Source organism: Fictibacillus phosphorivorans, from assembly GCF_023715845.1.
In the GTDB taxonomy this organism is placed as follows: Bacteria; Bacillota; Bacilli; order Bacillales; family Fictibacillaceae; genus Fictibacillus; species Fictibacillus phosphorivorans_D.
The window spans coordinates 1-57493 of sequence record NZ_JAMBOR010000024.1 but is presented as its reverse complement, the minus strand read 5'-3'; the positions used below and the strand labels follow the sequence as shown (position 1 = coordinate 57493).

General features: G+C 38.5%; 53 protein-coding genes, 2 tRNA genes, 1 rRNA gene and 2 riboswitches. Of the genes, 8 read left to right on the top strand and 48 right to left on the bottom strand.

Annotated features, from left to right (window positions below; translation table 11 throughout):
• From M3206_RS16160 to M3206_RS16000, 33 genes are all read right to left on the bottom strand, one after another.
• Positions 1–85: ribosomal RNA gene (locus tag M3206_RS16160) — 16S ribosomal RNA — on the bottom strand; the annotation flags it as partial.
• Between the two features lie 305 nt (positions 86–390).
• The gene (locus tag M3206_RS16155; RefSeq protein ID WP_251313547.1) at positions 391–1824 is read right to left on the bottom strand and encodes a nicotinate phosphoribosyltransferase; all 1434 of its coding nucleotides are present in this window, start codon (positions 1822–1824) and stop codon (positions 391–393) included.
• A gap of 95 nt (positions 1825–1919) precedes the next feature.
• Positions 1920–2912 (bottom strand): hypothetical protein, encoded by a 993-nt coding sequence (locus M3206_RS16150; RefSeq protein WP_251313546.1) that lies wholly within the window; start codon positions 2910–2912, stop codon positions 1920–1922.
• Positions 2913–2927: 15 nt separating this feature from the next.
• Entirely contained in the window at positions 2928–4265 is a 1338-nt protein-coding gene (locus tag M3206_RS16145) for a VWA domain-containing protein (RefSeq protein ID WP_251313545.1), read from the bottom strand.
• 63 nt (positions 4266–4328) lie between these two features.
• The gene (locus M3206_RS16140) at positions 4329–5147 is read right to left on the bottom strand and encodes a hypothetical protein (RefSeq protein ID WP_251313544.1); all 819 of its coding nucleotides are present in this window, start codon (positions 5145–5147) and stop codon (positions 4329–4331) included.
• Between the two features lie 952 nt (positions 5148–6099).
• On the bottom strand, positions 6100–6249 hold the full coding sequence (locus tag M3206_RS16135; RefSeq protein ID WP_251313543.1) for a hypothetical protein: 150 nt from the start codon (positions 6247–6249) through the stop codon (positions 6100–6102).
• Positions 6231–7769, bottom strand: a complete 1539-nt coding sequence (locus M3206_RS16130) for a transglutaminase-like domain-containing protein (protein WP_251313542.1) — start codon at positions 7767–7769, stop codon at positions 6231–6233. The genes M3206_RS16135 and M3206_RS16130 overlap by 19 nt, the downstream gene beginning before the upstream one ends.
• Positions 7770–7991: 222 nt before the next feature.
• Positions 7992–8195, bottom strand: a complete 204-nt coding sequence (locus tag M3206_RS16125; protein ID WP_251313541.1) for a hypothetical protein — start codon at positions 8193–8195, stop codon at positions 7992–7994.
• 48 nt (positions 8196–8243) lie between these two features.
• On the bottom strand, positions 8244–8447 hold the full coding sequence (locus M3206_RS16120; protein WP_251313540.1) for a hypothetical protein: 204 nt from the start codon (positions 8445–8447) through the stop codon (positions 8244–8246).
• Between the two features lie 14 nt (positions 8448–8461).
• A complete protein-coding gene (locus M3206_RS16115; RefSeq protein ID WP_251313539.1) occupies positions 8462–9199 on the bottom strand; it encodes a hypothetical protein in 738 nt (245 codons plus the stop codon).
• Positions 9200–9207: 8 nt separating this feature from the next.
• Entirely contained in the window at positions 9208–10014 is an 807-nt protein-coding gene (locus M3206_RS16110) for a hypothetical protein (RefSeq protein WP_251313538.1), read from the bottom strand.
• 8 nt (positions 10015–10022) lie between these two features.
• Complete coding sequence (locus M3206_RS16105; protein ID WP_251313537.1) at positions 10023–11249, bottom strand: hypothetical protein; 1227 nt, start codon at positions 11247–11249, stop codon at positions 10023–10025.
• A 25-nt stretch (positions 11250–11274) separates the two neighbouring features.
• Complete coding sequence (locus tag M3206_RS16100) at positions 11275–11943, bottom strand: Tad domain-containing protein (RefSeq protein ID WP_251313536.1); 669 nt, start codon at positions 11941–11943, stop codon at positions 11275–11277.
• Entirely contained in the window at positions 11936–12355 is a 420-nt protein-coding gene (locus tag M3206_RS16095; RefSeq protein WP_251313535.1) for a pilus assembly protein, read from the bottom strand. The genes M3206_RS16100 and M3206_RS16095 overlap by 8 nt, the downstream gene beginning before the upstream one ends.
• A gap of 25 nt (positions 12356–12380) precedes the next feature.
• The gene (locus tag M3206_RS16090; protein ID WP_251313534.1) at positions 12381–13766 is read right to left on the bottom strand and encodes a VWA domain-containing protein; all 1386 of its coding nucleotides are present in this window, start codon (positions 13764–13766) and stop codon (positions 12381–12383) included.
• Positions 13767–13843: 77 nt separating this feature from the next.
• Complete coding sequence (locus M3206_RS16085; RefSeq protein ID WP_251313533.1) at positions 13844–14056, bottom strand: hypothetical protein; 213 nt, start codon at positions 14054–14056, stop codon at positions 13844–13846.
• A 65-nt stretch (positions 14057–14121) separates the two neighbouring features.
• The gene (locus M3206_RS16080; RefSeq protein ID WP_251313532.1) at positions 14122–15060 is read right to left on the bottom strand and encodes a type II secretion system F family protein; all 939 of its coding nucleotides are present in this window, start codon (positions 15058–15060) and stop codon (positions 14122–14124) included.
• Between the two features lie 2 nt (positions 15061–15062).
• Positions 15063–15986: a type II secretion system F family protein gene (locus M3206_RS16075; protein WP_251313531.1), complete on the bottom strand. Its 924-nt coding sequence runs from the start codon at positions 15984–15986 to the stop codon at positions 15063–15065.
• Positions 15964–17328 (bottom strand): CpaF family protein, encoded by a 1365-nt coding sequence (locus M3206_RS16070; protein WP_251313530.1) that lies wholly within the window; start codon positions 17326–17328, stop codon positions 15964–15966. The genes M3206_RS16075 and M3206_RS16070 overlap by 23 nt, the downstream gene beginning before the upstream one ends.
• Positions 17329–17360: 32 nt before the next feature.
• On the bottom strand, positions 17361–18509 hold the full coding sequence (locus M3206_RS16065; RefSeq protein ID WP_251313529.1) for an AAA family ATPase: 1149 nt from the start codon (positions 18507–18509) through the stop codon (positions 17361–17363).
• 36 nt (positions 18510–18545) lie between these two features.
• The gene (gene cpaB / locus M3206_RS16060) at positions 18546–19295 is read right to left on the bottom strand and encodes a Flp pilus assembly protein CpaB (RefSeq protein WP_251313528.1); all 750 of its coding nucleotides are present in this window, start codon (positions 19293–19295) and stop codon (positions 18546–18548) included.
• A 407-nt stretch (positions 19296–19702) separates the two neighbouring features.
• Entirely contained in the window at positions 19703–20221 is a 519-nt protein-coding gene (locus M3206_RS16055) for a hypothetical protein (RefSeq protein WP_251313527.1), read from the bottom strand.
• An 89-nt stretch (positions 20222–20310) separates the two neighbouring features.
• On the bottom strand, positions 20311–21057 hold the full coding sequence (locus tag M3206_RS16050) for a prepilin peptidase (protein ID WP_251313526.1): 747 nt from the start codon (positions 21055–21057) through the stop codon (positions 20311–20313).
• A 162-nt stretch (positions 21058–21219) separates the two neighbouring features.
• Positions 21220–22518 carry an NCS2 family permease gene (locus M3206_RS16045; RefSeq protein ID WP_251313525.1) on the bottom strand — a complete coding sequence of 433 codons (1299 nt, stop codon included), beginning with the start codon at positions 22516–22518 and terminating at the stop codon, positions 21220–21222.
• A gap of 123 nt (positions 22519–22641) precedes the next feature.
• Positions 22642–22743, bottom strand: a riboswitch (purine riboswitch).
• Positions 22744–22844: 101 nt separating this feature from the next.
• Positions 22845–24374 (bottom strand): glutamine-hydrolyzing GMP synthase, encoded by a 1530-nt coding sequence (gene guaA, locus M3206_RS16040; RefSeq protein ID WP_251313549.1) that lies wholly within the window; start codon positions 24372–24374, stop codon positions 22845–22847.
• A gap of 162 nt (positions 24375–24536) precedes the next feature.
• Positions 24537–24638: riboswitch (purine riboswitch) on the bottom strand.
• Positions 24639–24678: 40 nt separating this feature from the next.
• A complete protein-coding gene (locus M3206_RS16035) occupies positions 24679–26871 on the bottom strand; it encodes a DUF4129 domain-containing transglutaminase family protein (protein ID WP_251313524.1) in 2193 nt (730 codons plus the stop codon).
• A complete protein-coding gene (locus M3206_RS16030; protein ID WP_251313548.1) occupies positions 26858–28129 on the bottom strand; it encodes a DUF58 domain-containing protein in 1272 nt (423 codons plus the stop codon). Before M3206_RS16030 ends, M3206_RS16035 begins: the two co-directional genes overlap by 14 nt.
• Complete coding sequence (locus tag M3206_RS16025) at positions 28129–29103, bottom strand: AAA family ATPase (RefSeq protein ID WP_251313523.1); 975 nt, start codon at positions 29101–29103, stop codon at positions 28129–28131. Before M3206_RS16025 ends, M3206_RS16030 begins: the two co-directional genes overlap by 1 nt.
• A 139-nt stretch (positions 29104–29242) precedes the next feature.
• Positions 29243–30097, bottom strand: a complete 855-nt coding sequence (locus M3206_RS16020; RefSeq protein WP_251313522.1) for a manganese catalase family protein — start codon at positions 30095–30097, stop codon at positions 29243–29245.
• A 395-nt stretch (positions 30098–30492) separates the two neighbouring features.
• Entirely contained in the window at positions 30493–31203 is a 711-nt protein-coding gene (locus M3206_RS16015; RefSeq protein ID WP_251313521.1) for a hypothetical protein, read from the bottom strand.
• 246 nt (positions 31204–31449) lie between these two features.
• On the bottom strand, positions 31450–32676 hold the full coding sequence (locus M3206_RS16010) for a Zn-dependent hydrolase (RefSeq protein ID WP_251313520.1): 1227 nt from the start codon (positions 32674–32676) through the stop codon (positions 31450–31452).
• A 20-nt stretch (positions 32677–32696) separates the two neighbouring features.
• Positions 32697–34181 (bottom strand): sodium:solute symporter family protein, encoded by a 1485-nt coding sequence (locus M3206_RS16005; protein WP_251313519.1) that lies wholly within the window; start codon positions 34179–34181, stop codon positions 32697–32699.
• Positions 34178–34381 carry a DUF3311 domain-containing protein gene (locus M3206_RS16000; protein ID WP_251313518.1) on the bottom strand — a complete coding sequence of 68 codons (204 nt, stop codon included), beginning with the start codon at positions 34379–34381 and terminating at the stop codon, positions 34178–34180. The genes M3206_RS16005 and M3206_RS16000 overlap by 4 nt, the downstream gene beginning before the upstream one ends.
• A 297-nt stretch (positions 34382–34678) precedes the next feature.
• On the opposite strand from M3206_RS16000, the gene M3206_RS15995 reads away from it, so the two are divergent.
• The 5 genes from M3206_RS15995 (at position 34679) to M3206_RS15975 (ending at position 41878) form a co-directional block, all read left to right on the top strand.
• Complete coding sequence (locus tag M3206_RS15995; RefSeq protein ID WP_251313517.1) at positions 34679–36274, top strand: PucR family transcriptional regulator; 1596 nt, start codon at positions 34679–34681, stop codon at positions 36272–36274.
• A gap of 168 nt (positions 36275–36442) precedes the next feature.
• On the top strand, positions 36443–37804 hold the full coding sequence (locus tag M3206_RS15990; protein ID WP_251313516.1) for an aspartate aminotransferase family protein: 1362 nt from the start codon (positions 36443–36445) through the stop codon (positions 37802–37804).
• A gap of 42 nt (positions 37805–37846) precedes the next feature.
• Entirely contained in the window at positions 37847–39358 is a 1512-nt protein-coding gene (locus M3206_RS15985; RefSeq protein ID WP_251313515.1) for a CoA-acylating methylmalonate-semialdehyde dehydrogenase, read from the top strand.
• Positions 39359–39509: 151 nt separating this feature from the next.
• Entirely contained in the window at positions 39510–40031 is a 522-nt protein-coding gene (locus M3206_RS15980) for an ECF transporter S component (protein WP_251313514.1), read from the top strand.
• Positions 40032–40696: 665 nt separating this feature from the next.
• Positions 40697–41878: a DUF4317 domain-containing protein gene (locus tag M3206_RS15975; RefSeq protein WP_251313513.1), complete on the top strand. Its 1182-nt coding sequence runs from the start codon at positions 40697–40699 to the stop codon at positions 41876–41878.
• Positions 41879–42074: 196 nt separating this feature from the next.
• Here the strand turns inward: M3206_RS15975 and groL are convergent, their stop codons facing one another.
• On the bottom strand, positions 42075–43715 hold the full coding sequence (groL, locus tag M3206_RS15970) for a chaperonin GroEL (RefSeq protein WP_251313512.1): 1641 nt from the start codon (positions 43713–43715) through the stop codon (positions 42075–42077).
• Between the two features lie 92 nt (positions 43716–43807).
• Positions 43808–44092, bottom strand: a complete 285-nt coding sequence (gene groES, locus M3206_RS15965; protein WP_251313511.1) for a co-chaperone GroES — start codon at positions 44090–44092, stop codon at positions 43808–43810.
• Positions 44093–44332: 240 nt separating this feature from the next.
• On the opposite strand from groES, the gene M3206_RS15960 reads away from it, so the two are divergent.
• Together M3206_RS15960 and M3206_RS15955 are read left to right on the top strand one after the other, a co-directional pair.
• On the top strand, positions 44333–45046 hold the full coding sequence (locus M3206_RS15960) for a CPBP family intramembrane glutamic endopeptidase (RefSeq protein WP_251313510.1): 714 nt from the start codon (positions 44333–44335) through the stop codon (positions 45044–45046).
• Positions 45043–45246 carry a DUF4305 domain-containing protein gene (locus M3206_RS15955; protein ID WP_251313509.1) on the top strand — a complete coding sequence of 68 codons (204 nt, stop codon included), beginning with the start codon at positions 45043–45045 and terminating at the stop codon, positions 45244–45246. Before M3206_RS15960 ends, M3206_RS15955 begins: the two co-directional genes overlap by 4 nt.
• Positions 45247–45341: 95 nt before the next feature.
• Here the strand turns inward: M3206_RS15955 and tatC are convergent, their stop codons facing one another.
• The 4 genes from tatC to moaC are packed head-to-tail and all read right to left on the bottom strand — an operon-like array spanning position 45342 to position 47517.
• Positions 45342–46124 (bottom strand): twin-arginine translocase subunit TatC, encoded by a 783-nt coding sequence (gene tatC, locus M3206_RS15950; protein ID WP_251313508.1) that lies wholly within the window; start codon positions 46122–46124, stop codon positions 45342–45344.
• A gap of 12 nt (positions 46125–46136) precedes the next feature.
• Complete coding sequence (locus M3206_RS15945; RefSeq protein WP_251313507.1) at positions 46137–46319, bottom strand: twin-arginine translocase TatA/TatE family subunit; 183 nt, start codon at positions 46317–46319, stop codon at positions 46137–46139.
• Between the two features lie 13 nt (positions 46320–46332).
• Entirely contained in the window at positions 46333–46968 is a 636-nt protein-coding gene (locus M3206_RS15940) for a redox-sensing transcriptional repressor Rex (protein WP_251313506.1), read from the bottom strand.
• A gap of 45 nt (positions 46969–47013) precedes the next feature.
• A complete protein-coding gene (gene moaC / locus M3206_RS15935; protein WP_251313505.1) occupies positions 47014–47517 on the bottom strand; it encodes a cyclic pyranopterin monophosphate synthase MoaC in 504 nt (167 codons plus the stop codon).
• Between the two features lie 433 nt (positions 47518–47950).
• On the opposite strand from moaC, the gene M3206_RS15930 reads away from it, so the two are divergent.
• Positions 47951–49891 carry an ABC-F family ATP-binding cassette domain-containing protein gene (locus tag M3206_RS15930; protein WP_251313504.1) on the top strand — a complete coding sequence of 647 codons (1941 nt, stop codon included), beginning with the start codon at positions 47951–47953 and terminating at the stop codon, positions 49889–49891.
• 355 nt (positions 49892–50246) lie between these two features.
• On the opposite strand, the gene tsaD is transcribed toward M3206_RS15930, so the two are convergent.
• The 9 genes from tsaD to M3206_RS15885 all read right to left on the bottom strand — a co-directional run bounded on the left by tsaD (position 50247) and on the right by M3206_RS15885 (position 57086).
• The gene (tsaD, locus tag M3206_RS15925; protein ID WP_251313503.1) at positions 50247–51263 is read right to left on the bottom strand and encodes a tRNA (adenosine(37)-N6)-threonylcarbamoyltransferase complex transferase subunit TsaD; all 1017 of its coding nucleotides are present in this window, start codon (positions 51261–51263) and stop codon (positions 50247–50249) included.
• Entirely contained in the window at positions 51260–51709 is a 450-nt protein-coding gene (gene rimI / locus M3206_RS15920) for a ribosomal protein S18-alanine N-acetyltransferase (RefSeq protein WP_251313502.1), read from the bottom strand. Before rimI ends, tsaD begins: the two co-directional genes overlap by 4 nt.
• Before the next feature lie 9 nt (positions 51710–51718).
• The gene (gene tsaB / locus M3206_RS15915) at positions 51719–52414 is read right to left on the bottom strand and encodes a tRNA (adenosine(37)-N6)-threonylcarbamoyltransferase complex dimerization subunit type 1 TsaB (RefSeq protein WP_251313501.1); all 696 of its coding nucleotides are present in this window, start codon (positions 52412–52414) and stop codon (positions 51719–51721) included.
• Positions 52411–52866 (bottom strand): tRNA (adenosine(37)-N6)-threonylcarbamoyltransferase complex ATPase subunit type 1 TsaE, encoded by a 456-nt coding sequence (gene tsaE / locus M3206_RS15910; protein ID WP_251313500.1) that lies wholly within the window; start codon positions 52864–52866, stop codon positions 52411–52413. Before tsaE ends, tsaB begins: the two co-directional genes overlap by 4 nt.
• A gap of 8 nt (positions 52867–52874) precedes the next feature.
• Positions 52875–53876, bottom strand: a complete 1002-nt coding sequence (gene thiL / locus M3206_RS15905) for a thiamine-phosphate kinase (protein ID WP_251313499.1) — start codon at positions 53874–53876, stop codon at positions 52875–52877.
• A gap of 141 nt (positions 53877–54017) precedes the next feature.
• A tRNA-Asp gene (locus M3206_RS15900) sits at positions 54018–54093 on the bottom strand.
• Positions 54094–54127: 34 nt separating this feature from the next.
• Positions 54128–54204, bottom strand: a tRNA-Met gene (locus M3206_RS15895).
• A 259-nt stretch (positions 54205–54463) separates the two neighbouring features.
• The gene (locus M3206_RS15890; RefSeq protein WP_251313498.1) at positions 54464–55843 is read right to left on the bottom strand and encodes an amino acid permease; all 1380 of its coding nucleotides are present in this window, start codon (positions 55841–55843) and stop codon (positions 54464–54466) included.
• 94 nt (positions 55844–55937) lie between these two features.
• Positions 55938–57086 carry a trans-sulfuration enzyme family protein gene (locus M3206_RS15885; RefSeq protein ID WP_251313497.1) on the bottom strand — a complete coding sequence of 383 codons (1149 nt, stop codon included), beginning with the start codon at positions 57084–57086 and terminating at the stop codon, positions 55938–55940.
• Positions 57087–57493: the final 407 nt, after the last annotated feature.

The following is a 57493-nucleotide window of genomic DNA, read 5'->3' as shown; positions in this document are numbered from 1 at the left end:
GCAAGCTCCTCGTCATTCGCTCGACTTGCATGTATTAGGCACGCCGCCAGCGTTCATCCTGAGCCAGGATCAAACTCTCCATAAAAGTGTTTGACTTGCTCTAATTTCTTACTGACGGAATTCATTCATAATTCCTTACCTTTGCTTTTGTTCAGTTTTCAAAGAACTTGTTTGCGCTGCTTTCTCAAATCAGCGACAAAAACTATCTTACCACATATTGAATGTGTGATGCAAGCACTTTTTTAAAAAAGTTTTGTATGTTTTTGTCGAGAAATATGTAAGAAAAGCAACAACGTTTATTACTATATCAGCGTTCTGCTGGGCCGTCAACGGTTTTTTTGAGTTTTTATTAAAAAACCTCTTTTCCCATCAGAAAAGAGGTCCTCTCGCCTATAACGTATACTTCTCTAAGAGGTCGTTTTTTGTTTTCCATACCTTCTTGGAAAGGTCTACAAAGTATTCTTGTGGATTTAATCTTCTTAAGTGCTGTGGCCAGAATAACTGAAGCTGTGCTTGGTGGTAGCTGCGGATCTCCTCTAAGTGAGGCAGCTCATAAACAAGCTTTCCTTCTATATAAATAGGTTGAAGCAGTTCCTCTGCAGTAAATGAAGAGACTATCTTATTTTTATAAGTGTGGACAGGATCAAATAACTTGATGTCTTTATCCGGAATTACTTCATCCACCATCGCAATATAATCTGCTTCAGCTTTCCCCTTATTGTTTATAATACGAAAGACCTTCTTATAGCCCGGTGTTGTTATCTTTTCTACATTAGATGAAATCTTGATCGTTGGGACATACCCACCGTTTTCATATTTCGCTACTACTTTATATACACCGCCAAGCGCTGGTTGATCTGATGCAGTAATTAATTGTGTACCAACACCCCAAGAGGTAATTTTCGCCCCTTGAGATTTTAGATCATTAATTACATCATCATCTAGGTCATTACTTGCCACAATCACTGTATCATGGAGTCCTGCCTCATCCAGCATTTTACGGGCTTGGATCGAGAAATACGCTAAATCGCCGCTGTCCAGTCGAATTCCTTTTAGTGATTTTCCTTCTTCCTTCATCTTAAGTCCCACTTTTATGGCATTAGGAATTCCGCTTTTTAATGTATTGTACGTGTCCACTAGAAGAATACTTTGATCAGGGAGCGCTTTTGCAAAGCGTTCAAAAGCCTCTTCTTCCGAATCATGATCTTGTACCCATGCATGTGCATGCGTTCCTTTTGTAGGAATACCAAAGAGTTTCCCTGCGCGCATGTTTGACGTAGCATCAAACCCAGCGATGTATGCGGCGCGCGCACCCCAGATTGCGGCATCCGCTTCTTGAGCCCTGCGTGTACCAAATTCCATGAGCTGATCATCTCCTGCAACATGACGGATGCGCGCCGCCTTAGTGGCAATGAGCGTCTGATAGTTCATAAAGTTAAGAAGAGCTGTCTCCAGCAAATGGGCCTCAAATACACGGCATTTAACTCGAATTAATGGTTCATTAGGAAAAACAACCGTACCTTCCTTTACGGAAAATAGCTCTCCCGTAAATTGAAAGTTCTTTAGCTCGTTTAAGAAAGCCTCATCATATTGCTCTTCTTGTGTCCTTAAATATTCAAGATCATCATCATTAAAGCGTAAGTTGTTTACAAAATGAACGATTCGCTCTAACCCCGCGAATACAGCATAGCCGCTTTGAAAAGGATTCTTTCGGAAAAAGGCTTCAAACACTCTAATGTTATTATGTGTTCCGTTTTTCCAGTGGGCGTACATCATATTAATTTGATATTTATCTGTATGTAGTGCTAAATCTTCATAGCTCATCTCGGAATCCCGCCTTTCTCTTGTACATTTTTCTCCTATTGTCTCATTGTTAAACATTTTAGAAAGCCCAGCAACAAATATGCTGGGCAAGATGGTTATTCTACAATTGAAATTTTCTTTTCTGCTGATTTTAAATAACCATCATCTGCTACAAATTCACCTTGAAGCTTTTCTCCATTTTCACCGTAAGCTTCCTTAATTGATGGCCAGGAACTGTCTATAGTACTCATGCTGATAATCAGCTCATAATCTTTTACATCTTTTAACTTCTTATTCGTCTGAGGTTTTTCAATAATCATTCTGTAGGAACCATCAGGATGAACAACTACTATATCTTGAAAGCCAGAAGTAATATAATCAGGGATACTTAATTTACCTCTTAATTGAGTTCCTTCTAATAAATTTGTTTTTCCTTCAATATATAAGTATCTTTCACCTTTCTGGATATCTGGATTATCTATTCGAACAGTAGTGGATCCATAGTCTTCAGGCTTATCCCACTCTGGTTCTTCAATAGCTATAGTCGAATTAGAATCTTCTTGCTTAACTTCTAATGCTACAAAAGCTATATTTTGTTTTGTTCCTGTATTCTCATCCATTCTAATAAAAGATCCTTCGAGCTTTTCTCCAATCTCTCCATAGTGATCCTTAATCGGCTGGTTATCTGTACTTGGTTCAAATTTTAACGCTATTTCAATTAATCCGTCATATTCATTAGGGATTTCGAGATCGGTGTTAAAGGTCCCATCTTCATTTACCTGTACGGAATCACTCCCACCAATAATAGTACCCTCAACGCTGTCCATTTCGACAATAAGGCGAGATTCAGGTAAAAGATTCGTCTTTCCTTTTACAACAATAGTTTTACCTTTTCGTTCCACGTCACCTTCGAACCAGACTTTATAATCCCCTTGATCTTTTGGTGCGTCTGCTTTTGTATCTACTGTTTTTACTTCTTCTTTTTTGTCTGTTTTCTTTTCCTCTTTTGATACTTCATTATTTTTTGAATTTACTTTTTCGGAATCACTGCACCCTGTTAAAAGAACTAACGCAGCTGCAACCATCAACCAGCTTTTCATCTTGACCACTTTATATACCTTCCTTTACTGTTGCGTTCTAGCTTCATCAGCCGCCTTTTGAATAACATCAATCACACGATCTCTTTCAGCTTTAAGGGAATCACTTTTAGCCTGATGCTTCTCTTTAGCATAGTCTACTAAAGTTTGATACCGTTCTTGTATAGATTCATCAAGCTTTGTCAGCTCTTCGTCAGAAAGCTTTTTCTGGTCTCTCAGATTCATTACTACATCACTTAAAAGAGAGCGTTCGTCAACTAGACTTTCAATAACGGTGCCCGTGTAGACTTTACCCATTTCCATGCTTTTGTTCGAACTGCTCCAGTTAATATCCGTAATATCCATGGCAGAAGCCCAGTTGACTCGTGTATCATGCATTGCCTTTGACCAATTGGATTCTACTTGGTCAAATAATTCTTTTTGAGAGGAAACGGATTGGAACTCACCGCCACCCGCTTCTGCTACTGCTTTAAGTTGTTGTTGGCCTTTATTATCAACATCAAATCCGATGATATTTACTTCTGCTTTAATGTTTGATTCGTGTAGCTTTTTAGCGGCCTCTATCGGATTTCCGTCACATGTCTCGATCCCATCACTCACGACATAAACAACGTTATTTCCTTCTTTGCCTTGAAGATCTTTTTCAGATGCAGCAATAGATGCAGCGAGTGGTGTCCAGCCAGTTGGCTTAAATTTAGAAAGTGATTCTTGGAAAGCACCTTTATCATATGCACCTAATGGGTACATCACTTCAGTACTTTCGCATGATACATTTTTATCCTTATTCGCGTTGCTTCCCTTATGACCATAAACACGTAGCATCACGTTTGCATCCTCTGGCAAGCCTTCAGCAAATTTCTTTAAAGCTTCCTTAGCCGCTGACATTTTATCAGTACCGGAAACTTTTGCTGCCATACTCCCGCTAGCATCCAAAAGAATTGCGACATTAAGAGGACCTTCTTTTTTCTCCTTGCCGCGTTCTTCCTGATATTTTTCATAAGCTTCTACTTCTTCGAACGTGATATCAAAGTCTTCTAGCTCTTGAAAGGCTGGTTGGTGATCAGCCGCAAATGCAGCAATAATACGGTTATAGGCTTCTTCACTCTTTAATTTTTTGGGGAATTCTTTTGTGATACTTTTAATTTCCTCATCCAGTGCATCTCCTTCAAGATCCTTCACTTTTTCATAATGCTCTCCTGCCCCTTTCGCCACCATCTCTTCAGGTTCAGTCGGTGCTTTTTCAACTGCTTCTTTCTTAGGCTCTTTTTTCTTTGGTTCAGTGTCAGATGCTGTTTCAGATGAGCAGGCTGATATGATTACAACTAAAAAAACTACCATTATTAAACGAAAATAGCTGTTATTCATCCTTCTAATCTCCTTGTACCTATTAATATAATTTCAAAAACAATACATGTACGCGTAAAAAAATTAGTTTCTCAACATCGGTAAAACATCTTGTTGAAACTCTTTTTTATTTCTTTCACTACTATTTTCAGCAAGCTTTTGTTTCCAGTTATTCTGCTTAAAAAATGGAACCTGTTTACCCTGAATATCTTTTTCATATTGTGCCAAGCTTTTATATATTCCAGATAGGTATTCTTCACCAGTAAGATATTCAAACACTTCTATTGCTTTCTTCATATTTCTTTTAACTTCAGCAGGTACAATATTTACAGCTTCTATTAATTCTTTAACAACTTTCCGAAGATGGTCCTTATTATTGATTTGTAAATATAAATGTTTATATTGAAGAGAAGTAAATTCCTCCATTAATTTAGAAATTTCTTCCACTTCATCTTCAATTAATATTCCTTTAGTTATTACAGATTCATAAACGCGAAGTGCCTCTGAATGTATATCTTTTATTCGCTTGTATCCCTGGTCAAGCTCGTTTATATTTGTAACGATTTTCTCTTCTAGTCGATTTTTAATATAGGGTTTAACTGAATTTAATAGATTTATAGTGTTTTGAAAGATAGCCGTTGGTTTGTCCATCTCCGCTTGACCTTGCTCATCAAGACCAAACATAAAAGAATTAAATGTGCTAAATAACAGATACGGATCTATCGCTTCTTCTCTTGAACAAACTTTACCATTAGATACAACCACTAGATATCCTTTTGTACTCCTAAATTTGTTATAAGCTGCTACTCTATACTTTTTAGAATTAGTTAGAATCTCATATTTAACAATATCAATCGTTTCTAAAAATGCTTTATATTTTTTAAAACTTGCTTCTATAGACATCTTTCATCTCCTTATCAAACTATTAATAGAGTACGAATAAGGCTTTTAAATTATTTATTCTGGGTTTCTCACAGTTTTTAACACGTTTAATGCCTCAATATCTTCTTCTATATTTACATCTTTAGCTGATCTAACCATACTTTCATTGAATTCCCGCATTTGCTTATATCTGCCAATGTAACGAGCTCGCGATCATTCGTTTCAATGGCCAGAGCTAACCCTTTTTCAATAGATTGGTTTATATTTTCTTGCTCAGTAATTATTATTCTTAAAGCATCTTTAAACTTTGATAGACATTCTAGTGAGCAGGAGCTTTATTTCTTATTTTAGCTTCTAAACTATCAAGAAGAAGTAGATTTAGCTTTTTGTATCGTTTAATCGTCCCAATCTTCACCCATACCCCACCAATATCCGAAAATATTTTCAATTGAAGAATTGTACCCTAAAGCATATAGGAATGGCTTTTTTATTTTTTTAACAGAATCCTTTATCTTCCCTAAGAATAATTTGATTTCTTGAAGATTCATACATAAGTAAAATAATATTTTTCATCTTCAATCAAAAACATTAAAGCAAACATATGGAATCGTATGTCGTTACGTTGGTGACTTTTTGCAGATTCTTTAATATGGTGAGGTAGGTTTTTTACAGTTAACATATTTCCTCCAACACGTGGTGTACTCATGCCAATTTTTTTATTAATTCTTAAACATGTTTAATGCACTTCAAACTTTTATTTCTTCTTTTTCTCTTATATTCTGGATCTGTTTATGTTTCATAGCGCCGGAAGCTCTAGAAACTGGAATAATAAAGAACGGAAATGATTCTTCACCTGCGAAAAACAAATTGAAACTTAAGGGAGCAACAATTCCATAGTTTAATAGATTAAGGAAGAGATAAACTCCTCTCCAACACTTTTCTTCTTTCTTAGACATATTTGCAACTTATAACCTTAGAATTCTATTTCTTTCTTTGTATGTGTCTTCTGAAACTCTGCTGGTTTTGGATCGAAGTATTTCATCGTGAATTTTGGCACGAACTTATTATTCTGAAGGTATCCTGAACCCCATGTTGGATCCATTGCTAGCCACCGACCATCCACTTTCGTTTCCACCCAGGCATGGTTTTGACCGCGTATCCAGTTACCATCTGAGTTTCTAATCCACTTGCCCGCAGTAATGCAATCGCTAAATAGGCGAAGTCCTGACATACACCTTTCTTCTCATCCAGCGTTTTTAACGCGCTGTCATCAAATTCAAAAGTACGATTGTTCAATTTATCTACGTCATAGCTCACATTTTTTGCGACATACTCATATACCGCAAGAGCCTTTTCTTTTTCCGTTTTCTTATTCTTTGTTAGCTGAGCAGCCAACTTTTTAATTTCTGGGGCGTCCGATTGAATTCCTCTTGATGGTAGGGTGAATCGCTGATCTTGTGCATTGGTGTTCTCTACAGTGAAACCTGCAACTCCAACAAAATGCTGTACATAGCCATTCGTTAGTGTGGAATCTGGAGCCATTAACGAAACTTCGTATTTTCCCGGACCAAATCGCAGGAAGAACTCACCTTCAAATTCATTGTCCTTTACAGGTATTGCATACATAGCCTTCTGGTTATCTTTTTCGGTTTGTACAAAAACAACATCTGTTTTACTTGCATCTTTTCCGCTAGGGTCTATACTTCCTTTGATTTTATAAGTGAGATCTGTCTTTTCGCCGCCTAATTCAGGCGACTCAAGACTGAATCCTCTCTCCTTGTATGCAGAAGAATACTTAACAGGTTCGTAGGTATCACTTGATAGATTTTTCACATACAGATTTGCAGCCTCTGAATAATAATCCGTCACCCCCTCTTTCGGTGTCATGATCTGCACTTCATGAACGCCTTCTCCATAATAAAGGGGAATCTTCTTACTGAACTTTCCTTTTTCCACAGGAATCATTATTTTAGTAGATTCATTCTCTTTTTTGAGTTCCACCATAAGCTGATCAACACGAGAATCTTCTACTTCTCCTGTTAATTCAAAGGAGCCATCTAATTCCATATACCCATTTATGGAATTTTTTAACACCAAACCATGTTCAAGAGCATTTTTTGTGAATGCAACGTCTCGCTTCAGTTCTGGGTTCACATTCTCTACATCAAACTCTGCGATATCGTAAAAATAATCTTCCGCACTATCGCTAGGTACGCTGACTTTTACAGAATAGTTTCCCTTTCCGTTAAAGAGCTGCACTTTTTGCTCAAACTTTCCCGCTTTAATAGGAGCATAATAGCTGAATTCACGGCCACCCGGACCATCTTCTTCGCTACTCACCTTGATCCATACGTAATCTGATTTAAATCCGCTATACTTTTTAGCTTCCCCTTTGACTAACATGGTAGAGTTCACTGTAAACTCTTTATATTTCGGGCTTGATAAAGAAGCTTCAACTTCTTCTGCATAAGGAAGCAGCTCAAGCTTCTCTAACTTTTCGTCTTCGTTCGCATCTTCAGCGAGAGAGGTGTATTTGTCTTTTTTCTGTTTTTTAGCTGGTTCGTTTGAAGAATTATGATCTGTACATGCAGACATAACAATAACAACAAATAACAGAAGAATACTTATAGATTTGTTTTTCATTCTACTAATCTCCTTTGAAAATAATTACATTAAGGGGGATGAATATAAGCTAAAAAAATAAGCAAAAGTAATATGAATTGGCATTGTACTCACAGTATTCAAGGGGGGTTCCTTTTTCCATTAAACATTATAAAAAAGAAAAAGATGGGGTTCCCATCTTTTAAGCAAAACAATATGTAAATAGAAATATTATGTGCTTTGATTTTCCATTTAATAGTTTTATTAAATATTTTGTTCCTTTTCATGAATGCTATTTATATGATTTTTCTTAATCAAAGGCAAACCTATAGCAATCCCTATCATACCAAAAGGAAATCCTTCTTCACTACCCAACCACATGAAGAGATTGTAAGGAACATAAATACCATAAATGAAGATGTACATCATACCATAGAAACGGCGCCATTTCTTTTCACTTTTTGTCATTCAGGTTTCTCCTAGTTATTTTTTTCCTAGTATGATGTATATAAACAGTTAAGTAATTTCTTCCTTGCGTTCTATAGAACGAAGGTGATTAAATCGAATAGAAGGCAGACCTACAGCAAAAGGAACAAATGCGTAAAAAAAGTTTTCGAATCCTTTAGTATAGAGAAATACAGCTACTGGCCCCAAGATTAAATAAAATCCCATAAACAGATATTGGTATATTTTTCTCCATTTTGCTACTTTGCTTGCCATAGATTTCACCTCTTCTAGTAAATAGGTTTTCTACTAAAATCACCAATTTTTTTATATTCCATATCTTCCGCATTCGAATATTCACTAATCCAATTTTTATATAAAGTAGAAAGCATAAAAATGAAATATGGGAGAATAATTGCATTCCCTACTATTATAAATGAGTTTAGTACAATAAAGAGGTTACTTGTAAGAGCAGTTAAAAAGTATGCAATAAAACTTACAACTAAGTCCATTACGGTGAATAATAGTATTACACCTAATAATTTCCAAAAATTTTGTTTAGCAAATTTCATAGAGCGCTTTACTGAATTCCACCAAAGTTTATTTTCAAGAACAATTGCTTGGGGAATGGCAATTAAAAGTATCATAAGGAGTACACCAGGTAAAATAAAAAACAAAAGACCTGCTATAATCAACACGGCACTTAATAGGCTTAATATATAAACCATGTAACCACGTTGCAATGTTTTTATATATATATCTTTTAATTTATATTCCTCATCTTTAAAATCTAATTCAAATAGATTCGTGAATGGTAATTGAATCAAAAAGAACGTAATCACAGTAAAAAATACTTGAACCATTGTTTCCCATAGACTAAAACCAAAAATAGCAAAAGGAAGAGCCACAAGATTCGTTGCAAATGTAAAAAGCAGTTGAATAGGTAAAATTATACTAATCCCTAAAATTAAAATTTTTTTAAAATTGTCTTTATAAACTTTAAACGAATTTAAAAGGATACCAGTCAAATGATCACCTACCTTCTTGGGTTTTTATATTGATCTAATACTTCTTGAGCATTAGGATGCTCTTCTAAAGGAACATCTTCATCCATTACATAACCCATCTCTAAAATTTCTTGACCCATATTCGTTTCACTTCTAAGCATATACTTCTTAAATGGCATTAATTGAATATTATATAACCCAAGCTTAATATTAGAAAAGAAAGATTTACTATTTAAATATTCGTATACTCTATGTCTATCATCTTCTGTTTCAATTTGAACCTTATTTTGTCTATAAGCAGCTCTAACCATCTTAAGATTAATCGCTCTCAGTTCATCAAAATCATCTTTAGTGACGATTCCAATGGAATTTGTAGATTGTACTTTTTTAATTCCGTCTTTTACAGCCTTTTCGATTACGTTTTGAAGTTCAACGATTTCATTTGCAGAGTGAATAAAACGGCCAAGAGAGTTAACTAACTCTAAGTTTTTTGGGGATTTAGGTAATTCCTTTTGTATTTTTAATAAAGTTTTTTTTAGACGTATATAATTACTTTTTGTTGAGGCTTTCACCCATTTTTGACCATTAAGTATACTTCTTATGGCAGTATAATAACCATTTGCTATTAGAGCAGGATATGTTACTTCAGATATTGGTTTTATAGAGCCATCCTGATTAATAATTAGCTTTTCAGCAGATGGGTTAAATGTAAAATAATAAAATTTTTCATCATTAATAAGGAAAGCAGAAGGAAAAACATCTGGTTTTTCCTTCCCTTTATTGAAATCATTTAAAGTTCGCTCAATATTTGATGGAAGTGTTTTAATGGATAACATATTATCTCCTAACTAAACCAACCAGCTATTTTTCCTGTCATTTTTGAAACCCCTTCTACAATTCCCTTGCCGGCCTTAACAGCTGTTCCAACAGGGTCCTTTATAGCTTTGACAATCGTTTTACGATGTTCATATATTTTTGCACCAGCCCATAAAGCACCACCTACTACAGCCAGACCAGTAGCAACAGGAGCTCCTAATCCGGTAGCTGAAGCAATAACAGCACCTGACATTAAAGTTTCACCTAAGCTAGCAATACCTTTGTTTACCTCACCATTACTAAAGTTAGTAACAGTTTCATATGAAGAAATCCCGGCATTTACAGCCGCAAAAGGTAAGGCAATCTTACCAAGAAAAGTAGTTTTGTTAATCTCCATAGGTTTTGAAATATCACTGAGGAAACTACCAAAATTTCTAACTTTATTAAGTGAGGAAACTTCATTAAAAGATAGATTGTTTACAGCCTTTAATAGTTGGTAACTTGATTTTATTTCTGATGGCGTTTTCAAGAAATTTGAAACAGCTTTATAATTATCATATCCAGACATAGAATCTAGGGCAAACTTAGCAGCAAGTGCCCCCTCACTATCTCCGTCAATAACCTCACCAAGTGCCGCTCTTATAGCTTTATCTCCAAACTGTGAGAAATTCGCTTTTTTCCAATCAATTTGACTAAAGGTGGCAACGCCATCATCAGCATCAGCACCAATCTCAATTCCATTCATTATCAGATCTTTCAAAACCCATTTACTTGCTTTATATATTGGATTATCTAGAATAGGTTCATTACCAGGGTCCGTAGTTGATGTTTTTGAATTTCTACCATCAACCCCGGTTTTACTTGGGCTTTTTCCTTCTTGAACTGATGGAGTCTCATTATCTGAAGGATTAGTTTTTCCATCTGTATTTTCTCCCTTGTCTGGTTGTGCCCACGGGCTATTCGGATCAATTCCATCACCATTTCCTGGTTTTACTGGCTTTCCTGGATTAATTGGTGTGCCAGGTTGAATTGGTGTTCCAGGAGAGATGGGATTACCCGGTTTCAATGAATTTCCTGGAGTAATAGCATTTCCTGGGGTTATAGCTTTCCCTGGATTAATAGGTGAGCCTGGATTAATAGGTTTACCGGGTGTAATCGCTTCACCTGCTAGTGCCATAAGAGGAAATGTATGTAGAAAAAGTATTGTAAAAGCAACAATAGCCGCAAACCTTGAAACCCGTTTTTTCATTCTCATAATTTTTACACCCCCTGCAAATTATTTAATCAAGAAGTATCACTTGATTACTCCAATCATCTAAGTATTTTACAAAAGGAATTCTAGGACCTTGTCCGTTTTTTCTTAAAGTATCCACACTTTTTTTAAAGAAGTTTTGGAAACTAGTCAGCTTTGGATTTACTTTAGCATTAATTTCAATCCTTTCATCATTATTAAAATAAATAATGGAATTTCCTTCACTTATTGCTTTATTGTTTGATATATTCTGTTCTACTGCAAACTTTAGAGCAGCAATTGTATTAGGACTTTCAAGGTGACTTTTCACTTTGTCATTCAAAGCATCAATTTGGGGGATTTCATCACTTAATATCTCATTCATTGCAATAATCTGCGCTCTTGAATCCGTTAAGCTAGGCTTTGTGGAACGTAATTCAATTTTCCTTTCCTCAATTACATCTTGCAATGACTTCAGTCCATGGCTGGTAAAAAAAAGAGGACCATGAATAGGATGACTATCAAACTCCATAACTGCATTATTTATAGCATCATACACCACATCAGTTGCAGCTAAACTTGCTTGCTCTGCTGCATTTGTAGCAGTTTCACTGGCAAAAAAGATTTTTGAAATGTTAATAACAAAGAAAAATAGCAGAGCTGTTAAACCCAAAAGCCAGATTAAATAAAACGAAGCATTACCTCTTTCGTTATTCATAACTAATCACTCTGCTATTAGTAGACAATTCAAAAGGAATCCAAAAGAAACCTTTGCTTCTCCATTGGTCCGGAATAAAAACCAATCCCATTTCAACATTAATAGTAGTTGTAAAATCTCCATCTGTATCTATAGGTGAAAAATTAACAGATTGAAAGTTTATTAAATCTCCCCCGCCAATAATTTCACTTGCTTGATTGATAGCATCCTCTTGGGTTCCACCTGTTGAAACAACTTTAGCTGCTTCGTTCATTGCTGACTGAGTAGTTATAACTGAATACCCAAAAGCAACCGCCTGCCATAAAAGCAATAATAAAAAGAAGTAAAAAGGCAATATCCCTAGAAACTCTAATGAAATTGCACCTTTTTCATTATTTATTTTTCTCTTAATTGAAAAGAAATACTTTTTCATTTCGTGCAACCCCTAGACCTTCATCCTAATTAGGCTTATTCTCTTCCGCCATTTTTTTCAATTCTTTTTGAGCATCTTCTAAGTTGCCTTCATTTATTGAGTCCAATTGTTTTTCGATTTCCTGCCTATAATCTTTCATTCTATCAAAACGCTCTTTGCGCTTATCATCCAGGTATCTCCAGCTTTCTTTACTGATTTTACCTTCATCCCTTAAATGTCTAATGGTATACCTATAGTTATTATTTTCTCTTATATATGCTTCAGCAAAATCATTAGAGAAAAAAAGAATATCGAATTTTTGATCAATAAATTGACTTTTAGCATCCCTTTTTGCGTTATCTTTCCAATCTTCCCAAAGTTCAGCTATTTGTTTTGCTTTATCTAATTCCTGGTTTAACTGATCAGCATTGTTTACTGATGCATATGTTCCTTTTGATGCTTTTGCTATTTCCATTAGTTGCTTTTGACCTTTATTATCAATATCAAAACCTAAAATATTTACGATTGGTTCAATATTAGAATCAGCTATTGTTTTAGCTGCTTTAATAGGATCCTCATCACATGTTGCAATTCCATCACTGACCAAATAGATAATGTTTGTATTTCGTTCACTATCAAAAGATTTTAAATCTTTTTGAGCTTCATTTAAAGCTAATGCAATTGGTGTCCAGCCGGCAGGGTCAAACTTGTTTAAGGAATCATCAAATACTTTTTCATTGTATTTTTGTAAGGAATAAACCAACTCAGAGCTACCACAAGATAATGCTTTGTCTGCATTGCTACCGCTTCCTTTATGCCCATATACTCTTAAAGCAACATTTGCATTACTAGGCAATTTTGAAGCAAACCCCTTGATTGAATCTTTTGCAAGCTCCATTTTGGTTTTATTTCCTATTTTCGCTCCCATACTTCCGCTGGCATCTAGTATGATTTCAACATTAAGATTTTCTTTAAAATGATATCTTTTGTCTTCTAGTTCTGGATTTCCAAAGGATTGCAATTTAATTCCTTCCAAGACTTCGTCAGGACTAGGATAATCTTCATGATAGTAAGAAACCATTGTAGCCCAATATTTATCCAACACCTCATCACTTGTGTTACTATTCAGTTTAGGAAAATCTTCAAAGGTCTCTAGTATTCGTTCTTTGTCTTCATCGTTCCCTCTAAAATCCAATCCAGCAAATTGACCTTTCGGATATTCTAAAATCTCTTCTAGGTTCTCAGAAGGCTTTGGAGCTTCGTTGATTATAGCAAGCTCTTTCTCACCGAGGTTATCCTCTTTGTTAGTTTCCTCTTGAGTCCTAGAAGATTTTTTCGGCTGATCCTTATTTTCATCATTCGTACAAGCAACTAGTAATATTGTAAATATAAAAAGTAAAATAAGTACTATGAATATTTTGTTTCTCTTCATAGGTGTGTGAGAGCTCCTCCCCATTTAATGAACAAGCAAGTGAGGAAAAGATTTCACCACTTGCCTGTTTCAATTAATTATTTTCCTACTTGATCTTCAATAGAGCTAATAATGTTTTCTAATACCCCTTCAATACGACCCTTACCTGATCCACCAAGGAAAGTCGATACGATTCCTACAACCATAATTAATAACGCTGCTATCCCAAGCCATTCTAGAGATTGTGCACCTTTCTGATTTTGCAAAGCATCCTTGACTTTAAGATAAAGCGAAATACTTAATTTTTGCATTTGAAATTCCTCCTAATTGTTTTTTATATAATCTCTTAAGTAAAAACTTAAAAGTTGTACCTAATTTACTTCTGAAAAACTCCAAATAAATTATTATCACCCATGAACATGTTCATAACCATTAATCCACCTATTAAAAATATGGCGGTTGGCATAACTATAAAGGTAGTGATCAATGTGATTTTAGGAGAGGCCTTGGCTGCCTTTTCCTTTATTTGTTCTTGTCGGATTATCCTCATGTCCTCAGCTTGGATCTTAAATGTTGTAGCCACTGGTACCCCAAGTGTCATACCTTGAATAAGAGATTTTATTAATGTTTGGAATTCAGGGTTATCGTTTCTAGCTAATAGGTTTCGATAAGCTTTCTCGCGCTCAACCCCTAAATCTATCTCTTGGTTAAACCTACTAAATTCTTCTCGTAAAGGTCCTGAAAAGAATTTGACTACTTCTCTTAAAGCTTGGTCCAACCCTATACCAGCTTGCAAACTAACACTTACAGTATCCAGAAAATCTGGCAGGTCATATCTAAGTTGATCTTGTCTTTGTTTCGCTTTTTGCTTTAACCAAATTATAGGGAAGAAATAACCTCCAACTGGTAATAGAACAACACCAAAATTCGACAGCGGCAAACCTAATAATAAGAAGGTTATACCTAACCCAAAACCAATGAGGGCCAATACAATCTTAAGACCTTGGAACCTCTCTACTGTTAAATCTAATGGAAAACTAGATTTTTTTAACCAATCCTCTACTTCATGTGACTCACTAAACAAATCAATCCTTTGACCAATAGCGGAAAAATCATCAGCTTGTTTGGTTATCCGTTTTACAAGTTTCACAAAATACGAATCTTTCTTCCTTAAGTGCTGTTCTTCATAAAATATAGATTCTTTTATGTGTTTTTGTAATAATGCTTGCTTACTTTGATATTGATACCAGCTATATAACCCAATAAATAGAAATACCCAGAAAAATAAAATAGCAACTAAAATGATAGTATCCATAATTACACCTTAATGTTCGTTACTTTTTTAACAAGAATAAAAGTAACGCCTGTCCCCAGTATAAAAATTGTTCCTAAAATAATGCCGGGTATGGTAGATAACGGTTCAAGAAATCCATCAACAATTTGATTCATAATAAGCAGTAGTAATATTGGTAATGCTGGGACAAAGTATGAAATATATCTTTGTTCAGCAGTCATTGTTTTAATCGTTTGATTAAGAACTTTTCTTTCCTCTAAAGTGTTAGCCATTTCATCCAATACAGAGAATAAATTCCCTCCAGATTTTTTTTGAATAAGCAACGTAGCTATAAATAACTGGAATTCCCTAGATGGAATTCTATTCTGCAAGTCACGCATTGCCTTTTCAAAGTCAACCCCTAATCTAAGTTCGCTGGCAATCCTTGAAAACTCTTCTCTTGCAGGTGATGAGGCTTCTCTTGCAACCATTTCAATTCCCTGATTTATGGTCATTCCTGCTCTTGCAGAATTCCCTAGTAATCTACATACCTCTGAAAGTTGACTATTTAAGCGATCGTTATAACGATTTTGTCTAATTAAAAACAATAACCAATAGGATAGAGCTGCTGTAAACAATCCCAATAGAAAACTTATACGCAAAGGGACATCAAACAAATTTGTCAATAATACAGTTACTCCTAAACACCCAACGATCAACGCTCCTAATAATTCCGAAGCAGTTAATGGAACACTCGCTTTCTGCAACTTATCATTTATAGGTTTAGCAAGTTCAGTTTGATCGAAACGGCTTCCCCAAACAACAATTATACTTTTTCTTTTTTTAACCGGAAAAAACTTAGAAATTTTTTGCTTCAATTCTTTTTTTTGAGATCTGAACCCTAAATATTGATAAAAACCGATAATAAAAAGCAATACGGATAGACTAAACAGAATAGACGGTATCATTCGGTTTAACCTCCTTTGGCCAGAACATAGATTCATCAATCTTTATTCCGAAAACCCTCAGTCTTTCCAAGCATTTTGGAACAGTTCCTGTAGGTGTAAAATATCCTAGTACCTTACCATTCTCACCCATGCCGGTCCGTTTGAACTTAAAAATCTCTTTCATTTGAACCTTATTTTGTTCATCTTTAAATACTTCAGCAATGGAAACAATTTTACGATTCCCGTCGGATAGCCGCTCTCCCTGTACAATAAAATCCAGTGCTCCTACGATATATTCTCGTATAACCTCTGTAGGCAAGTCCATTCCTGACATGATTACCATTCCTTCAACACGGCTAAGGGCATCATAAGGTGAATTAGCATGGACTGTAGTCATGGAACCTTCATGCCCTGTATTCATAGCTTGCAGCATATCGAAGGCCTCTGATCCACGTACTTCACCAACAATAATACGGTCTGGACGCATTCGCAAAGCATTTTTAACCAATTGTCGAATTGTAATTTCCCCAGATCCTTCAACGTTTGGAGGTCTAGATTCCATTCCTACTACACTTGCTCTATCAAGCTTTAATTCAGCCGAATCTTCTATTGTTATAACACGTTCAGAAGGTGGAATCGCTCTAGCAAGTGCATTAAGTAATGTGGTTTTTCCACTTCCAGTCCCCCCTGAAATAAGTACATTCATTTTTGCTTTTATAACCGCTTGCAAAAAGTGAGACATAGACTCATCCATAGATTGAAAGTTGATCAAGTCTTCCATCTTAAAAGGATCTTCTCTAAACTTACGGATTGAAACAAGTGTTCCATTTAAACTAACAGGTGGAATAACAGCATTTACGCGACTTCCGTCATGAAGTCTAGCATCTACCATAGGAGAACTTTCATCAATTCTTCGTCCAAGGGGTGCCACAACTCTATCAACAATGTGTCTCACATGATTTTCATCTTTAAATTGAATATTTGTTTTTCTTAATTGTCCGTTTTTCTCTATAAAAACTTCTTTATGGCCATTAATCAGTATCTCCGTAATCTCTGAATCATTTAAAAGAGGTTCAAGAGGCCCAAAACCTACCGATTCATCTATTAGCCTTATAAGCAGAGCTTCTTTTTCATGTCGAGGAATAATCACTTTTTCTTCAGACATAAATGAACTGACAAGTTTTTCGATAGATAGCTTCATTTCACCTCGACTCAAACTTGTAAGTTGTTCTAAATTAGTTTCATGTAAAAGACGTCCTTTATAGTGTTCAACAAGTTTATCAATATACGGATTAGAGTATGTGTTATTTAGATTTGTTTTTTTAAGAGAAGGTAATTCTTTTTCACGTTTGAAAATAGACATATTTTACCTCCTTTCATTATTTTCGAAATAACTTAGCTTAACTTCGACAACACCCATTTTCTAATGTCCTTAGCTGGATGTGGAAGTTTTTTTTCATTAGGTTTTTTTTGCAATGGCAAACCTTGATTTATCATTGGTTGAACTGTTTTTTTATCATATCTAATATCAGTCACAACAGGTACCGTAACAATATCTTTAATATCCTTTAAAGTGACCTCATTTTCTTTTCCTGTTTTGTTTACGATAATTTGTAACCTTTCATTTACATCAATTCCTAGTCTTTGGAATAAAACTTCTGCATCTTTAAAAGCTCTCAATGAAGGTGTGTCAAGATTTAAAATGTAGTTAATCACATCAGATTCTTCTAAAGCTATATAAGTTTTGTCGTCCACATAAGAAGGAAGATCTAAAATTATAAAATCATAACTACGTCTGCATGCCCTAATTAACTTTGAAACGAAACCTTGCGTAACGCTTTCTGCTATTTCAGCATCTTTTGGACTTAATAGTATTTCTAATTTTGAATGGCTTTCTTTTTCACTAACATTTTGTATATGGGATTCATTTAACTCCTCTATTACAGGATTTAAATCAATTAAGGAACGTGTGCTCTCAATACTGAGATAAGTTTCAATACCGCCAAATTGCAGGTTAAGGTCAATCAATAGTACTTGGGCAGTAGATTCTAACTTAAGTGTCTGGGCAAAAGAAGTAGCTACAAATGTCTTTCCGCTCCCACCCTTTGCACTATAAAAAGAGATTACTTGCCCTCTACCTCTTTTAAATGAAGCATTATAACCTTCTTTAACATCTGTTTCATTGGTTTCTAGCCTTTTGATAATAGCTTGAAGCCTTTTTTCGAATAAAGAAATCTCATCTGGTATAACAAAATAATCAATTGCTCCAGCACGTATTACATCACGCAATAAAATAAAATCCTGGGATTCTGTTAGTAACAATATTGGACTTGAATTTTCAGCATGAATACTTTGAACTAATTCTACAGTTGAATCATCGGTTTTTATGATGATAATAATATCAGGAGCTAATCTATCCAATTCCTTTAAAACTTCATGAGAATTTACAGTTTCTACTTTTATAAATTGTTCGGAGATAAAATGAATTTGGTCTGATAACTCCGAATTATCACTGACGATTAATAATTTTCGCTCTTGAAGCATTTTTAGTCCTCCATTATCCTTACAATAATTTCTATCTTACTGACCTGTAGGCTTTGCAGGTTGTTGTTTAGGGGGCTGCTTGGAATCTTTAGGTGGAGATTTTTGCTCTTTTTTTGCCGGCGGATCTTTAGGTTTCTCTTCTTTGGTCTTATCATTATTTGGTTTGATTTCTGCTTGACCAACATTTGCTTTTAAGACTCGTACACTATCGGCATAATTTTGAATATGAACTAATTTAGATGCATCTTTAACGGGTACTTCCAACGCAACTCCATAAAATTGTTTTTTTTCAGTTTTATATGAACGGCTTACTTTTACATCAGACATGAAGATTTCTGTCTTTGGCTTACCTTCAAATTGATGAGACACTATTATATCTACTCGATCTAACGCTTCTACTTCTTCATCAAAGCGTACCTTATCAGATCCATAGAGCATAACGAGTCTATTATCTTCATTTAACACACTTGAAGTTTCTTTAAGGATATTTTTTGTAATTATGTCCCCTTTGCTTAATGGTACCGTAGCAACCTTGTCCACTAACTCTTTTCTTTCTGTAATATGAGAAGCAGTAATATATCGATTCGGTATTTCTTCAGTAGTTACATCTTCTGGGGTTAGTAATTCGCGTGAAGGTACATTTTCTTTGGCTACATAAATAGCAGTCATTCCGCCTAATTCAGAATTAAGTTGACGTACTTTCTGTAGAACTAGAAAACCTGCGATTAGAGCTAAAAGAATAGCTAAAGTAATAAAAATAAATGCTCTGCGTTTTGACTCAATCATTTTTATGTATACCTACTTCCTAAATATGTAATAAAAGAATAATTTTCATATAATTTGTCAAAGTTTCAGATTTTTACTATGCCAAAACTATCATAGGTATTCTTTAAGAGTCAACCCTCTAAATCCTTTGTATATAAAGCTTTAGAGGACTTTTCCACAACCTTCTTACTATCCTCCTTATAATACGACTAATTTCGACATTCACATAAAATAAATATACTAGGATTTTTTTCATATTAAAAATACAATTTTAACCATTTAACAAAAAGAATAATTCCACATGCTCCTCATTTCAAAACCTTCCAAGCCTAAAATTTACATTTTTTTGAATAAACTAAAACTTCATTATAGGAAAAAAGAATCAAAAAACATAAAAACCAGCTATTTGATAATAGCTGGTTTTTGTTTTATTCCAGTTCTCCTATCCACTTCCAGGAATATTCATCATAAAATTGGGTTCCAGTGAAAGTATCCACTTTGAATTTTGCTCCTGGTTCAATCGTTATCTTTTCAGAAGTAAAATCTCCAACTCTTTCTCCATTTTCCAACAATTTAACAGATATCTTCCCATGAAAGGATTTTTTATTATTAAAATTCGCAACATATACTGAATGGTAGGTAGTTTTCTTTATTCCATGAGTTCTAATTGTTATTTTCAAGTTGTTAAAGCTTTCCTGATCTTGGTCTCCTTCACTTTTATATCTTTGTTCCATTTCATTGAAAGCACTCTTTTCTCTCCGGTCATTTCCCATATCTGTATAAACAACTACACCATTGAAAAAAAGCATAATTCCTAAAAAGACACCAATCCCCCAAATTTCTCCTCTTTTTCCTTCAGCCTTTTTCCTTTTATAAATACCAACTCCAAAAATTATAGCTAGAATTAAAGCCACTAAATTTCCAATAATAATCAACCATAAACTCATATAATGCCTCCTATTTTATAATTAAACGTATTTTTTTTGTAAAGGATTAATATAAATACGTGTTAATATAAAATCAAGTTTCCCAATAACTAAAAAATCCTCTCCAACAACTCCACACTATAATAAAACGTCACTAATGCACCTACCGCTAAATAAGGCCCAAACGGAATAGCCGTTTTCCAATTATATTTCTTCGCGAGCAGGCCTACAATGGCGATTAATACACCGATAACAGAGGCAATCATCAATGTCAGATATGCCCCCTGAAACCCTAATAAAAGTCCCAAAACACCCATCAGCTTAATGTCTCCACCGCCAATTCCGCCTTTTGATAAAATGGCGAGCAGCAGCAGAAAACAAAATCCGAGCAATCCTCCTGCAATTGCATCCAGCCAGCTTCTATATTCAAACAAGACCTGCAGCATCAAAAACCACACAAAAAAGACGATTAATACTTTATCTGAAATAATGAAATACAATAAATCCGATACAAAAATGATCGCACACAGCAAAATGAGGGAGCATGCCAATAACAGATCCACTGAGAAACCATATTTCAAATAGGAAAACGCGTATAAGCCTCCCGTTGCTAGTTCTACGAATGTATAGATGACAGGGATGCGCTTCTTACACGTCCTGCATTTGCCGCCTGTGACTAAATAAGAAATGATTGGGAACCGTTCATACCAAGACAGCTTTCTTTCGCAATGGTCGCATTGTGAGCGTTCTACGCCCATTACCTTCATTTTCTTTGGCAGGCGATAGCCGACTACACTGCCAAACGAAGCTAGTACCGTTCCTAAAATAAAAAACCACACACTCCACCACATTTCCATTGCCCTATCTTCTCCTTAACGCTCAATCTGCACACTATTATAATGAAGAAATGAATGTTTTGCATCCTTCTTCCTTAACGTTATCGGCTTATTTTTTCGTTTATCCTCCTGAAACACAAAAAAGGAATGCCCGTTTCCGGACATTCCTGCTATTGATTCTCTCTATTCCACTAAGAATACAAAATAACTGATAAAGACTACGAACAGAACCCACATGATTGGGTGAATTTCTTTTACACGGCCTTTTACAGTCATCGTTAATGGGTACATAACGAATCCAAGTGCGATACCTGTTGCGATGCTGTATGTGAGCGGCATTGCGATCAATGTTAAGAACGCAGGTACTGCAATTTCTAAACGGTCCCATTTGATTTTGCTCAACACAGAAACCATTAACACACCGACGATGATCAATGCTGGTGCGGTTACAGACGGTGTAACGACAACTAATAGCGGTGAGAAGAATAAGGCCAATAAGAATAGTGCACCTGTTACAACAGATGTGAAGCCAGTTCGTCCTCCTGCTGCTACACCTGATGCTGACTCGATGTAAGCTGTAGTTGAAGATGTTCCAAGAACGGCTCCTACTGCGATTGCTGATGAATCGGCAAGCAACGCTTTACCTGCACGAGGCAGTTTGTTGTCTTTCATGATACCTGCTTGATTAGCAACAGCCATAAGTGTTCCCGCTGTATCAAAGAAATCAACGATAAAGAATGTTAGAACGACGATCATCATTTCGACAGTGAAAATTTCATGAAAGTGACTGAATGCTTGTCCGAATGTTGGTGCAAGACTTGGGATAGCGCCAACGATTTTATCAGGTTTATCGATCAGACCAGCGAAAATTCCTACAACTGCTGTGATGACCATTCCGTAGAAGATTCCTCCACGTATGTTTCGAATCATCATAAGGATGGTTACGATGAAGCCAAAGATCGCAAGCAAAGTTGCACCTTGTGTTAAATCACCAAGAGATACGAGTGTTGCCTTATTTTGCGTGATGATTCCTGCGTTTTTTAAACCAATAAAAGCGATAAATAGTCCAATACCTGATGCTGCTGCAAATTTTAAATCTTGAGGGATTGCATTGATGATTGTTTCGCGAATCTTAAATAATGTTATAAAAATAAAGATAATACCAGACATCAATACCCCTGCAAGTGCAGTCTGCCAAGGAATACCCATGACTAAAACAACAGAGTATGCAAAGAATGCATTAAGCCCCATACCCGGTGCTAGTGCGATCGGATATTTTGCAACGATTCCCATGAACAATGTTCCGATTGCTGCAGCAAGTGCCGTTGCTGTAAATACGGCTCCTTTATCCATGCCAGCGTCGCCAAGAACCATCGGGTTAACGAACAGAATATATGCCATGGCAAGAAATGTCGTTAAACCGGCTGTCGCCTCTTTTTTATAGGTTGTATTAAATTCTTTAAAGCCAAAATACCGTTCCATCATTCTTTTCCCCCTATACACGCCTACGATAAAAAAACAAAAGACCCAAGGGACTAGCCCTTGGGTCTGAATACGAAAAGGTTAAAGAAAACCGTACATATGCAAATGAAATCCACACATGTAACTATTTCAATAATCCTCCGTAGTCAGACCATTTACGGCAGTCTGGTAGAAACTTTCGGGCCATATCCCCGATATTATACGTAGGAATTTCATTTATTATTATTTTACATTTTGAGTATAGGTCGAATCTTGTCGTTCGTCAAGCACTTTTCCGAATAATTATTTGTTATTTTACTATAATCGTTCGGTTTTCAACTATTAGCCTATTCCCACTCGATGGTTGCAGGCGGTTTAGAAGTAATATCATAGACTACACGGTTGATATGATCTACTTCGTTTACGATACGAGTAGAGATTTTCTCTAATACATCAAACGGGATACGTGCCCAGTCAGATGTCATTCCGTCGATTGATGTTACTGCACGGATACCGATCGTGTAATCGTACGTACGAGCATCACCCATAACTCCAACACTTCGGATATCAGGCAACACGGTGAAATACTGCCATACATCGCGGTCTAACCCTGCATTCAAAATTTCTTCACGAAGGATCGCATCAGATTCTCGAACGATTTCGAGTTTCTCGTCTGTAATCGCTCCAAGCACACGGATTCCAAGACCTGGCCCTGGGAAAGGCTGGCGCCAAACGATATGCTCAGGAATACCAAGCTCGGTTCCTACTTTACGCACTTCGTCTTTGAAAAGTGTGTTAAGAGGTTCGATCAGTTTGAACTGCATATCTTCAGGAAGTCCGCCAACGTTATGGTGGGACTTGATCGTTTGAGCTGTTGCAGTTCCGCTCTCTACGATATCTGTATAAAGTGTACCTTGTGCAAGGAACTCGATGCCTTGAAGCTTTGATGCTTCTTCATCAAATACGTAGATGAATTCATTACCGATAATCTTACGCTTTTTCTCAGGATCAGAAACTCCTTCAAGTTTGCTTAAGAAACGTTCTTTTGCATCTACTTTGATGATGTTAATGTTGAAACCTTCGCTGAATGTCTTCATAACTTGTTCTGCTTCATCTTTACGAAGGAGTCCATGATCAACGAAAATACAAGTAAGTTGATCACCGATTGCTTTATGAACTAGCACGGCTACTACGGAAGAATCGACTCCGCCTGACATCGCGCATAGTACTTTTTTGTCTCCTACTACTTCACGGATCTTTTGAACTTCGTCTTCGATCCAGTTTTCCATCGTCCAGTTGCCTTCACAGCCGCAAACAGATTTCACGAAGTTATCTAAAAACTCGATTCCGTATTCGGAATGGCGTACTTCTGGATGGAACTGAACGCCATATAGCTGGCGTGAAACATCGCTCATTGCTGCAACAGGGCAAGACACGCTTGTTGCATCTGTAACAAAACCTTCAGGTGGTGCAACAACAAGGTCACTATGGCTCATCCATACAACTTGCTGCTCTGGAAGGTTTTCATAAAGTTTGTTTGTATTTGTGATGTTAATTGAAGCTTTACCGTATTCTCGGTGGCTTGCACGCTCAACTTTACCGCCAAAATGATGGCTCATCAGCTGCATACCGTAGCAGATACCAAGCACAGGGATGCCTAGATCAAAAATGGCTTCATCACAAGCTGGTGATCCTTCTGCATAAACAGAGTTTGGCCCTCCAGAGAAAATGATTCCCTTTGGATTCATCTTTTTTATATCTTCCGCAGTGGTTGTATGCGGATGAAGTTCGCTGTATACTCCTAAGTCACGGATACGTCGTGCAATCAACTGATTGTACTGTCCACCGAAATCCAATACAACGATCAATTCACTCATTACGTGCAAGTCATTCGTTTCGTGCATGTACTCACCCCATCTATTAATATCAGCTATAGTATCCGTCAGCTTGCCCTACTTTACACACTATTAAAAGTAAAACAAAAAGAATTCCACCATTGTTTTCTACATAAAAAACAAAGGCAGAATTCCTTAAATAGCTATAAAGAACCCTGCCTTCATAGTCAGGTTGTTAATGGCAACCCGGTAGAGACTCTCGAACCTTATTATCGAGGATATACGAAGGAGAATATGATCTGACGCTATAATCTTAAAGACATAATAACAATGCCTTCTATAGCGGTCAAGGGCGGATCCTTTTAATTAAATTTTCCCACAATTCTTGATGCAAATCGCTCCACAGATTGGTCTGCTTTTTCGGGCTGAATTGAACCCCTTCATATGCTTTCGCTAAAATTCTCATATCTTTTGTATCGAGGGCTCGATCGACGTAAAGAGCGTATTCCCTTAGCGTGAAAGCAGGCTGTCTTTTAATACCGTAAATTTTCAGCAGCCAAAGTAGTTTTTCAAATGCTTCCTCAAACGTTTCTGATCCTGATTTACGTTTATACTTCCAAATCATATATTGACGAAGCCATTTTTTGCGGAACAAATAGGCGAGTCCTGCAAGGATTAGCATGAAAACAATCAATCCCGCTGCTGTATAGCCTGCAGTTTTTAAAAAGGAGCCTGAACTTGTATTTTTCGCTGAAGCAGATTTTTCTTTGCTTAGATCTTTCTCAGGTTTGTCCGGCTGATTAGGTGCTGCTGCAGCTGGTTTGGATTCTTGTGTATCCTTTTCTGGCTTAAACGGATTGTCAAAGCCTCGTGTAGGCTCAAACGGCACCCATCCGATTCCTGAGAAGTACACTTCTACCCATGAATGGGCATTCGCGTTGGTTACCGTGTATTCACGAACACCGTCCTCATTCGTACCCTCAAAAGTTCCAGGTGTAAAACCTTTCACCCACCGTGAAGGAATTCCGATTGACCTCAGCATCACGACCATGGAAGTTGAGAAGTTGTCGCAGTATCCTTTTCTCGTTTCAAAAAGAAATTGATCTACATAATCTTCGTCATCTTTAGGTACGGCCACCTCAATGGTGTTATACCCATATGCTTCTTTGGCAAAATAACCTTCAACCGTTTTAACCTTGTCATAGATCGTCGGCTGGTTGGCTGTGATAGTGGCAGCTAGATCTTTGACTCGTTTCGGCAATGTTTTTGGCAGCTGCAAATAGGGTTCGTTAATGTATGGCGGGTATGAATTGGTTGATTCTTTTAGCTGAGCTTCTTTTAAAACAGGAAGCTGATAGTTCATCACATAAGAAGATAGCTTAACTTCATCGCCATTTTGGAACGTTGAGATTTTCCCTTTTACCCCATCTAACTGATAGACGGTTTCAGGGTCAGCATCAATTTTCGTAAGCTTACCTGGAATCATAAGGAACGGATACGCTTTCCCTTTTTCCGCCTCAATTCTAGCTGTATTGTCTTTCATCTCAAGTCCTTCTTCCCAGATTTTTGTATGATCTGTCTGTGCGGAAGGCTGATTTGCATCCACCGGTATAGCGGTCGTCGGGATTTTATTTTCCCATCCTTTTCCTGTGTAAAACTCCTTCGTTTCAATTCTCCAATAGTGCCTCGCGTTATCGTACGATTTAAATATAGGGGTATAATCAAATTCAAACGGACCGCCTAGTTGGCTGTCATTTTCACCGTACCCGATTTTCGCGATTCCTTTCCCTTTTCCGCCTTCTCCCACATCTTCTTTTCCAGACATGTTCTGAATGAACGGAACCGGATCAGGCCATATAGGAGAAGCTTTCGGCGCTATGAACCCCAATGCCGATGACAATGCGATAACCCCTGAAAGTGGTGCGACCCAAAGAACAGGGAATTTTCCTTTTAACAGTGAAAACCCTTCTGTTTCAATCAGTTTCATCATTCTTAAAATTCCAATTAACAGAAGTCCGATGAATACTGTTCGGATGATCGCAAATTTTGCATCATAAGCCGTAAACGTATCTAGAATGGAAATGTAGATTACGGTGATTAAAAAGAATAAGAAGATCCGTCTCGTCTGGATCAGCCAATAATGCATCAGGTAGCTCACAAGCCATAAAAGAATAAAGAAGAGCAAAGACCGGCTGAGCGAAGTCATTTCATTCCAGTTCTGATTTGAAAGTAACGTTAAGTTATAGCTCATGTCCTCGATTAGATAGGGAACCCACTTGAATGATAGAAATACGTCAACGAAATAAAGGGAATGTAACGCATACAATAGGGCACCAAGCTTTACCGGAAAGGAAATCCAAAACGGAAGCTGAAAGTACGTGACGATGAATAAGAACATGGTGTACATCACAAAAATGTTTACATCGTTCGTGGTCGTGATATCTTTTAATGGTCGGAGCCATTCCCAAAGCAAAAGGAACCCAAGACCATAAAGGACAAGTATATGCAGGGTGGAAGGCTGTTGTTTAGATTGTTGCATACATGCCACCTGCCTTCAGTGATTCATTAAAGTCCGAACCTATAATCGGTGTTACTGGAACACCGCATTGTCTGATTCTGTTTATATACGTAAGTTCCTGGCCATGCAGCTTACCGTCTAATGCCAGGTAAAAGAAAATTACATTCGTTTGCTGCCTGGAAGCGATAAGTTCTAACGTTTTCATCGTGTATTCAGTTAAGTTAGGAGAGATGATCAGTGCTGTCTTCCCTTCCATATGGCCGATCATATATTCCTGCTTTAAGCGTTCTTCAAAAGATTCTTTGATCTCTGCTTTCACTTTAGCCAGTTCATGAAAAATGCGCCATTCCTGCTCAATTCCCATGTTCATCGGAATCTCCTTTCCTTTAAAAGGATGATACCCGATCGAACCACCTTTAGAGATTGAAAAGTGAACAAGTGAGGCTGCGAGCGATACGCCCCGTTCGAATAACCAGTCGTTTACGCCATAGCTTTTTTCGCAATGATCCAGAACAATCACAAAATCATCGTTCCTCTGCTGCTCGAACACTTTTGTAAGCAGTTTATTGGACCTGGCACTCGCCTTCCAGTGCAGCCAGTTCATCCTGTCTCCAGCTACATAGTCACGAACACTTACCGTAGACGTATAATCTGAAAACGAGCGTTTTCCCACTTTTTTCATACCGGTTTGTAGCATCTTTCCACTTTCCCAGCGTTCAATCTTTTGATATTGCGGATAAACAAAAATTTGATCCTTTGCCGATACTCTCGTCGTTTTTAATACAAAACCGAAGATGTCGCCCGTTTTCACCATGATTTGGTCAAATTTAAACAACCCGCGCGGTGCAGGGGAAATGGTATACGAGTATTCAAGGGTTTTTCGGAACAAAGGAAACATCAAGATTCGGGATTGTATTTGATGCGTGTTTCCTTCATAGCGGGTTTCCCGTAGCAATGCTTCCGGCAGCACGTCCTCTAATACGACGTAAAATAGAGGAAAGCTGCTGCGGCGCGTCACCCTTATCGTAATCTGAACTTCTTCCCCGGCCATCAATTTTTCTTTTGATATGATACGCTCGATATTTAGCCGTTGAAGGGGATAGAACGCCATCGCAATAGAATATAGAACGAGCGGCAGAACGCTGTAGAACAAAAACCAGCTAACAAATCCGCCTTGAAACATCGCAAAAGAAAACGTTACGAACAGTAAAAAGATAATCCCTGAAAAACCTAACGCCGTATTATAACGCTCCCATTTTTTTTTGAGAAATGCTATCATCACGCATGCTGTTCCTTATGAATAGGTGCAGGAACACGGCTTAAGAGTTCTTTGATCACCTCTTGGGCAGTTACACCTTCAAATCGGGCTTCAGGCTTTAACAGCACACGGTGCACAAGTACAAACGGTGCCAGATATTTTACATCATCAGGAATTACGAAATCACGGTTCATTAAGAGGGCATAGGCTTGTACAGCTTTTAAAAGAGAAAGTGACCCACGAGGACTTACTCCTAATTGAACGGATTTGTGGTTACGTGTACGGTTAACCAGATCAACGATATAGCGTTTCACCGAGTCAGATACATAAATGTTCTTAACGGCCGTTTTCAGTTCAGTAATCTCTTCTGCTGATATCGCTGACTTCAATGAGTGAATGGGGTGTTCATTTCCGATGACATTCAGGACATTAAACTCTTCCTCTGGGGTTGGATAACCCATCGTGAGTTTCATTAAGAATCGATCCATCTGTGCTTCTGGAAGTGGGTACGTTCCCTCATATTCGATAGGGTTTTGTGTCGCCATCACTAAAAAAGGATCAGGCAGGATGTGAGTTTGTCCATCCACCGTCATACTCATCTCTTCCATGGACTCAAGTAAAGCGGACTGAGTTTTAGGTGAGGTCCGGTTGATCTCATCTGCTAAAATTACGTTTCCGACCAATGGACCTGGTCTGAATTCGAAGCTCATGTCTTTCTGGTTATATATAGAAACTCCCGTCATGTCAGACGGCAATAAATCAGGTGTAAACTGAATACGGTTGAACGTTAATCCTAGGGATTTGGCGATAGATCGAACCATCATGGTCTTACCTACACCAGGTACATCTTCTAGCAGGACGTGTCCCCCAGCTAACAAGGATACAAGCGTTAATTCTGTAACTTGCTTTTTACCCACCATAACTTTTTCAACATTTTTTATGACGTCTCGAAGCTGTGGATGATACTCAAATGAACTTTCGTTTCTACCGTTCATGTAAGACTCCCCTCTAACATTTCTGTCTCTCTATTTCTTTAATTGTATTTCTTCCTATTTAAATTCGCATCGTAGAATGTATATTCCTTGTTTATTTACAAAAAAAGATGCACTGCTTATGCAGTGCACCTCCAATCTTTTATTCCTCATCATTTGAGTTTTTGAATTTCTTTCCATCCAAGTCATGATGCAAAGTTGGAGCCGGAATTTCCGGATTAGGTATATTCCCTAACGGTACTGGGTCAGCTTCATAAACGTAATCTCCAGTTCCGTCTGGTGCGCTTCCGGTTGCCCATAACCCTTCTGCGGATTCCTGACCTTCTGAGAGGTTCCAAAACTTATAAGCTTCAGGTTGAGATTCCAATTCTGCTTCTGGCGGGAAAGATGCAGGGACCACTACACCATTCTTTTGTTCTAATTCTTCAATAGCTGCCATCCATTGATACTGGTGATAACGATCTCGCGCTAACATCTTTCTGAATGCAGCTCGTACACCTTCATCTCGAGTCATGTGATACAAACGAGCTACTTGCAGTCGCCCTTGACTCTCAGCGTGTAGGTTTGACCTCATGTCTGCAAGTAAGTTTCCGCTTGCTACAATATAAGATCCATTCCATGGTACACCATTTGAGTTAGTCGGCAATCCACCAAGGCCGCTGACTAGTAAGTGCTGCGGGTTGACTCCACCCATGATCGCAGCTGTTACAGGATCTTTCGCTGCTTTTGCTTGATCATCTGGTGAAGCACCGTCTAACAGTTGGCTGATCATGGCACACAGCATTTCTACATGCCCGATCTCTTCTGTTCCAATATCCATCAGCATATCTTTGTACTTCTCTTCTCCACGACAGTTAAAGCCTTGGAACAAGTATTGCATCATAACCGTCATTTCTCCAAACTGGCCACCTAAAACTTCTTGAATCTGTTTAGCAAGCTGTGGGTCTGGACGATCTACCTTAATATCAAACTGCAATTCTTTTTGATGTCGAAACATATGGAACCTCCCAGTAATAGATTTTTGCGTCACTTATCTTTTCCCAACATCCATTATTTGAAACAAAAATATGGATGAAATAGGTATCAAGACCTAGTACTCATAGAAATACAAGGCTTTGGAGGCAAAAAAAAAGGAGACTCCTATGAGTTTTTACTCTTAGAAACCTCTACAGCGAAAAGGAAAGTATATAAAAAGCTAACCACATGAAAGCCTCTGATTTTGTCGAATGGTCCTCAAAAATTGTTGATATTTCTCGGGAAATGGTGAGACATATGTTTTAAATAACGCCGTTTTCTATGTATCGGGTACCGATATCTACGTAAATTATGTTTAACCCAGTTGTATTGTAACTTATATCGCCCAGCGATACGCCTTTACTCAGGCTACGTTTTTTATTTTCTAAAGAATGAAAAGAATCCACCTGTTTTATTTTTTGATTTTTGTTGTATCGCTTCTTCTAAACGTTTATTAAAATCATTTTGCAAACGCCACTCTCTTGTCTGCTCTTCTCGAATCTTTTGTAGCTCTTGTTGCAGCATTTCGCTTTTTTCTTTCTCTTGCTTCAGCAGTTCTTCGTAATGGTTCTTCTGTTGTTCCGTTAACTTTTCTATTTTAGCATTCGTTTTTTGTGCGGCATTTCCAACAGCAGAGCCAATTACATGATGATCTTGTTGAAGTCTGGCCACAGATACCTTTAGCTGTGACATATCGTTAGTCAGTTGAACGTTCATTTCGCGTGCCGCTGCTAATTCGTTAGCTAACATCATTAAGACTTCTTTGATCTGATTGGGGTCTTGGGGCAAATTTCCGGATATATCGGGTATCGCTACGTCTGTTGTGTTCGGTTCTTCTAATCGTTCCTTTTGCTGCTGCACCAGATCTTTTGCCGTATCGTCTAACGGTTTAGGTGTATCGCGCAGCGATATAAGCGCTTCAATATCGGACTGAACAAAAATTCGCCTGTCACCATCTTTTAAGAACTCATAACCGTTCCGCTCTAAGATTTGTCCATACTTTCGAACAGTTGGAGTGGCAATCCCTACTTCTTCTGCAACTTCTTTAGAAGAGAATGCCCGTTCATTCGGCTGTATATCACGTCTCATATCGGACCTCCTTTTTTTGTAATCCTAACTATATATTACTACGATGTATCGCTTTGCAAATGATAAATAATAGATGGACTTACTCTTTATAAGGTTCGAAGGTAATTTTAGTAATTCGTCTATGAAACTGGAATTAGTGATACGTTTATATCGGTTTTTTATCGGTACAGTTAAGAAAATAAAAAAGACTACCTCCTCCTTAGAAAGTAGTCCTAAAGGCCGAAACCCATTTTCTGAATCGTAAAGTTATAGATTTACTTTTTCCCTGCACAATTTTAGAACGGCGTTTAGTAGAACATTCGCTCCTTTTACACAGTCCTCATAAGAAGTTAACTCGTCTTCACGATGGCTGTATCCTTTTACGCTAGGTACAAAAATCATCGCTGACGGTATATAGGAAGCGATAAATTGAGCATCATGCCCAGCACCGCTATACATTCTATTTCCCTTATAACCTAAATCCTTACATGCTGTTTCTACTGCATGGATAACTTCTTCATCAAAATCAACTGTATCTCGATCCCATAATCGGGTTGATTCTATGAAACAACCACTTAGATTCTTTGGTAATCCCACTACCATTTCTGCTACTTCTTTCATCACTTCTTGATCTTGGTGCCGTGCTTCTAACGTAAAGGTAACTTCTGACGGAATGACTGTATGGATGTTTGGATAGGCATTCATACGTCCAATTGTATATACCAGCTTCGAATCCAAACTCTGCAGTTTTCTTTGCATTTCGGTAATCACATTCGCTGCAGTGAACATCGGATCTTTTCGCATATTAATCGGAGTTGTACCAGCATGGTTTGATTCACCATGAATAGAAATTTCATAGCATACCATTCCTAGCACACCTTCTACGACGCCAATATCTAATTTTTCACTTTCGAGCACGGGCCCCTGTTCGATATGCAATTCAATATAGGCACTAGCTTCTTTTAATCGATTTTCTTCTGGACCTTCAAAACCGCTTTCCTTTAAAGCTTGGGCAAAAGTGATCCCATTCTTATCGGTAGAGGCTAACATTTTTATTTTATCAAATTTACCTGATAAAACACCGGATGACATGAGTGAGGGCTCAAACCGTGCTCCTTCTTCGTTCGTAAAATTAACAATGGTAATCGGATAATCTAATTCCATGTTTGCATCTTTCAAAGCATAAACCGCCTCTAAAGCCGTTAATACACCCAGTACACCATCAAACCGTCCGCCCTTAACAACAGAATCTAAATGCGAGCCAATGACGATCGGTGGCACGTTACGTTTCCCTGGCATGGTCGCATACATGTTAGCCATATCATCATAAGTGACTGTCATTCCTATTTCTTCACATAACTCTTGGAATTTGCTCCGTGCAGCAATATCTTCGGCAGATAACGATAGTCTAGTGACTCCGTTGTTTTCTGTTTTACCAAACTCACTAAATAACTCAATAAATTTCTGCAGACGATTTGAATTACACTTCACCATAGTAGGAGGACCTCCTTCAATTATTGGGCTATTTTTTCTGCAACTTGTGAATTTTCATTTAGGATTAAGTTCTTCGTTACGAAACTTACAGTCAATCCTATTAAAATATTAATACCAATCGCTACAAAACCAATATTAATATCATTGATCGCACTTGGAATATTCGGGAACACATTTACTAGTTTAAACGAAGTAATCGCGTTGAATAGTACAATGGATACCCCTGTTAAAATGCCGGCAATAGCACCGTACTTATTCATTAACTTAGTACTAAAGAAGCTAAAAATCAGGGCCGGAACTAATTGAGTGATCAACCCATAGGACATGATATTTAAGATTGCTAGTGCATTTCCTCCAGTTATCGTGAACGCATAAGCAATTAAGATAATTAGTAATACAAATACTTTCGATACGACGAGTTGCTGACGATCACTTGACTCCGGCTTGATCAACTTATAAAAGCCTGTCATTAAACCAACGGCACCTGACATAACCATCACTGATACCGGTACTAACGCTGTTAATAGTCCCGCTCCGCCAACGATACCTACAAACCAAGGGTCAAATGTTTGCATCGTAATTCGCAATAGCGAAAGGTCACCTTCAGCTCCTTGTAAACCGGGTACTTGAATGATCGCCGCAAATCCAATAAAGAAAGCAAATAAGATTAAAATGGTGTATAACGGCAAAGTAATGGCATTTTTCTTTAATGCACGTTCACTTTTAGCTGATATTACGACGGTAAACGATTGTGGCAATAAATAGAATCCAAATGCGTTTAATATAATCGTTGAAACAAACCATGGAATACTATATCCTTCAGATGCAAATGTTAACGCTTCTGGTTTAACGGATTGAACGGCTTCGAACAACTGGGGGATCCCGCCAAAATAATGATAAGGAATATAAGTACCTAAGAATACGATAACAAATAAGATCATGATATCTTTTAAAACTGCATTCCAAGCCGATCCATGGATACCTGAGATCGTAACATAAATGGTAACGATCGCTGCACCAATCGTAGAAGCCATCAATGGCGAAATCGCTCCATAGGAAGCTTCAGATACAATGATTCCTAATCCCTTTAACTGAATGACAATATAGGGAACTAAAGCAATTAATCCAATGAACGCTACAACAAGTCCTAATGCTTTACTGTCATAGGATTTCAAAAAATATTGAGGCTGTGAAATGACATCGTGCTTTTTAGCGAAACGCCATATCTTTGGAATGATCCAATAAGAAAGTACATAAGCCAAACAAATATAGGCTGGAACATAGTAAGCCGCTGAACCATTGGAATACGCCCACCCGCTCCCTCCTAAGAAGGTAAACGTTGTGTAAACCTCACCCGCAATGAGTAAAAATACGAACAAGGTTCCAAACCCCTTATTACCAACAGCAAACTCATTTACGTTCATATCTTTTCCGCGAGTCGCACGAATCCCTAAGTATAAAGCGATAGCAGCAACGATGAAGATAATCAGTAAGGCAGCGTTCATTCTACTTCACTCCCCTCATTCTCAGGGTCTAGTTTATATACGATTAATAGAGTAACGGATGATAGGATCATCCATAGTACCACCCAAAAAAGTAAGAATGGCATTCCTAAAATATAGGGTTCGATACGATTAGCTAACGGCAGAAGAACACACAGTCCAATAAAAGGGATCAATAATAACAGTTGTGCATACTTTCTCACTTGCTTCACACTCCATTCCTAGATTTAGTTGGTTATTACTCTATGAAATGACTAGGTATGTATAAATGCTAGTTTTCTGTTCTACTAAAATAAATTTACTTAACCAGGAGATTCACTTTTTTGCTTGAAGACATCAGCTCCTTCTTAACACAAATCTATGAATATAAAAAAATATAACATAGCCATTTAACCTCCCGATATGAACAAAATGTAAAGAAGTTCACGGCTCCGTTTTACATTATGTTATATTTTTGTGTATAAACATTCATAATTCTATTGTTTTCTAGGAGGGTACATATGTCTTACTCGCTTTGTATTCAAGACCTATTTGATAAAAGGCATTTTAGAAAAGCAGAAGTGATTGCAGGATCTAATGGAGTTATGAACATCATTAAATGGGTACATATTCTGGAATCGAAAGAGATTAGTACTTTTATTAAAGGGAGCGAACTGATATTAACGACAGGCATTCAACTCATTCAAGAGGATGATTTTTTTGACTTTGTGAAGCAGTTAATAAAAAAGAAAGCAGCAGGTTTATGTATTGAATATGGTGATCACATTCGATCCGTACCTAAAAAAGTAATCGAATATGCGGATCAACATCAGTTCCCCATCCTCGCTTTTCATGAAATCGTACCTTTTATTGAGATTACGCAAGAGATTCATAGTATCTTGATAAACCAACAGTACGAGATGATTAAACGATTAGAGAACTACTCTCAAGAAATCAATAAGCTTACCTTAAAGGTAACTCATTATGAACATATATTAATGAGACTAAATAAGTATTTAAACGTTAACGTTGCCTTTTTCATGAAGGGTCAACAGCCTCTATTTATCCCCCAGGAAAAACAGCACATCTATAAGGATTTGAATAAGAAATACGAAAAAAATGAAGGGTCGATGTTTTTTTCAAAGTGTGAAGTAAACATACTTGAGGAACGTTACGGAGAAGTATGTATTTTTACAGAGAAAGGTACGATCAATGAGTTTGAATTGCTGGTATTGGACCGAACAGTGACTGCCTTATCTCAATACTTATTACGTAATCTATACATCGAAGAAAAACAAAACGTTCATTACCGTGCCATAGTAGAATCTTGGCTAGACGGAACCATTGATCACACCGTATTAACAAACTTCTTACAAGAACAACGGTTTACTAATCTGTTAAATAGCTCTTACTTCGTTTTAATCGATAAACTTAAATCTTCAAAAATTGATTTTGATTTAAACTACTATAAATTATATACACGCGGCATATTTGAACAAAATGGATTCGTTGTGTTCTTGCTTGAAGAAAAGCAAAAACTGGTGTATGTACTGGCTGATCTTTATGGACAAGATGTCAAACACCGTATCATCGACTGCATTGAAAAGATTAGAAGTTTTAGAAAGAGCAATAATTACATGGATCTGCATGTTACTACGGCTGTCGGACAAGTGACCACTGATTATAAACTCGTCCATCAAAGTTATGAAACGGCTCAAGATACTTTATTAGTCCGCAGTAACTCTCCACAACTCTCTTATTTTTATGAGGATTTATATATTCATCATCTCGTTCTTCACATGCAACGAAAAAAAGCACTAATGGATTTAGCAAAGAACTATTTAAAACCGCTTTATGAATACGATGCTAAAAACAATGGTAATTTGATAACAACCCTACAAGTCTATCTCCAATGTAATTGTTTAAAGAAAGAAACAGCAAAAAAGCTCTTTATCGTTCGGCAGACCTTGTATCATCGTCTCTCTAAAATTGAGGATTTAATTGGAAATGACTATATGCTTCCACCTAAACGTCTTGCCGTTGAATTGATGTTGCTTGCTACTCAATATGAATATGATTACCCTTTTATCGATTCAGAGGAGCTTTCCATAACCTAACGAATATTTTTTTGAATGGATTTTTTTGAATTTTTCGTTATTTCCTACAAAAGGCGTCACTATGTGAAACGGTTACAAATAAACATTTTACATTTTGTCTGATGATTACCTCTTTGAACTTCTTCACAATGAATGGAAAGAAGATAAATTTCTAATGGGGTGAGTCCAATGGGAGACGTTCATATTGCTGAAACGAAAGTAAATTTAGCTAAGACTGATGAAAAACATCTGTGGCATGCCATGAAACCCTATAATCCTCAATCTACTATGATTGTTCAAAAGGCAGAGGGAGCTTGGTTAACGGATGTAGAAGGTGTTCGTTATTTGGATGCCATGTCTGGGTTATGGTGCGTTAATGTAGGTTATGGAAGAGAAGAAATTGCTAAAGCAGCTTATGATCAGCTTTTAGAAAATAATTATACACCCTTAACAAACAGTCATCCTTCAGCCATCTTACTTGCGGAAAAGATCAGTGAACTGTTAGGTGGAGATTATGTTGTCTTTTTCTCTAACAGTGGTTCAGAGGCAAATGAAACAGCGTTTAAAATGGCTAGACAGTATTTCCAGCAAAAAAATGAAGGAAGCCGCTATAAAATTGTTTCTCGTTACCGTGCCTATCATGGCAATACGATGGGTGCATTAGCGGCAACAGGACAAGCAGAGCGAAAATATAAGTACGAGCCACTGGCACCAGGCTTTATTCATGTGAAAGCCCCAGATCAGTATCGATACAATGAAGATGAATTTATGAGGCCGAGTGACCTCCCTTCTGTTCAGGCAGTAGATGAAGTGATGACTTGGGAACACTCAGAAACGATCGCCGCGATGATTTTAGAACCTATCATCACAGGTGGTGGCGTGATTATGCCTTCCGATCAATATTTGAAAGGCGTTAAAGAGGTTTGCGAGAAACATGGTGCTCTCCTAATCGTGGATGAAGTTATTTGTGGTTTCGGACGTACAGGAAAAGCCTTCGGACATCAACATTATGGCGTACAGCCTGACATTGTGACGATGGCTAAGGGGCTTACAAGTGCATATATGCCTCTTTCAGCAACAGCCGTTAAAAGAGAAATTTATGAAGAGTTTATGAAAAACGGATCCTATGATTTCTTCCGCCATATCAATACATTCGGAGGTTCTCCAGCAGCATGTGCCGTCGCTCTGAAAAACCTTGAAATCATGGAACGTGAGGACTTATTTGAACAATCTACTAAGATGGGATCCATCATGATCAATGAACTAAAAGAAAAGATTGGTCATCATCCTTTTGTAGGGGATATTCGTGGAAAAGGATTGTTGATAGGGGTCGAATTAGTAAAAGACAGAGAAACGAAAGAGCCACTACCTGTAGATAAAGTCAATCAAGTGATTGCCGAATGTAAGAACCAACGATTAATTATCGGAAAAAATGGAGTGACTGTAGCAGGCTATAATAATGTCCTAACCTTATCACCACCTTTAAATATTACTTTAGAAGAAAAAGATTTTATTCTTACTCGTTTAATAAAAGCCATTGAAACCTTATAAATCTATATTCAATTTGCAAATGCCTGAGAGGAGAATAAAGGAATGACAAATTTAACTGAAGTAAAAGAACTTACACATTTTATTGGTGGAAAACGGATCAATGGCAAAAGCGGAAGGTTTTCAGAAGTTTTCAATCCGGCAACTGGTGAGGTCATTGCTAAAGTGCCACTAGCTTCTAAAGAAGAAGTTAAAGAGGCTGTAAATCACGCGAAAGCCGCTTTCCCAGCTTGGCGAAATTTAACGGTAGCCAAAAGAGCCGAAGTCGTAATAAATTTCCGAGGCTTGCTAGTGAAAAATAAAGATAAGATCATCGAATTAATCTGTACAGAAAGTGGAAAAACAGAAGAAGATGCCCTTGGTGAGATAACACGTGGATTGGAATCTGTTGATCTAGCTATTAATGCGCCTCATCTCATGAAAGGCGAATATTCAGTGAATGTAGGCGGGCAAATAAATGCTTATTCCGCAAAATACCCGCTAGGAGTCGTAACCGCCATTTCACCATTCAACTTTCCATTGATGGTTCCATTAGCTCAAACGAGTATGGCTGTTGCAGTAGGTAATGCTGTAATTCTCAAAGCCTCTGAACGCGTACCGATGACTTCTTTATATATCAGTGAACTATGGATAGAAGCTGGTTTGCCTGATGGTATTTGGACAGTCGTTAACGGAGATAAAGTAGCTGTAGATGAACTCTTGGAGAATCCAGCCGTCCAAGCTGTTTCTTTTGTAGGATCCACTCCGGTTGCTCGTTATATCTATGAAACAGGCGCCAAATATGGAAAACGAGTCGTTGCCTTAGGTGGAGGTAAAAATAATATGGTCGTCATGCCCGACGCTGACCTAGAACAGGTAGCCCATGCTTTTATCAGTGCCGGTTATGGTGCAGCTTCCCAACGTTGCATGGCTATCTCAACGCTTATGCCTGTAGGACAGGAAACGGCTGATCGCTTAGTAACGATCTTAAAAGAAAAGATCGATAACCTAAAAGTAGGTCCTCACACAGAGAACCCTGATTACGGTCCTGTTATTTCTCAACAAGCGAAAAAGAACATCTTAAAAGCGATTGATCGCAGTGTTGAAGAAGGCGCTACACTCGTTTGTGATGGTCGCAACCAAGACATCACAACTAACACTAAAGGCTTCTTCTTAGCACCAACCTTGCTTGACCACGTTAAACCGGGCATGGAAATTTACGAAGAAGAAGTATTTGGACCTGTTCGTAATATTGTGCGTACCGATTCTTTAGAAGAAGCGATACAGTTAATCAATGAACATGAATTAGGAAATGGGGTCACGATTTTTACGAATGACGGACTGGCTGCCAGAAAGTTAACTTCGGAAATTGATGTAGGAATGGTTGGTGTAAATGTCCCGATTCCTATTCCAGTAGGCTTTCATAATTTTGCTGGATTTAAGGGTTCACGGTTTGGAGAAGGACACATGTTTGGACCTGACCAAGCACGTTTCTTCACCAAAACAAAAGTAGTATCAGAACGCTGGATCCATCCGAGCGAGGAAAATGCGATGTCGTTTGCTTTTCCGAGTAATTAAAAGCTTATACTTTACGTTAAAGAATCCCACAGTCATGGTGGGATTCTTTTGTTATGGAAGTGGTTTCCTATTAATAATTTCAAATTTTGTATTTCCTATTGAGCGAAAAATAAGTATGATTAGAATATTATTCGGAAAAGAGGTTTTAGTCATGAGCACAGCATTTTCAATTGAAACAAATAGAACAAGAACATTAGTCATCAGCGCCCTATTTGTGGCATTGACTCTTGTTGCTACCATGTTCATCAACATAAAACTTCCGATCGCAGGAAACGGCGGGCTCATCCACTTAGGCAACGTACCATTGTTCGTCGCAGCATTTGTCTTCGGTAGAAGAACGGGTGCGATCGCCGGGGCATTCGGTATGGGATTATTTGATCTAATTTCTGGCTGGACGGTTTGGGCTCCGTTTACCTTTATTATCGTAGGCGCAATGGGATATGCAGCTGGTCTTATCAGTGAAAAAGTACCGGGTAAAAAAGCCATTGTATACTCGATAGCTGTTATTGCAGCCCTTCTAATTAAAATCGTTGGGTACTATTTTGCAGAAGTAGTCCTTTACGGCAACTGGATTATACCATTCGGTTCTATTCCAGGAAACTTCCTGCAGGTTGTTTTTGCTGGACTTGTTGTTGTACCCCTTGTAGCGCGTATCAAGAAAAGAATTCTTTAAAATTGAGATCCTGTATCGTATCGGTCTTACCGCTATGCGATATAGGATTTTTTTATGTATAGGAACCCCCTGAAACCTTTTATAAACCTGAAACAACTTTCTATAAAATGGATTTCAGAGGTGTGAAGATGAAAAGTGGATTTATTGCTTTAATTTTAATTTGCTGTTGTATTTTGTTTACTAGGTGTAACGTGAATTCAGTTAATAAGCAAAGTGCTCCTCTCCCTACTTTTCAGGAAAACAAAGAGATGCTGAAAATTACGGGCGAAGTAAACAAGACGTTTCACGAAGACAAGCCATTAAAATAGCTAGAGATGCAATACATTCTGCTGAAAGAATAACAGGCATTTTAGCTGTTACAAGACATAATTTTGAGATGAACCTTGTTGATTCAAATGGAGATAAGGAAATCTATATGCTGTGGTTACGAAAAGAAGATAACGGTGGCATGATTATGAATATCAAGGACACGCATACCGGTTATACGCTACAGCAAGATGACGTTGTTAAAATAAAAAGGCTTTTAAACTACTAATGCTTCAAATCTACAATAACTTCACCATCACACTTCACTCCTTTTGAATGTTAAAATAAAGAATACTTTTATGTTAGACACATAGAGATTGTTAATTTAAACTTGCAACAACTTAGGAGTGTTTAAAAGGATGAACAAAAAAGATATAGGTCAAATACGAAAACAGTTTAAAAAAGAGAATGATTTATTGAAGATCTCAAGTATTTTTAATGTATATATTACGAAAGAATCTAGTGAGATCTATCATCATGTGAGCCAGCCTTTTGAAATGTTGGATGCGGAGCAACAAGAGCTCTTTTTTAATAACTTCAAGAAATTATTAGGTGGAAATCTCGATGAAAAGCTCTTTGAATTAAAGTTTAATAAAAGTGCTGAAAACAACAGTCAGCTCATTCTTCATCAAGGACTACTTGCGAACGATACCGAAGACTGGAAAGAAAGAATGCTCCAGATTGTTGGCAAAATGCTTTCAGATCGACAATACGAAAAAGATATCGTGATCACTTTTATCAAGGGAGAGTATTATAAGCCGACGAAGCGCAAGAATGATGAGGCTGAGATCAGTGAACGAGATGCTGTTTACTCCTTCCCCTTTATTCTGTGCAGCATAAACAATACGCAGGAACCAAAAAAAGAACTGCTCTTTGATTATGTGGAAAAAGAGTTCAAGTACAACTTTGTAGTCGATCCGATCATCAACCTGAACGCACCGATTGGCGGATTCCTCTTCCCTTGTTTCAGCGATAACGCAGCAGATGTGAATCACATCCTGTATTCAGCAGGCAAGGTCCATGAACCTGATTATGATTTTATCGAGCACGTATTAAATGGCGAAGAGATCATGACCGCAAAAGACGATAAGATTGTGTTTGAAGAAATCATTAAAGACGTGACAGGAGATCAGTTGAATACCTCCACTCTCTCTAATGTGTATGAAGAGATCAACCGTATGATCGAAGAAAACGAGGAAGAAGAACTACCTAGATTAGACTCCAAAGACGTGGAACGTGTGTTAATGGCGAGCGGTGTTGAAGATATCAATCCAGAAAAAGTAGAAACAGCCTTCCAAAAAGTGATTGATGATCATAAATATGAGTTTAAAGCAAGCAGCGTGTTGCCGAAGTATAATTCCAAATCTATTAAAATTAATACAAAGGTTGCGAACATCGCCATCAGTCCGCAAGATTTGAGATTCGTTAAGCAAGTGCAGCTAAGCGGTAAGCGGTACCTCATGATCGAAGTGGAAGAAGATACGGTGATTGAAGGCTTTACGATGATTCCAGAGGCTTTTGGTGAGAAAGTAAATAGCTAATTCTTTGAAATAAAAAAAGCTTTTCACGAGTCATTAAACTTGTGGAAAGCTTTTTTATTTTTGGGAAAGCTGTTTTCATTATAAATTGAGGTTATATTTATTTAATAATAAAAAACCTCCCTTAAACCAAGTAAGTTTAAGGGAGGTTTTGATGTTTTGTATGACCGTCCAACGTTTCATACAAAGAGCTTTGGGCTTACATCATGCCGCCCATTCCGCCCATTCCCATGCCGCCCATGTCAGGCATTCCACCACCGCCGGCATTTTCTTCAGGCTTATCAGCGATTACTGCTTCTGTTGTTAGGAACATGGCAGAAACGGATGCTGCGTTTTGTAGAGCTGAACGTGTAACTTTTGTTGGGTCAACAATACCAGAGTCGAACATGTTTACCCACTCGCCAGTTGCTGCGTTGAAGCCGATTCCGATTTCTTCGTTCTTCAAGCGCTCAACCACTACAGATCCTTCAAGACCTGCGTTGTGTGCGATTTGACGAACTGGCTCTTCAAGCGCACGAAGTACAAGTTTAACACCTGTTAGTTCGTCGCCAGTCGCTTCTACTTTAGAGATCGCGCTTAGTACGTTAACTAGAGCTGTACCACCACCGGATACGATACCCTCTTCAACCGCTGCACGCGTAGAGTTTAGAGCGTCTTCGATACGAAGTTTACGTTCTTTCAATTCAGTTTCAGTAGCTGCACCCACTTTGATTACTGCTACACCGCCAGCAAGTTTTGCTAGGCGCTCTTGAAGTTTTTCTTTATCGAACTCAGAAGTTGTTTCTTCTAATTGAGCTTTGATTTGGTTTACGCGAGCTGCAATCTTCTCAGCATCGCCAGCACCTTCAACGATTGTTGTGTTTTCTTTTGTAACGACAACTTTAGAAGCTGTACCAAGCTGTGTGATGTTTGCCGTCTTAAGGTCAAGACCTAGTTCTTCTGTAATCACTTCACCGCCAGTTAATACCGCGATGTCTTCTAGCATTGCTTTACGACGGTCACCGAATCCAGGAGCTTTTACAGCTACTGCATTGAATGTTCCGCGAAGCTTGTTAACTACTAATGTAGCAAGTGCTTCACCTTCAACGTCTTCAGCGATCAACAATAAAGGCTTTCCTTGTTGTACCACTTGCTCAAGAACAGGAAGTACTTCTTGGATATTCGTAATCTTCTTATCTGTGATAAGGATGTACGGGTTCTCAAGTTCTGCTTCCATCTTGTCAGAGTTTGTTACCATGTATGGAGATGCATATCCACGGTCGAACTGCATACCTTCAACCACTTCAAGCTCCGTTGTGAATCCTTTAGATTCTTCGATTGTGATTACTCCGTCGTTTCCAACGCGCTCCATCGCTTCAGCAATGAGTTGTCCAACTTCTTCGTCCGCTGCAGAGATCGCAGCAACTTGTGCGATAGACTCTTTGCCTTCGATTGGTTTAGAAATCGCTTTAAGCTCTTCTACTGCAGCAGCAGTTGCTTTTTCGATTCCTTTACGAAGTACCATTGGGTTTGCACCGCTTGTTACGTTCTTAAGTCCTTCGCGGATCATAGCTTGAGCAAGAACAGTTGCAGTTGTAGTACCGTCCCCTGCTACGTCGTTCGTTTTGCTCGCAACTTCAGCTACAAGTTTAGCACCCATGTTTTCGAATGCATCATCAAGCTCGATTTCTTTTGCGATTGTAACACCATCGTTTGTGATTAGAGGAGAACCGAATTTCTTCTCAAGTACAACGTTGCGCCCTTTTGGTCCAAGTGTTACTTTTACAGCGTTTGCTAGCGCATCAACACCACGAAGCATTGAGCGGCGTGCGTCTTCACTAAATTTAATATCTTTAGCCATGTAAAAACCCTCCCATTAATTTTAAAAGTTAGTAACTTACATTGCTTTTATTTATGTAGCTTCATTCAGATGAAGCTTCTTAGTCTCTGAGATTAGCCTACGATCGCTAATACGTCAGATTCACGAAGAATCAAGTATTCTTTACCTTGGTACTTCACTTCTGTACCAGCGTATTTAGAGAAAATGATTGTGTTTCCTTCTGAAACTTCTAAAGAGACACGCTCGCCGTTATCCGTCACACGGCCCGTACCTACAGCAACAACTTTTCCTTCTTGAGGTTTTTCTTTTGCTGAATCTGGCAATACAATGCCGCTTGCAGTTTTTTCTTCCCCTTCTACAAGCTCAATAATAATACGGTCACCTAATGGCTTTAACAAGTGAAACACCCTCCTTAAATAGTTGAAAAAAATATTTTTATTAGCACTCTTTGCTAGTGAGTGCTAACTCCATTTCTAATAATAAATAAAACTTTAAAACTTTGCAAGTAAGAAATATCAAAAAGTTTTTCAAATTCGATATCCTCGCGAGTCATGCCTCTTCTATGTTAAAATGGGTTAGCATATATAGAGTAGTACTAGACAAGAATATGAGTGTGAGGATTTAAAGGAGAACTTAATTTGAAGAAAAAATATTGGTGGATCATCATTATATACATACTCATGCAATTCTCGGGTTACCTTGGAATTCCTCTTTTAAATGAACTTGGTGTTCCAAAAAACCAACTGTTTGGGATGTGGGGCACGATTAGTTTTGTTGCTGCTCTATTCATCATCCTTTACATGCTGATTCCTGAGATGAAAAATCGTCATCGGAATACAGAACGGGTGTCAAAGGGTTCCGCGATCTTGTGGTCAATCATCGGTATTTTTATGGCGTATGCCGCTCAAATCATTGCGAGCCTTATCGAAATAAACGTATTTGGGATTGAGCCGGGGTCTGAAAATACAGAGCGGCTTGTTGAGATTGTAAAAGATGTTCAATACTTTATGGTCGTTACCGCTGTTGTCGGCCCTATACTAGAAGAGATTATTTTCCGAAAGATTATTTTTGGATCGTTTCATAAACGATTTAACTTCTTTATTTCTGCTATGATCAGTTCTCTCATTTTTGCAGCTGTTCATGCGGACTTCAAACATCTCTTAATCTATACAGCAATGGGCTTTACCTTTGCATTTCTATACGTCCGTACAAAAAGACTTATCGTACCAATCGCTGCACACGTCGCGATGAATACACTCGTATTAATTGTCCAGGTTTTCCTTGCAGATAAGATTAAGGAAATGGAGCAACAGCTAGAAACAGCGCAATTGATTCTTGGAGGACTGTTATGAAGACATCACCATCGTTTATGGCATTTTTGTATTTCGTAATCGGAGTCATTTTTACGTGCTTAGCGGTTCATTACGCTAGAGAGTACGGAATGACAAGCTTCTGGACAATCATCACTATGGTTGTCGCAACATTCGATTTCGCAAATGCCGTCAGATATTTTGCATTGAATAACCATTTAAAGAGAAAGCGAAAGAAATAAAAATGAAACTGTCCTTTAAGGGGCAGTTTTCTTTTTGTTCTAAGGGACCATTCTTTTTCAGAAAAAAAGAAGGTTCCCCGTAAAGGTTCCCCCTCTTATTCGTTATAGGCTGATTCAACCTCAGCTTCTTTCTCTTTCACAAGAGCTTCCACTTCAGCTTTCATTCTTTTCTTGTATGCCGATCTTGATATGATGATGCTGATCTCATAAAGAAGCACTAACGGAAAAGTAACCATTAAGTGAGACATTAGTTCAGGCGGAGTGATTAACCCCGCAATAACTAAAATTCCAAAGTAAGCGACTTTCCTTATCTTCTTTAAGAAGTCTGGTGTCACGATCCCTAATCGGGTTAGGAACATAATGAGTACCGGAAACTGAAACAGCAATCCAAACGGCAATGTGATGTTAAAAAGAAAAGAGAAATACTCTTGAATCCCGTATTCTCCTTCCACACTAAGTGCTGTCGCAACATTGCCCATAAAGCTGACAACGAACGGAAAAAGTATGAAATAGGAGAAAGCCAACCCTGTTAAGAATAGCAAAAAAGCGATCGGGATATACATCAATGTTACTTTTCGTTCATTTTCATAAAGACCTGGGCTGATAAATGCCCACAGCTGATAGAGCACGACAGGAGCAGCTAATACACAGCCGATAAAAAATGCAAATGTCATATAGACATTCAAAGGATCTGTTAAATGAAAGGCGTTCATTTGAATATCTTTAGCGATCGGATCACTCTGCAAATACACAATCACATGCTTAGCTAAGAAAAATCCAACGATAAGAAATACAAAGAAAGCGATTAAAGACCACATGATGCGTTTTCTTAACTCACCAATGTGGTCATATAACGTCATACTTTTTTCAGAGTTCATAGAAAAACATCCTTACTTCTTCGGTTCTTCGCTTTCTTTTTTGGTGTTATCATCATCGTCCATAATGCCTTTCGTTGCATGCTTGAATTCACGCAGCGTTTTACCTGCCGCTTTCCCTAATTCAGGCAGCTTCTTTGGCCCAAACATCACCAAAGCGACAAGTCCGATTAAAGCGATACTTCCTGGTCCTAACATTTTCCTTCCTCCTTTAAGAGTAATTTTTCATAAAATAAACAAGTGACTGCAATTCTACGGCTAAATCGATATGATGTACGCGAATTTCTGAAGATAGGGTTAATCGCGCAGGCGTAAAATTCAAGATGCCTTTTACTCCCGCTCTCTCCAATTGATCGGCGATCGGCTGAGCAGCACCAACAGGGACGGTCAGGATGGCAACTTCAATTCCCCGTTTTTGAAGTACACTTTCAATCTCATTCGTATGGTAGATAGAAACACCCGCGATTTCTGTACCGATTTTGGATTCATCCACGTCGAATGCGACTTCTATTTTTGTATTGTTATTTTTCGTGAAATTGTAATGTAAAAAAGCCGTACCTAAGTTACCTACTCCAATCAACGCAACCGTTGTTGTTTCATCCTGATTCAGGGTCTTGCTGAAAAATGAGAGCAAGTAGTTAACATTGTAGCCATAACCTTTTTTCCCTAATGCTCCGAAATAAGAAAAATCTCTTCTTATCGTCGCAGAATCTACTTTTACAGCCTCACTTAATTCAGCAGAGGACACCCTTTGCTTACCTGAGGAAGATAGATTTTTAAGAAATCGGTAGTATAACGGCAACCTTTTTGCTGTTGCATGAGGTATTTTTAGCTGATCTTGGTTCATGTATGGGGCCCTCCATGTTAAGAAAGCTTATCTTCTCTTATTGTATCATACTTTGTCAGGGCTTGATGAACGTACAAAATCTCCATTCTTTCCGCCTGTCTTCGATACGAGATATGTAGGACCGATAATCATCCCTTTATCGGCTGCTTTACACATATCATATACGGTTAAAGCTGCAGCAGAAGCGGCCGTGAGTGCTTCCATCTCGACTCCCGTACTTCCCTTTGTCTTTACTCCAGCTTGTATCTTTAACTTGTATCCTTCTTCACCTTTTTCTTCCCATTCAAAGGATAGATTAACACCGGTCAAGGAAAGAGGATGGCACATTGGAATCCAGTCAGAGGTCTTTTTTGCTGCCATGATGCCAGCGATTTGGGCAACGGCAAGAACGTCCCCTTTTTTAAACTTGTTATCTTTAATCATAAGGAAGACTTCTTCAGATACGGTTATCCCGCTGACCGCAATAGCCGTTCGGTGTGAGGTTCCCTTTTCTGAAATATCCACCATTCTGGCGCGGCCTTCTTCGTTAAAATGGGTTAACTCTTTCATAAAACCCCTCCTCATGTTGAATATACACGAAACCGCTTTTATTGTCGTTATTTTATTCCTTGTAAATATTGCAAAACGTTGAACATTCCCTTTGTTGGCGTGAATCCCCAAACTAAGCTAAACTACTAGTAGATATATGAAAGATTAATAATGAGGGGCATTTTTCTATAAAGATTTGTTGTTTTAGCTTCTTTTGAAAAGTTGGTTGGCGTGCAAGGTACGAGACTCCTGGGGGATTAGCGGGACAGGTGTGGATGAGTCCGCCGTTTCCTGCGATCGGAAGCTCCTAAAAGCACAGACCGCTGGGGCGGCCCACCGCACGCCCCCCATGAAAGCGAGCATCTTGGAGCGGAAATCAGCACTTACAAGCTTCAAAGGTTAAACAACAGCCTGAATAAAAATCACCCTTTTTTGTTCATTGAGGTGAATCAAAATGATTATATTACAAGTTCAGGACGTCACGAAATCGTTTGGCGCTGACGTCATTTTATCTAATATAAAATTAGAAGTTCAAACAGGAGAACGTATCGCGCTCGTTGGTAGAAACGGTGCAGGTAAATCTACTCTTCTTCGTGTTATTACAGGAGAGTATTCGTACGATTCTGGTCACGTTATGATTCCAAAAGATGTGAAAACAGGCTACCTGGCACAGGATGCAGGGCTTGATTCTGATGAATCGATCTGGAATGAAATGCTTTCTGTCTTTGAACCACTACGTAAAAAAGAACAGAAGCTGCGCGAGATGGAGGCACGTATGGGCGATCCAGCAGTACTAGAGAATGCTTCTGAATATGAGCGTCTCTTAAAGGATTATGATGAACTCCAGGTCCAATTTAAAGATGAAGGCGGCTACCAATACGAAGCAGAAATTCGTACAGTTCTCCATGGCTTTCAGTTTGCGGATTTTGACAAAAACACAAGAATCAACACGCTGAGCGGAGGCCAGAAAACAAGGCTAGCCCTAGCCAAACTTCTTTTAACGAAACCGGATCTTCTTATTCTCGACGAGCCTACCAACCACCTTGATATCAAGACGTTAACTTGGCTGGAGCAATATTTGCAGAGTTATCCGGGCGGCATTCTTATTGTTTCCCATGACCGGTATTTCCTCGATAAGATTGTGACAACTGTCTATGAAGTATCAAGAAAACGTTGTTTCCGCTATACAGGAAACTATTCAAAGTATTTGGAAGAAAAAGCAGTACGTTTTGAACAGGAAATGAAAGAGTTCGAGAAACAGCAAGAACAAGTGGCGAAGCTCGAGGATTTCGTACAGCGCAATCTTGCGCGTGCTTCAACAACGAAACGGGCGCAGAGCCGCAGGAAACAGCTTGAAAAGATGGAGCTTAAAGAACGTCCGGCAGGATCGGAAAAATCAGCTACCTTCTCTTTTGATATTGAAAGGCAAAGTGGTAACGATGTGTTGAAGCTTGAAAATGTGAGTACCAGCTATGAAAAAGGTGCTCCGCTTTTTAAAAATGTAAATTTAGCAGTTACTCGCCAAGATAGTATAGCGATCGTTGGTCCTAACGGGATTGGTAAATCAACACTGTTAAAAGTGATCAGAAAACAGCTGCCGCTTCTTGAAGGTGATATTCGTTATGGCAGTGGTTTGAAGATTTCTCATTATGATCAGGAACAAGCAGATCTTCACTCTCGAAAAACACTGTTGAATGAACTTTGGGATGACTATCCTGAAAAAACGGAAAAAGAAATTCGTTCGGTACTTGGCCAGTTCCTTTTCAGCGGTGATGATGTGCTGAAACTCGTAAACGAATTAAGCGGTGGTCAGAAAGCAAGATTGGCCCTTGCAAAACTGATGATGGAAAAAGGCAATCTGTTGTTACTCGATGAGCCAACCAACCATCTAGATCTAGATAGCAAAGAAATACTTGAACAAGCATTGATCCATTACCCGGGAACGATTCTGTTCGTTTCCCATGACCGTTATTTTATCAACAGGATCGCGACTAAAGTAGTTGAACTGGCTCCCGACGGTCTTACAGAGTATCTTGGTGATTATGATTATTACACCGAAAAGAAGAACGAAATGAAAGCCCGGGAAGAAATTGCAGAACGACAAAAAGCTGAGCGCAATACAAGCGCGCCGTCTGCCGCACAATCGAATAGCACAAAGAATTCGATCGATAAAGAAGCTAAGAAACAAGACCGGAAACGACAGCGCCGAATTGAAGAGATTGAAAATCTTCTTGAGACACTTGAAAGTAAAATAGCCTTTGCAGAAGGTGAGCTTTGCAAACCTGAAGTATTTCAGGATTACGAGAAGACCCAAGAATTCCAATCACAGTTAGATACTTTAAACAGTGAGATGGAAACGCTCATGGAAGAATGGGAAGAACTGCAAAACAATTAACGAGTAGCTGACAATCTTAATTAAAGGTTGTCAGCTTTTTGTTATCCACAGGAAAACAATAGAACTTACAAGTGGATTTTCGACTTATCCACTTTATCCACAGGTGGTTGTGTATACATCATGTGTTTTGTGCACAAAATGAACCCTTATTAAAAGAAGTCTTTCCAAGAATGTCCACATTATCCACAGATATGTGTATAACTTGTCCACAAACAGCTGTCGAAAAAGGTCATTTAAAGTCGACAAGCAACTCTCCTGTTAATAAATCGAGGTTTTTATTACCAGCCTCACTGTTTTCAAAAAAAAGAGGCTAGCCTTAAAGTTTCTCTTCTTTAAGGCTAGCCTCTATTCACTATTATTGTGCTTCGAGATCCAGTCCTGGCACTCCGTTAAGTGCCATATCTGCTCGAGTACCCTTTTGATAAGCAACACTTCCTGCTGCAGCGATCATCGCTGCATTATCTGTGCATAAGTGTAATGGGGGAATGACTAAATCATACCCTTTATCTTTAAAACGTTCTTCCAGTGCTTTACGTAGCCCCTTATTTGCCGCTACACCGCCTGCTAGTAGAACTTGTTTCACTTTATATTGTTCAGCTGCGCGATATGTTTTTTCCACAAGTACATCTACAACACTTGCCTGGAAGCTTGCCGCCAAGTCCTCTGGCTTAATGACTTCACCGCGCTGAGTGGCATTATGAACCGTGTTAATGACTGCAGATTTTAATCCACTGAAACTAAAATCGAGTGATTCGGGTTCAAGCCAAGCTCGAGGCAGATCAATCGTCGGTTCACCCTCTTGGGCTAGCTTGTCGATATGCGGGCCACCTGGGTACGGCATGTTCAACGTACGCGCGACTTTATCGTACGCTTCACCTGCTGCATCATCTCTCGTTTCTCCGATTACTTTAAAAGTGCCGTGTTCCTCCATGAGAACCAACTCTGTATGTCCTCCCGAAACAATTAAGGACAATAACGGGAACGTCATTTCTTTTACAAGACGGTTCGCGTAGATATGTCCTGCGATATGATGAACCGGTACAAGTGGAAGCCCGTGAGCGAACGCAAAAGCTTTTGCTGCATTTACTCCGATTAAGAGCGCGCCAACTAATCCTGGTCCTTCTGTTACCGCAACCGCTGTAAGATCCGCTGGTTCAAGTTCCGCTTTGTTTAACGCTTCCTCAATCACGATCGTAATCTGTTCCACGTGATGACGTGACGCCACCTCAGGTACAACGCCGCCGAACCGTTTATGACTTTCAATCTGTGAAGCCACAATATTCGCCAATAGCTCAGTGCCGTTTTTTACGATAGCTACTGCTGTCTCATCACAGCTAGTTTCGATTGCTAATATAATTTCATCTTTTTTCATAGTTCCACCCACATTACTAACGCATCTTCCCCGTTATCGCTGTAATAGTTTTTTCTAATACCGCCTGCTTCAAACCCAAGCTTTTTATACAAGTTCTGAGCAACGTGATTACTGACTCGTGCTTCTAACGTCATTGTTGCTGCACCATGTCTTTTTGCGAGTAACATCGCTTCTTTCATCAGCTGCTCTCCTAGTTTTCTTCCTCTATACGAAGGAAGAATCGCAATATTTGTGACATGAGCTTCATCCATCACAAGCCAGATCCCGCAATAGCCGATCGGCTGAAAGTGATCTTCCATGATTAAATAATAAGCAAATTGGTTTTCAACAATCTCTCTGTAGAACGCTTCTCTCGACCAAGGAACAGCAAAAGAAGACTGTTCAATGCCAAGAATATCATCGATGTCACCTACCTTTGCAAGTCTATAAGTATATGCCTCTCCCATTTGAAACACCTACTTGCCTTGTGACTTCAGCCAGTTTACTTCTGCTTCGGCTAACTGAAGATAGCTTGGGGTAAAGGAATGAATGTCATCCGCTTCCCTTTGCATACCGATTCTTCCTAGCTCACTAGGCCGTGGGTTATGATCACACACTTCTCCAAATACAGCCTGGCTTCCTAATACTTCAGATATCGTCTCCTGATGTAGAGAAAGATCGTTTCCTACAAATAGAGTTTTTTTATCTGTGGTCTGTAGCTTTTCAAGCCAGTCTTTTAGTAAAATAATGCGGTCTTCCCATCGGTTCTTAAATTCACCGGAATCGGCTTGTCCATAAAGACCGGTAAATACCTGTGTACGTCGTGCATCAAATAGCGGTACAGTAAATCCATTAAAATACTTTCCGCTTTGTGCAAGTACTTCTAGACTTGAAACGCCTACGAGTTCTTTTTTCAACGTCCATGCGAGTGTTTTAGCGATTGTGACACCAATTCTAACACCTGTATAGGACCCTGGACCTTTTGCTACAACGATACGATCAAGTTCAGCAGGTTTGACACCCGTTTCCTTCATTAGCTGCTCGATTGCAGGCATCACGCGTATCGAATGATTTTTCTTCAAGTTCGTTATATATTCACCAAGCACTTTTCCTTCATCCATTACGGCAATCCCCATCACGAGGTTGGATGTATCTATTGCCAGTACTTTCATTGCTTAATCTCCTTAACGCGTTCTTCGTATCTTTCCCCAAGCGGAGTTATTTGTATTTCTCGTTCATCTTCACCCATATACGAGATGACGATTTCCATTCTTTCATCTGGCAGGTATTCTTCAATAAAAACCGCCCATTCTACCACACTAACACCTTCACCCGAAAAATACTCTTCAAATCCAAGATCCTCATCAGAGTCTTCCAGTCTGTACACATCCATGTGATAAAGAGGCAGCCGGCCGCTGTATTCTTTAATGATCGTAAAAGTAGGGGAGTTCACGGTACGGGTTATGCCTAAACCTTTAGCAAGGCCTTTCGTAAACGTGGTCTTACCTGCGCCAAGATCTCCAGCCAGTGTAAGAACATCACCTTTTTTTAGCACGGACCCAAGTTTTTGAGCAAAAGCCATCGTTTCTTCTGCTGACTTTGTTTTAAAATGATAAACACTCATGACTTCCCTTACCTTTCCCGAAAATGATTAAAACCTTGTTTTGTGATTTTTTCTGGCGATTCGTTTTCGTCTCGATGCAAATAAACTGCTGCCTTACCAGCTTCTCCAACTTTTCCGATTTCAAAAATCTTTAGAGAATGCTGTTCAAATTGCTCTCTCAATGACCCAAACTGATCTTGAGCTACCGTTCCAGTCAGAACATAATCTTCACCGCCATACAGCTGAAAATCCAACTGTTTATTCCTAGGATAACTCGCTAACCGTGAGCTGACAGGAATTTTGTTCTCTTCAATATGTATAGAGACCTGACTTGATTCAGCAATTTCATTGAGTTCACTCGCTAAACCGTCGCTGACATCGTTTAACGAGATTCGATGACTGCAAGAAGCTAATAGTCTACCTTGTTCAATATGAGGTGCTGGCATCTGATGCTGTAAAATCAGCTCTTTTTCATTTTTGCTATAGGAATGGTGTCTCGTGTTTTCAAGTAACAGCTTAAGACCTGCAGCAGATTCTCCGGTTACACCTGTTAAAAAGACAGAATCTCCTGGCTTCGCATTACTTCGAAGGAGACGTTTCCCTTTTTCTACTTTTCCAATAACGGTAACCGTTAATACGAGAGGTCCTTTAATAGAAACCGTATCTCCACCTATGAGATCTGTTTTATAACGTGCTGCGAGCTCGGTCATTCCTTTATAGATTTCGTTAAGCTCTACCGCGTTCCAGTCCTTGGATATGGCGATTGATACTAAGTAAAACTGAGGGATTGCACCCATAGCGCCTAAATCGCTTAAATTCACTGCTAATGCTTTATAACCTAATTGATGGGGTGATAACGTATCTCTTATAAAATGGACACCTTCCACCATTGTATCTACACAAATAACTTGATCCAATTCATTGTTTACTGACCAAAGTGCGGCGTCATCCCCAATACCCATCACTAACTCTTTTTGGTGAGACGTATTCGGTGTAATGCTTTTTATCCATTCGAATTCATCTTGAAGCATAATAACCCACCTCTTTGGTTAAATCAGTTTATAAAAAAGCCTTAGGATCAGATCGAACTCCTAAGGTATCATTGATATATTTTAAGTTTAACTTACTTTTAGACATAAAAAAACACGAAACCTTGTTTCGTTTTTTAAAAGTGGCGGACCCGACCGGGGTCGAACCGGCGATCTCCTGCGTGACAGGCAGGCATGTTAACCACTACACCACGGGTCCAGCTTATGTAGTTGAGTGTAGTCTTAAAATTAATTGGTTGCGGGGACAGGATTTGAACCTGCGACCTTCGGGTTATGAGCCCGACGAGCTACCAGACTGCTCCACCCCGCGATGATATAAAGTATTCGGATGATGTTTCCGAGTTTGTTATCTCTCCCTCTACAATCATAGTCATGATGTGTATCCGTCGAGACATGTCGTTGTGGTTTCGCTGAAGCGTATGCTCCATGATCCACCCAGAGACGTTTTAAAAGGTTGTTTTTTCAACAACTGTTTCGGACATTTATTAATATAACACGTTTATTAGTATGATGCAAGTCTTAAATAAATATTAGGGCACTGAAATTTTTCTTTTTCCAGTGCCCTTTGATTATGCAGCTTTTTTTGCGTTTTCAGGTCTCTTGTGAAACCCTTTAGCAAAGTAGATCGCTGTTAATAGAAGTAACCATATTGGCCCCACGATTAACGCGATTCGCGTATCTGGGAAGTAAGCCATGATTCCTACTACGAATATTAAAATCGCAAGTGCGATATATGATCCAAACGGATATAATGGCATCTTGAATTTTAATTTTGCTTTTTCTTCATCACTTAATCCTTTTCGGAATTTCATTTGTGATATCAGGATAATGGACCATGTCCAAATTGCACCAAACGTTGAGATACTCGTTACCCAAACAAATACTTTTTCAGGAACTAAGTAGTTGAGTACTACTCCAATTAATAGAACTCCAGCAGAAACTAAAACAGCTACTGATGGCACTCCTGTTTTACCTACTTTATGAAGCTTTGCAGGTGCTTGTTTTTGCTCTGCAAGATTGAATAACATACGGCCTGTACTGAAGATTCCACTGTTACAACTGGATAATGCTGCTGTTAAAACAACAAAGTTAATAATTCCAGCAGCTTGTCCGATTCCGATCTTTTCAAACGTTAATACGAACGGACTTCCTTGTGTACCAATTTGATCCCAAGGATAGATCGACATAATCACGAACAATGCCCCGATGTAGAATAATAAAATACGCCAGAATACAGAGTTTACAGCTCTAGCAATCGATTTTTCCGGATTTTTTACTTCTCCAGCTGTTACACCGATCATTTCAATTCCTAAGAATGCGAACATGACCATCTGCATGGACATGAGGATCCCTTTTACTCCATTTGGAGCAAATCCGCCATTTTCCCAAAGGTTGCTGATTCCAGTAGCAACGCCACCGTTTCCAAAACCAAATATAATCATACCTAAACCTGTTACGATCATTAAAAGGATCGCTACAATTTTTATTAAAGCAAACCAGAATTCAAACTCTCCATATGCTTTAATCGCTAATAAATTGACGCTAGCCATAATAACAAGTGCAGCTAATGCCCAAATCCACGTTGGTGTGTCTGGGTACCACATCTTCATGTAGATACCAACCGCTGTGATCTCAGCCATACAAGTTACAATCCATAGGAACCAATAATTCCACCCAGTTAAGTAACCAGCTAATGGTCCGATATAATTTCTTGCATATCTGCTAAAAGAGCCCGCAACTGGCTGATGGATTGCCATCTCGCCCAGAGCTCTCATGATCATAAACATAACTGCTCCACCTAGAGCATATGCAAATAAAATTGCCGGTCCAGCCATCTCAATGGCGGACGCGGAACCTAAAAATAAGCCCACTCCAATAGCAGCCCCTAGCGACATAAGCGTAATATGTCTTTCCTCGAGCCCGCGATGTAATTCTTGTTTCGGCTTCATTTTTATGCCTCCCTTGCTGTGTTTGATGAAGCGCTTTCACTACAGTATCATAACACGATTCCCCAAGAAGAGACAATTTCTTTTATATTACAGTTTAAAGTCCTAAAGCCTTATGTGATGCCGTTTTGAAAACTTCAATAATATCCTCTGCATTTTCGATTCCTACAGAGATTCTGATTACATTTTTATTGATACCAAGCGCCTCACACATTTCGGCTGGTAATGAGCGATGTGACGTTCCAAGCGGATAGGATACTGTAGTTTCTACTCCAGCTAATGTTGGAACGATATGCACCCAGTCAAGAGATTTGAAAAACGCATGGACATCGCAATTCTCGTCCAGTTCGATCGACACGATAGCTCCGTTCCCCTTTTCGCTGACAAACTCAGGGTAGTACACTTTTTTAATGCCTTTTGTGTCCTTTAGTTCTTCTGCTAGTGCCTTTGCATTGGCTACATGACGTTCCATGCGGACGCTTAGGGTCTTTAATCCTCTAGATGCCAGCCAAGCATCAAATGGTCCGAGGTTACAGCCAAGATGAACCATTTTAGACTTCGCTTTTGCGACTAGATCTTCTCTACCTACAACAACACCTGCTGTTACATCGCTGTGTCCATTTAAATATTTGGTTGCACTATGAACAACAAGATCAATGCCTTGCGTAAACGGCTGCAAGACAAATGGTGTAGCAAACGTGTTATCAATCATCGTCGTTAGATTATGCTTTTTCGCGATTTCGACAAGTGTGCCGAGATCTTCTACGCGTAATAGCGGATTTGTAACGGATTCCGAGTAGAGCAGTTTCGTATTTGGACGGATGTTTTTTTCGATTTCATTTGAATCGTTAAAAGAAACAAAGGAAGTCTCAATTCCAAAACTCTTTAAGTCATCGGAAAGAAGTTGATAAGTACCCCCATACAAGTCCTGGCACGCTACAATATGATCGCCAGCCTGCGCCACGGATAGGATTCCAATCAATATAGCTGAAATACCAGATGAGGTAACAACACCTGATGGAGCTTGTTCAAGCTGTGCGACACCTTTTGCAAAGTCGTCTTGGTTCGGGTTGTTCATTCTTGTATATAAAAAGTCATTTTTTCCGCGAAAATAATCTTCTAAATCATCCAAATCAGAAAAAGAAAAAGCAGAAGTCTGGTAGATTGGCTTTACCTTACTTACTGATTTAACATTGTTATGACCGCTTGCATGTACAGTTGATGTATCAAAATGAACGTCTTTCATATATGTAGCCTCCCCATTATTTTTATCTCCTAGTGTAGCACAAAATGGGATGGAGTAAGTGAGATTTGATTGTTTGGATGGGGATAGGTAAATTGCAGATTAAGATGGAGAAGATCCATCTTTGTTATTCTATGGTGTTTTTAAATCGAAGCTATATAAAGGGTGGCTGACGGTCGTCAGCCCTCGTTTTTAGCTTTTACGGTACGTGTTCTTTTAATCTGTTACACGTTCGCGCAAGTTTCGCTCAAAATCTTCGAGTAACGCTCAGAATCGACAAGCTACTTAAATTAGTCTTAAAAGTGGAGACATCCTTGTGAGAATTCTTTATACTTAAACAAAACTAATTTAGGGGACGTGTCCACATGAAAAGAAAGTCTTTAGAGTACCGAGAATATGTCGCGAAGCTT

Excerpts from the sequence above, each read along its gene's own strand:
- tsaD (WP_251313503.1), bottom strand. The coding sequence starts at position 51,263 with ATGAAAAAAGATGAAATTATATTAGCAATCGAAACTAGCTGTGATGAG.
- M3206_RS16105 (WP_251313537.1), bottom strand. The coding sequence starts at position 11,249 with ATGAGAATGAAAAAACGGGTTTCAAGGTTTGCGGCTATTGTTGCTTTT.
- M3206_RS16065 (WP_251313529.1), bottom strand. The coding sequence starts at position 18,509 with ATGCTTCAAGAGCGAAAATTATTAATCGTCAGTGATAATTCGGAGTTA.
- M3206_RS16110 (WP_251313538.1), bottom strand. The coding sequence starts at position 10,014 with ATGTTATCCATTAAAACACTTCCATCAAATATTGAGCGAACTTTAAAT.
- tatC (WP_251313508.1), bottom strand. The coding sequence starts at position 46,124 with ATGAACTCTGAAAAAAGTATGACGTTATATGACCACATTGGTGAGTTA.
- M3206_RS15990 (WP_251313516.1), top strand. The coding sequence starts at position 36,443 with ATGGGAGACGTTCATATTGCTGAAACGAAAGTAAATTTAGCTAAGACT.
- M3206_RS15995 (WP_251313517.1), top strand. The coding sequence starts at position 34,679 with ATGTCTTACTCGCTTTGTATTCAAGACCTATTTGATAAAAGGCATTTT.
- M3206_RS16085 (WP_251313533.1), bottom strand. The coding sequence starts at position 14,056 with ATGCAAAAATTAAGTATTTCGCTTTATCTTAAAGTCAAGGATGCTTTG.
- M3206_RS16015 (WP_251313521.1), bottom strand. The coding sequence starts at position 31,203 with ATGAGACGTGATATACAGCCGAATGAACGGGCATTCTCTTCTAAAGAA.
- M3206_RS16140 (WP_251313544.1), bottom strand. The coding sequence starts at position 5,147 with ATGTCTATAGAAGCAAGTTTTAAAAAATATAAAGCATTTTTAGAAACG.
- M3206_RS15885 (WP_251313497.1), bottom strand. The coding sequence starts at position 57,086 with ATGAAAGACGTTCATTTTGATACATCAACTGTACATGCAAGCGGTCAT.
- M3206_RS15890 (WP_251313498.1), bottom strand. The coding sequence starts at position 55,843 with ATGAAGCCGAAACAAGAATTACATCGCGGGCTCGAGGAAAGACATATT.
- M3206_RS16030 (WP_251313548.1), bottom strand. The coding sequence starts at position 28,129 with ATGATAGCATTTCTCAAAAAAAAATGGGAGCGTTATAATACGGCGTTA.
- M3206_RS16005 (WP_251313519.1), bottom strand. The coding sequence starts at position 34,181 with ATGAACGCTGCCTTACTGATTATCTTCATCGTTGCTGCTATCGCTTTA.
- M3206_RS16145 (WP_251313545.1), bottom strand. The coding sequence starts at position 4,265 with ATGAATAACAGCTATTTTCGTTTAATAATGGTAGTTTTTTTAGTTGTA.
- M3206_RS15985 (WP_251313515.1), top strand. The coding sequence starts at position 37,847 with ATGACAAATTTAACTGAAGTAAAAGAACTTACACATTTTATTGGTGGA.
- M3206_RS15940 (WP_251313506.1), bottom strand. The coding sequence starts at position 46,968 with ATGAACCAAGATCAGCTAAAAATACCTCATGCAACAGCAAAAAGGTTG.
- M3206_RS16125 (WP_251313541.1), bottom strand. The coding sequence starts at position 8,195 with ATGACAAAAAGTGAAAAGAAATGGCGCCGTTTCTATGGTATGATGTAC.
- M3206_RS15930 (WP_251313504.1), top strand. The coding sequence starts at position 47,951 with ATGATTATATTACAAGTTCAGGACGTCACGAAATCGTTTGGCGCTGAC.
- M3206_RS16055 (WP_251313527.1), bottom strand. The coding sequence starts at position 20,221 with ATGAGTTTATGGTTGATTATTATTGGAAATTTAGTGGCTTTAATTCTA.
- M3206_RS16155 (WP_251313547.1), bottom strand. The coding sequence starts at position 1,824 with ATGAGCTATGAAGATTTAGCACTACATACAGATAAATATCAAATTAAT.
- guaA (WP_251313549.1), bottom strand. The coding sequence starts at position 24,374 with ATGAGTGAATTGATCGTTGTATTGGATTTCGGTGGACAGTACAATCAG.
- rimI (WP_251313502.1), bottom strand. The coding sequence starts at position 51,709 with ATGGGAGAGGCATATACTTATAGACTTGCAAAGGTAGGTGACATCGAT.
- M3206_RS15975 (WP_251313513.1), top strand. The coding sequence starts at position 40,697 with ATGAACAAAAAAGATATAGGTCAAATACGAAAACAGTTTAAAAAAGAG.
- M3206_RS16050 (WP_251313526.1), bottom strand. The coding sequence starts at position 21,057 with ATGGAAATGTGGTGGAGTGTGTGGTTTTTTATTTTAGGAACGGTACTA.
- cpaB (WP_251313528.1), bottom strand. The coding sequence starts at position 19,295 with ATGATTGAGTCAAAACGCAGAGCATTTATTTTTATTACTTTAGCTATT.
- M3206_RS16095 (WP_251313535.1), bottom strand. The coding sequence starts at position 12,355 with ATGAAAAAGTATTTCTTTTCAATTAAGAGAAAAATAAATAATGAAAAA.
- M3206_RS16100 (WP_251313536.1), bottom strand. The coding sequence starts at position 11,943 with ATGAATAACGAAAGAGGTAATGCTTCGTTTTATTTAATCTGGCTTTTG.
- M3206_RS16020 (WP_251313522.1), bottom strand. The coding sequence starts at position 30,097 with ATGTTTCGACATCAAAAAGAATTGCAGTTTGATATTAAGGTAGATCGT.
- M3206_RS16045 (WP_251313525.1), bottom strand. The coding sequence starts at position 22,518 with ATGGAACGGTATTTTGGCTTTAAAGAATTTAATACAACCTATAAAAAA.
- groL (WP_251313512.1), bottom strand. The coding sequence starts at position 43,715 with ATGGCTAAAGATATTAAATTTAGTGAAGACGCACGCCGCTCAATGCTT.
- moaC (WP_251313505.1), bottom strand. The coding sequence starts at position 47,517 with ATGAAAGAGTTAACCCATTTTAACGAAGAAGGCCGCGCCAGAATGGTG.
- M3206_RS16080 (WP_251313532.1), bottom strand. The coding sequence starts at position 15,060 with ATGGATACTATCATTTTAGTTGCTATTTTATTTTTCTGGGTATTTCTA.
- M3206_RS16070 (WP_251313530.1), bottom strand. The coding sequence starts at position 17,328 with ATGTCTATTTTCAAACGTGAAAAAGAATTACCTTCTCTTAAAAAAACA.
- M3206_RS16010 (WP_251313520.1), bottom strand. The coding sequence starts at position 32,676 with ATGGTGAAGTGTAATTCAAATCGTCTGCAGAAATTTATTGAGTTATTT.
- M3206_RS16120 (WP_251313540.1), bottom strand. The coding sequence starts at position 8,447 with ATGGCAAGCAAAGTAGCAAAATGGAGAAAAATATACCAATATCTGTTT.
- M3206_RS15980 (WP_251313514.1), top strand. The coding sequence starts at position 39,510 with ATGAGCACAGCATTTTCAATTGAAACAAATAGAACAAGAACATTAGTC.
- M3206_RS16075 (WP_251313531.1), bottom strand. The coding sequence starts at position 15,986 with ATGATACCGTCTATTCTGTTTAGTCTATCCGTATTGCTTTTTATTATC.
- tsaE (WP_251313500.1), bottom strand. The coding sequence starts at position 52,866 with ATGAGTGTTTATCATTTTAAAACAAAGTCAGCAGAAGAAACGATGGCT.
- thiL (WP_251313499.1), bottom strand. The coding sequence starts at position 53,876 with ATGCTTCAAGATGAATTCGAATGGATAAAAAGCATTACACCGAATACG.
- M3206_RS16025 (WP_251313523.1), bottom strand. The coding sequence starts at position 29,103 with ATGAACGGTAGAAACGAAAGTTCATTTGAGTATCATCCACAGCTTCGA.
- tsaB (WP_251313501.1), bottom strand. The coding sequence starts at position 52,414 with ATGAAAGTACTGGCAATAGATACATCCAACCTCGTGATGGGGATTGCC.
- M3206_RS16130 (WP_251313542.1), bottom strand. The coding sequence starts at position 7,769 with ATGAAAAACAAATCTATAAGTATTCTTCTGTTATTTGTTGTTATTGTT.
- M3206_RS15945 (WP_251313507.1), bottom strand. The coding sequence starts at position 46,319 with ATGTTAGGACCAGGAAGTATCGCTTTAATCGGACTTGTCGCTTTGGTG.
- M3206_RS16035 (WP_251313524.1), bottom strand. The coding sequence starts at position 26,871 with ATGCAACAATCTAAACAACAGCCTTCCACCCTGCATATACTTGTCCTT.
- M3206_RS16090 (WP_251313534.1), bottom strand. The coding sequence starts at position 13,766 with ATGAAGAGAAACAAAATATTCATAGTACTTATTTTACTTTTTATATTT.
- M3206_RS15955 (WP_251313509.1), top strand. The coding sequence starts at position 45,043 with ATGAAGACATCACCATCGTTTATGGCATTTTTGTATTTCGTAATCGGA.